Origin of the sequence: Sphingopyxis italica (assembly GCF_011926545.1) — a bacterium.
Classification (GTDB): domain Bacteria; phylum Pseudomonadota; class Alphaproteobacteria; order Sphingomonadales; family Sphingomonadaceae; genus Sphingopyxis; species Sphingopyxis italica.
On the sequence record NZ_JAATIT010000001.1, the window covers coordinates 1,117,231 to 1,173,397 of the forward strand.

General features: G+C 65.7%; 51 protein-coding genes and 1 pseudogene (2 of these 52 running past the window's edge). 32 read left to right on the forward strand and 20 right to left on the reverse strand.

All coding sequences use genetic code 11. From position 1 onward, the window contains the following. The 3 genes from GGR90_RS04990 to GGR90_RS05000 all read left to right on the forward strand — a co-directional run. Nucleotides 1–326: the end of a TonB-dependent receptor gene (locus GGR90_RS04990; RefSeq protein ID WP_167919847.1), read on the forward strand. 1,846 nt of this gene lie to the left of the window's left edge; the window shows 326 of its 2,172 coding nt (coding positions 1,847–2,172); its start codon lies off the left edge, out of view; it ends in the stop codon at nt 324–326. Between the two features lie 2 nt (nt 327–328). Further along, on the forward strand, nt 329–1,414 hold the full coding sequence (locus GGR90_RS04995; protein ID WP_167920822.1) for a PepSY-associated TM helix domain-containing protein: 1,086 nt from the start codon (nt 329–331) through the stop codon (nt 1,412–1,414). A gap of 146 nt (nt 1,415–1,560) precedes the next feature. Then, entirely contained in the window at nt 1,561–3,729 is a 2,169-nt protein-coding gene (locus GGR90_RS05000) for a primosomal protein N' (protein ID WP_167919849.1), read from the forward strand. Here the strand turns inward: GGR90_RS05000 and GGR90_RS05005 are convergent. The 4 genes from GGR90_RS05005 to GGR90_RS05020 are packed head-to-tail and all read right to left on the reverse strand — an operon-like array spanning nt 3,726 to nt 6,498. Then, complete coding sequence (locus GGR90_RS05005; RefSeq protein WP_167919851.1) at nt 3,726–4,484, reverse strand: isocitrate lyase/PEP mutase family protein; 759 nt, start codon at nt 4,482–4,484, stop codon at nt 3,726–3,728. The genes GGR90_RS05000 and GGR90_RS05005 overlap by 4 nt on opposite strands. Before the next feature lie 41 nt (nt 4,485–4,525). Beyond that, nucleotides 4,526–4,957: a nuclear transport factor 2 family protein gene (locus tag GGR90_RS05010; protein WP_167919853.1), complete on the reverse strand. Its 432-nt coding sequence runs from the start codon at nt 4,955–4,957 to the stop codon at nt 4,526–4,528. A gap of 12 nt (nt 4,958–4,969) precedes the next feature. Continuing rightward, a complete protein-coding gene (ada, locus tag GGR90_RS05015) occupies nt 4,970–6,031 on the reverse strand; it encodes a bifunctional DNA-binding transcriptional regulator/O6-methylguanine-DNA methyltransferase Ada (RefSeq protein ID WP_167919855.1) in 1,062 nt (353 codons plus the stop codon). Beyond that, nucleotides 6,028–6,498 (reverse strand): DUF1203 domain-containing protein, encoded by a 471-nt coding sequence (locus GGR90_RS05020; protein WP_167919857.1) that lies wholly within the window; start codon nt 6,496–6,498, stop codon nt 6,028–6,030. Before GGR90_RS05020 ends, ada begins: the two co-directional genes overlap by 4 nt. A gap of 102 nt (nt 6,499–6,600) precedes the next feature. On the opposite strand from GGR90_RS05020, the gene GGR90_RS05025 reads away from it, so the two are divergent. The 3 genes from GGR90_RS05025 to GGR90_RS05035 are packed head-to-tail and all read left to right on the forward strand — an operon-like array spanning nt 6,601 to nt 8,690. Then, complete coding sequence (locus GGR90_RS05025; protein ID WP_167919859.1) at nt 6,601–8,136, forward strand: S1C family serine protease; 1,536 nt, start codon at nt 6,601–6,603, stop codon at nt 8,134–8,136. A gap of 31 nt (nt 8,137–8,167) precedes the next feature. Next, on the forward strand, nt 8,168–8,416 hold the full coding sequence (locus GGR90_RS05030; RefSeq protein ID WP_167919861.1) for a type II toxin-antitoxin system Phd/YefM family antitoxin: 249 nt from the start codon (nt 8,168–8,170) through the stop codon (nt 8,414–8,416). Beyond that, the gene (locus GGR90_RS05035) at nt 8,403–8,690 is read left to right on the forward strand and encodes a type II toxin-antitoxin system RelE family toxin (protein ID WP_167919863.1); all 288 of its coding nucleotides are present in this window, start codon (nt 8,403–8,405) and stop codon (nt 8,688–8,690) included. Before GGR90_RS05030 ends, GGR90_RS05035 begins: the two co-directional genes overlap by 14 nt. Here GGR90_RS05035 and GGR90_RS05040 read toward each other — a convergent pair. After that, nucleotides 8,687–9,370: a dienelactone hydrolase family protein gene (locus GGR90_RS05040; RefSeq protein WP_167919866.1), complete on the reverse strand. Its 684-nt coding sequence runs from the start codon at nt 9,368–9,370 to the stop codon at nt 8,687–8,689. The genes GGR90_RS05035 and GGR90_RS05040 overlap by 4 nt on opposite strands. Before the next feature lie 254 nt (nt 9,371–9,624). Between GGR90_RS05040 and GGR90_RS05045 the strand changes: the two genes are divergently transcribed. From GGR90_RS05045 to GGR90_RS05070, 6 genes are all read left to right on the forward strand, one after another. After that, the gene (locus GGR90_RS05045) at nt 9,625–10,191 is read left to right on the forward strand and encodes a F0F1 ATP synthase subunit delta (protein ID WP_167919868.1); all 567 of its coding nucleotides are present in this window, start codon (nt 9,625–9,627) and stop codon (nt 10,189–10,191) included. Nucleotides 10,192–10,194: 3 nt separating this feature from the next. After that, nucleotides 10,195–11,724, forward strand: coding sequence for a F0F1 ATP synthase subunit alpha (atpA, locus tag GGR90_RS05050; protein WP_167919870.1), 1,530 nt, complete (start codon nt 10,195–10,197; stop codon nt 11,722–11,724). Nucleotides 11,725–11,775: 51 nt separating this feature from the next. Next, nucleotides 11,776–12,651: a F0F1 ATP synthase subunit gamma gene (locus tag GGR90_RS05055; RefSeq protein WP_167919872.1), complete on the forward strand. Its 876-nt coding sequence runs from the start codon at nt 11,776–11,778 to the stop codon at nt 12,649–12,651. A gap of 58 nt (nt 12,652–12,709) precedes the next feature. Continuing rightward, a complete protein-coding gene (atpD, locus tag GGR90_RS05060; RefSeq protein ID WP_209023562.1) occupies nt 12,710–14,245 on the forward strand; it encodes a F0F1 ATP synthase subunit beta in 1,536 nt (511 codons plus the stop codon). A 120-nt stretch (nt 14,246–14,365) separates the two neighbouring features. Then, nucleotides 14,366–14,623, forward strand: coding sequence for an ATP synthase F1 subunit epsilon (locus GGR90_RS05065; protein WP_120217359.1), 258 nt, complete (start codon nt 14,366–14,368; stop codon nt 14,621–14,623). A 404-nt stretch (nt 14,624–15,027) separates the two neighbouring features. After that, entirely contained in the window at nt 15,028–16,524 is a 1,497-nt protein-coding gene (locus GGR90_RS05070) for a TadA family conjugal transfer-associated ATPase (RefSeq protein ID WP_167919874.1), read from the forward strand. A gap of 3 nt (nt 16,525–16,527) precedes the next feature. Here the strand turns inward: GGR90_RS05070 and GGR90_RS05075 are convergent, their stop codons facing one another. After that, complete coding sequence (locus GGR90_RS05075; protein ID WP_167919876.1) at nt 16,528–16,716, reverse strand: hypothetical protein; 189 nt, start codon at nt 16,714–16,716, stop codon at nt 16,528–16,530. Between the two features lie 82 nt (nt 16,717–16,798). Here GGR90_RS05075 and GGR90_RS05080 point away from each other — a divergent pair, with 82 nt between their 5' ends. Together GGR90_RS05080 and aat are read left to right on the forward strand one after the other, a co-directional pair. Continuing rightward, nucleotides 16,799–17,629 carry a class I SAM-dependent methyltransferase gene (locus tag GGR90_RS05080; RefSeq protein ID WP_167919878.1) on the forward strand — a complete coding sequence of 277 codons (831 nt, stop codon included), beginning with the start codon at nt 16,799–16,801 and terminating at the stop codon, nt 17,627–17,629. Then, a complete protein-coding gene (gene aat, locus GGR90_RS05085) occupies nt 17,626–18,429 on the forward strand; it encodes a leucyl/phenylalanyl-tRNA--protein transferase (RefSeq protein ID WP_167920824.1) in 804 nt (267 codons plus the stop codon). Before GGR90_RS05080 ends, aat begins: the two co-directional genes overlap by 4 nt. A 35-nt stretch (nt 18,430–18,464) precedes the next feature. Here the strand turns inward: aat and GGR90_RS05090 are convergent. From GGR90_RS05090 to GGR90_RS05105, 4 genes and pseudogenes are all read right to left on the reverse strand, one after another. Further along, nucleotides 18,465–18,701 (reverse strand): annotated as a pseudogene (locus GGR90_RS05090) (DUF2155 domain-containing protein); the annotation flags it as partial. Between the two features lie 170 nt (nt 18,702–18,871). Then, complete coding sequence (locus tag GGR90_RS05095; protein WP_167919881.1) at nt 18,872–19,258, reverse strand: NADH:ubiquinone oxidoreductase subunit NDUFA12; 387 nt, start codon at nt 19,256–19,258, stop codon at nt 18,872–18,874. A 61-nt stretch (nt 19,259–19,319) separates the two neighbouring features. Then, nucleotides 19,320–19,781, reverse strand: coding sequence for a DUF192 domain-containing protein (locus tag GGR90_RS05100; RefSeq protein ID WP_167919883.1), 462 nt, complete (start codon nt 19,779–19,781; stop codon nt 19,320–19,322). 31 nt (nt 19,782–19,812) lie between these two features. Further along, complete coding sequence (locus GGR90_RS05105; protein ID WP_167919885.1) at nt 19,813–20,385, reverse strand: regulatory protein RecX; 573 nt, start codon at nt 20,383–20,385, stop codon at nt 19,813–19,815. A gap of 443 nt (nt 20,386–20,828) precedes the next feature. On the opposite strand from GGR90_RS05105, the gene GGR90_RS05110 reads away from it, so the two are divergent. The 4 genes from GGR90_RS05110 (at nt 20,829) to GGR90_RS05125 (ending at nt 26,288) form a co-directional block, all read left to right on the forward strand. Beyond that, nucleotides 20,829–22,580, forward strand: a complete 1,752-nt coding sequence (locus GGR90_RS05110; RefSeq protein ID WP_167919887.1) for a fatty acyl-AMP ligase — start codon at nt 20,829–20,831, stop codon at nt 22,578–22,580. Between the two features lie 61 nt (nt 22,581–22,641). Further along, on the forward strand, nt 22,642–23,052 hold the full coding sequence (locus tag GGR90_RS05115; protein WP_167919889.1) for a hypothetical protein: 411 nt from the start codon (nt 22,642–22,644) through the stop codon (nt 23,050–23,052). 164 nt (nt 23,053–23,216) lie between these two features. After that, complete coding sequence (locus GGR90_RS05120) at nt 23,217–25,526, forward strand: putative bifunctional diguanylate cyclase/phosphodiesterase (RefSeq protein ID WP_425337876.1); 2,310 nt, start codon at nt 23,217–23,219, stop codon at nt 25,524–25,526. A 186-nt stretch (nt 25,527–25,712) separates the two neighbouring features. Further along, complete coding sequence (locus GGR90_RS05125; RefSeq protein ID WP_167919893.1) at nt 25,713–26,288, forward strand: CHAP domain-containing protein; 576 nt, start codon at nt 25,713–25,715, stop codon at nt 26,286–26,288. 251 nt (nt 26,289–26,539) lie between these two features. On the opposite strand, the gene GGR90_RS05130 is transcribed toward GGR90_RS05125, so the two are convergent. After that, nucleotides 26,540–26,809 carry a DUF3297 family protein gene (locus GGR90_RS05130; protein ID WP_167919895.1) on the reverse strand — a complete coding sequence of 90 codons (270 nt, stop codon included), beginning with the start codon at nt 26,807–26,809 and terminating at the stop codon, nt 26,540–26,542. 401 nt (nt 26,810–27,210) lie between these two features. Here GGR90_RS05130 and GGR90_RS05135 point away from each other — a divergent pair, with 401 nt between their 5' ends. Together GGR90_RS05135 and GGR90_RS05140 are read left to right on the forward strand one after the other, a co-directional pair. Beyond that, the gene (locus tag GGR90_RS05135; RefSeq protein WP_167919897.1) at nt 27,211–28,176 is read left to right on the forward strand and encodes a hypothetical protein; all 966 of its coding nucleotides are present in this window, start codon (nt 27,211–27,213) and stop codon (nt 28,174–28,176) included. An 11-nt stretch (nt 28,177–28,187) separates the two neighbouring features. After that, on the forward strand, nt 28,188–29,822 hold the full coding sequence (locus tag GGR90_RS05140) for a ShlB/FhaC/HecB family hemolysin secretion/activation protein (protein WP_167919899.1): 1,635 nt from the start codon (nt 28,188–28,190) through the stop codon (nt 29,820–29,822). Here GGR90_RS05140 and GGR90_RS05145 read toward each other — a convergent pair. Then, the gene (locus tag GGR90_RS05145; protein WP_167919901.1) at nt 29,794–30,270 is read right to left on the reverse strand and encodes a hemerythrin domain-containing protein; all 477 of its coding nucleotides are present in this window, start codon (nt 30,268–30,270) and stop codon (nt 29,794–29,796) included. The two genes, GGR90_RS05140 and GGR90_RS05145, sit on opposite strands and share 29 nt — an antisense overlap. Before the next feature lie 242 nt (nt 30,271–30,512). Here GGR90_RS05145 and GGR90_RS05150 point away from each other — a divergent pair, with 242 nt between their 5' ends. The 8 genes from GGR90_RS05150 (at nt 30,513) to GGR90_RS05185 (ending at nt 41,960) form a co-directional block, all read left to right on the forward strand. Then, complete coding sequence (locus GGR90_RS05150; RefSeq protein ID WP_167919903.1) at nt 30,513–31,679, forward strand: PepSY-associated TM helix domain-containing protein; 1,167 nt, start codon at nt 30,513–30,515, stop codon at nt 31,677–31,679. Continuing rightward, nucleotides 31,676–31,855 (forward strand): hypothetical protein, encoded by a 180-nt coding sequence (locus tag GGR90_RS05155; RefSeq protein ID WP_167919905.1) that lies wholly within the window; start codon nt 31,676–31,678, stop codon nt 31,853–31,855. Before GGR90_RS05150 ends, GGR90_RS05155 begins: the two co-directional genes overlap by 4 nt. Before the next feature lie 47 nt (nt 31,856–31,902). Further along, the gene (locus GGR90_RS05160; RefSeq protein ID WP_342449887.1) at nt 31,903–34,077 is read left to right on the forward strand and encodes a TonB-dependent receptor; all 2,175 of its coding nucleotides are present in this window, start codon (nt 31,903–31,905) and stop codon (nt 34,075–34,077) included. An 11-nt stretch (nt 34,078–34,088) separates the two neighbouring features. Beyond that, the gene (locus tag GGR90_RS05165) at nt 34,089–35,093 is read left to right on the forward strand and encodes a pyridoxamine 5'-phosphate oxidase family protein (RefSeq protein ID WP_167919909.1); all 1,005 of its coding nucleotides are present in this window, start codon (nt 34,089–34,091) and stop codon (nt 35,091–35,093) included. A gap of 78 nt (nt 35,094–35,171) precedes the next feature. Continuing rightward, nucleotides 35,172–36,047, forward strand: coding sequence for a non-homologous end joining protein Ku (gene ku / locus GGR90_RS05170; protein ID WP_167919911.1), 876 nt, complete (start codon nt 35,172–35,174; stop codon nt 36,045–36,047). After that, nucleotides 36,047–36,592 (forward strand): MgtC/SapB family protein, encoded by a 546-nt coding sequence (locus tag GGR90_RS05175; RefSeq protein WP_167919913.1) that lies wholly within the window; start codon nt 36,047–36,049, stop codon nt 36,590–36,592. Before ku ends, GGR90_RS05175 begins: the two co-directional genes overlap by 1 nt. Continuing rightward, the gene (gene ligD / locus GGR90_RS05180; RefSeq protein WP_167919915.1) at nt 36,579–39,083 is read left to right on the forward strand and encodes a DNA ligase D; all 2,505 of its coding nucleotides are present in this window, start codon (nt 36,579–36,581) and stop codon (nt 39,081–39,083) included. Before GGR90_RS05175 ends, ligD begins: the two co-directional genes overlap by 14 nt. A 204-nt stretch (nt 39,084–39,287) precedes the next feature. After that, nucleotides 39,288–41,960 carry a TonB-dependent receptor gene (locus GGR90_RS05185; protein ID WP_245198395.1) on the forward strand — a complete coding sequence of 891 codons (2,673 nt, stop codon included), beginning with the start codon at nt 39,288–39,290 and terminating at the stop codon, nt 41,958–41,960. A gap of 79 nt (nt 41,961–42,039) precedes the next feature. On the opposite strand, the gene GGR90_RS05190 is transcribed toward GGR90_RS05185, so the two are convergent. Together GGR90_RS05190 and GGR90_RS05195 are read right to left on the reverse strand one after the other, a co-directional pair. Next, nucleotides 42,040–42,237 (reverse strand): hypothetical protein, encoded by a 198-nt coding sequence (locus tag GGR90_RS05190; protein ID WP_167919917.1) that lies wholly within the window; start codon nt 42,235–42,237, stop codon nt 42,040–42,042. 138 nt (nt 42,238–42,375) lie between these two features. Continuing rightward, on the reverse strand, nt 42,376–43,530 hold the full coding sequence (locus GGR90_RS05195) for a hypothetical protein (protein ID WP_167919919.1): 1,155 nt from the start codon (nt 43,528–43,530) through the stop codon (nt 42,376–42,378). Between the two features lie 347 nt (nt 43,531–43,877). Here GGR90_RS05195 and GGR90_RS05200 point away from each other — a divergent pair, with 347 nt between their 5' ends. Continuing rightward, nucleotides 43,878–45,530: an ATP-dependent nuclease gene (locus GGR90_RS05200; RefSeq protein ID WP_167919921.1), complete on the forward strand. Its 1,653-nt coding sequence runs from the start codon at nt 43,878–43,880 to the stop codon at nt 45,528–45,530. An 88-nt stretch (nt 45,531–45,618) separates the two neighbouring features. Here GGR90_RS05200 and GGR90_RS05205 read toward each other — a convergent pair whose 3' ends face one another. From GGR90_RS05205 to GGR90_RS05215, 3 genes are all read right to left on the reverse strand, one after another. Beyond that, nucleotides 45,619–46,176 (reverse strand): rRNA large subunit pseudouridine synthase E, encoded by a 558-nt coding sequence (locus GGR90_RS05205; RefSeq protein WP_167919923.1) that lies wholly within the window; start codon nt 46,174–46,176, stop codon nt 45,619–45,621. 161 nt (nt 46,177–46,337) lie between these two features. Further along, entirely contained in the window at nt 46,338–48,170 is a 1,833-nt protein-coding gene (gene typA / locus GGR90_RS05210) for a translational GTPase TypA (RefSeq protein WP_167919925.1), read from the reverse strand. Between the two features lie 98 nt (nt 48,171–48,268). Next, nucleotides 48,269–48,919, reverse strand: coding sequence for a 5'-methylthioadenosine/S-adenosylhomocysteine nucleosidase family protein (locus tag GGR90_RS05215; protein WP_167919927.1), 651 nt, complete (start codon nt 48,917–48,919; stop codon nt 48,269–48,271). 104 nt (nt 48,920–49,023) lie between these two features. On the opposite strand from GGR90_RS05215, the gene GGR90_RS05220 reads away from it, so the two are divergent. The 3 genes from GGR90_RS05220 to GGR90_RS05230 all read left to right on the forward strand — a co-directional run bounded on the left by GGR90_RS05220 (nt 49,024) and on the right by GGR90_RS05230 (nt 51,998). Beyond that, a complete protein-coding gene (locus GGR90_RS05220) occupies nt 49,024–49,980 on the forward strand; it encodes a bile acid:sodium symporter family protein (protein ID WP_167919929.1) in 957 nt (318 codons plus the stop codon). Nucleotides 49,981–50,057: 77 nt separating this feature from the next. Next, nucleotides 50,058–51,269: a toxic anion resistance protein gene (locus tag GGR90_RS05225; protein ID WP_167919931.1), complete on the forward strand. Its 1,212-nt coding sequence runs from the start codon at nt 50,058–50,060 to the stop codon at nt 51,267–51,269. 9 nt (nt 51,270–51,278) lie between these two features. Further along, entirely contained in the window at nt 51,279–51,998 is a 720-nt protein-coding gene (locus GGR90_RS05230) for a hypothetical protein (protein WP_245198396.1), read from the forward strand. Between the two features lie 94 nt (nt 51,999–52,092). Here the strand turns inward: GGR90_RS05230 and GGR90_RS05235 are convergent, their stop codons facing one another. The 3 genes from GGR90_RS05235 to GGR90_RS05245 form a co-directional block, all read right to left on the reverse strand. Next, nucleotides 52,093–52,887 (reverse strand): response regulator, encoded by a 795-nt coding sequence (locus tag GGR90_RS05235; protein WP_167919935.1) that lies wholly within the window; start codon nt 52,885–52,887, stop codon nt 52,093–52,095. Further along, nucleotides 52,884–54,008, reverse strand: coding sequence for a sensor histidine kinase (locus tag GGR90_RS05240; protein ID WP_167919937.1), 1,125 nt, complete (start codon nt 54,006–54,008; stop codon nt 52,884–52,886). Before GGR90_RS05240 ends, GGR90_RS05235 begins: the two co-directional genes overlap by 4 nt. A gap of 186 nt (nt 54,009–54,194) precedes the next feature. Next, a protein-coding gene (locus tag GGR90_RS05245) for a TonB-dependent receptor domain-containing protein (RefSeq protein ID WP_167919939.1) crosses the window boundary here: on the reverse strand, nt 54,195–56,167 show its 3' portion. The gene runs 889 nt beyond the window's last position; the window shows 1,973 of its 2,862 coding nt (coding positions 890–2,862); its start codon lies off the right edge, out of view; the stop codon is at nt 54,195–54,197.

Sequence of the window (56,167 nt, forward strand, 5' to 3'; positions counted from 1 at the left end):
GCGCGAACATCTCACCCGACCGCCTGAATCTCGCCGCCGCTTATGCGAAGGGCCCGCTGTCGGCGCGGGTGCAGACGCAATTCTACCTGTCGCGCAGCTTCGACGGGCCGGACCGCGACCCGCGCAACGATTTCGAAGGCTATATGCTGACCGACGCCTTCCTGCGCTATCAGACCAGCCTCGGCGGCGTCAGCCTCGCGGTGCAGAATCTGTTCGACAAACAATATATCAGCTACGCGAGCGACACCCAGCGGCCGACCGATAATTTCTTCAACTTCGCCGGGCGCGGGCGGACCTTCACGCTCGGCTGGGATTACCGCTTCTGATGATGAAGCTGCTCGACACGCTGCATCGCTGGACGGGGGGCCTGATCGGCCTCGTGCTGGCGCTCATGGGCCTGTCGGGCACGATCCTGCTCTACGAGCATCTGTGGATCGGGTTTCCGGGCACCGGCGACCCACTTCGCGGCGACCTCACGACGGTCGCCGCGACCACCGAAAAGCTGATGGCGACGCCGGGCGCGCAGGGCATCATCTATGCCGACGCGCGGTTCGGGCTGCACCAATTGCGCTTCGCGGAAGGCGAGGGCGCCTATGCCAGCCAGTCGGGCGAGATCGTCACGCGCTGGGCGAGCCAGTGGGAGCGGCCCGAACTGTGGATCTTCGACTTCCATCATCATCTGTTCGCAGGCGACAATGGCGAGTGGGTGATCGGAATCGCCGGGCTGTGCGGGCTGTTCTTCGTGATTTCAGGCGTCATCCTGTGGTGGCGGACGCGTAAGACCTTCCAGTTCCGCCTCTGGCCGAAGCGAATGAGCCGCCCCGCGATCGTGATGCACCACCGCGACCTCGGCGTCGTCGTCGCGCCGCTGCTGCTAATCTCGATCGTCACCGGCACGATGATGATCTTCCGCCCCTTCGCCCTGGGGGTGGTCGCGCCCTTCGGTCCGGTCGCCGAAACCGCAAAGGCGCTCGACCCGCCGAAATATAGCGGCGGCCCGCTCGCCGAAAAGCCCGATTACACCGCGATGCTGACCGAAGCGCGGCGCCGCTTCCCCGATGCCGAGTTCCGCATCCTCAGCCTGCCGCGCAAGGATGGCGACCCGATCGGCCTGCGCATGAAGCAGCCCGCCGAATGGCTGCCCAACGGCCGCACGACGCTCGCCTTCGACGCCGCGACGGGCGAAGTGCTCGGCGCGCGCGACGCGCTCGCGCTGCCCAGCGGCGCGCAGGCATTCAACATGGCCTTCCCGATCCACGCGGGCAAGGTCGGCGGCTGGGCGTGGCGCATCATACTGACGATCTCGGGCCTGTCGCTGACGATGCTCGGCAGCTTTGCGGTCTGGTCCTTCTGGTTCAAGCGGCCGAAGCCGGCGAAGCGGGCGGTGAAGAAGGCGGCGCTCGCCTCCACCTGACCATCATCGTCACCCCGGACTTGATCCGGGGTCCATGCCGCGGGCGCGGGAATGGATGCCGGATCAAGTCCGGCATGACGAAAGAATGGGAAGTCCCCCAGCACCGCTTTCCTATTTTCCCCGCGCGCCTATATCCTGCCCGACCCATGACCCGCGCCCGCGTCCTTCTTTTGACCGCCGCCCTCGGCCCGCTCGACTATCGCGTGCCCTATGGTAGCGAAGCCCCGCTCGGCAGCGTCGTCGTCGTGCCGCTTGGACCGCGGCGGATGGGCGGCGTGGTGTGGGAGGATGCGAGCTTTGGCGCGCCCGAGCCCGTCGGCGACAATCGCCTGCGCAACCTGTTCGAGGTCGTGCCCGTCCCGCCGGTGCCCGCGCCGCTGCGCAAGCTCGTCGAATGGACGAGCGACTATTATCTCGCCCCGCCGGGATCGGTGCTGCGCATGGTGCTTCCCGGCGCTGCTTTCGCCGACGCGCGGCGCCCGATCGTCGAATATCGCGCCACGGGGGAACTGCCCGCGCGGATGACGCCGCAGCGGACCGTCGCGCTCGAAAAGATCGGGACGCGGCAAGGGCTGGTGCGCGAACTCGCCGCGCTCGCCGAGGTCAGCGAGGCGGTGATCCGCGGGCTGGTGAAAGCGGGCGCGCTCGAAGCCGTCGCGGTGTCGGCCGACCAGCCCTATCCCGAACCCGATCCCGGCTTCGCCCCGCCCGACCTGTCGGACGAGCAGACCGCCGCCGCGGGGCAGCTTCGCGACGCGGTCGCCGCGGCGAAGTTCGAAACGCTGCTGCTCGACGGGGTCACCGGATCGGGCAAGACCGAAGTCTATATGGAGGCGATCGCCGCCGCGATCGACGCGGGGAAACAATCGCTTGTCCTGCTCCCCGAAATCGCGCTCACCGAGCCGATGCTGACGCGTTTCGCCGCGCGCTTCGGCTGCGAGCCCGTCGCGTGGCACAGCGGTCTGCGTTCCACCGAGCGCCGCCGCGCGTGGCACAGCATCGCGGCGGGCGAAGCGAAGATCGTCGTCGGCGCGCGCTCGGCCTTGTTCCTGCCCTATGCCAAGCTCGGCGTGATCGTCGTCGACGAAGCGCATGAGATGAGCTTCAAGCAGGAGGACGGCGTCCATTATCACGCGCGCGACGTCGCGGTGATGCGCGGACATTTCGAGGGGCTGCCCGTCATCCTCGCGAGCGCGACCCCCGCGCTCGAAAGCCTCGCGATGGTCGAGGCGGGGCGCTACCGCCATATCGTCCTTCCCGCGCGCTTCGGCGGCGCGACCTTGCCCGATCTTGCCGCGATCGACATGCGGCAGGACCCGCCCGACCGCGGCCGCTGGCTCGCGCCGCCGCTCGTCGACGCGCTCGCCGACCGGCTCCACAAGGGCGAGCAGAGCCTGCTCTTCCTGAACCGCCGCGGCTTTGCGCCGCTGACTTTGTGCCGCACCTGCGGACACCGCATCCAGTGCCCGAACTGCACCGCGTGGATGGTCGAGCACCGCCTCGTCCACCGCCTCGCCTGCCACCATTGCGGCCATGTCATGCCGCCGCCGCGGCTCTGCCCCGAATGTGAGGATGAGGACAGCCTCGTCGCCTGCGGCCCCGGGGTCGAGCGCGTCGCCGACGAGGTGAGCTCACGCTTTCCCGAAGCGCGCGTCGCGATCGTAACCAGCGACACCCTCTGGTCGCCCGCCAAGGCGGCCGAGTTCGTCGACAATGTCGAGGGCGGGCTTGTCGACATCATCATCGGCACCCAGCTCGTCACCAAAGGCTATCATTTCCCGAACCTCACGCTCGTCGGGGTGGTCGACGCCGACCTCGGGCTCGACGGCGGCGATCTTCGCGCATCCGAGCGCACCTTTCAGCAGATCGCGCAGGTCGCGGGACGCGCGGGGCGCGGCGTGAAGCCCGGCGAGGTGCTGATCCAGACGCGCGTTCCCGAGGCGCCGGTGATGGCGGCGCTCGTCGCGAACGACCGTGATGGATTTTATTCGGCCGAGGCCGCGGCGCGCAAATTCGCCGGCGCCCCGCCCTATGGCCGCTTCGCCGCGCTCGTCATCTCGTCGGAGGATATCGAGGTCGCGCGCGGACAGGCGCAGCGGCTGGGGGCGAAGGCGCCCGTCGCCGACGGCCTCGCCGTCTATGGCCCCGCCCCCGCCCCGCTCGCGATGCTGCGCGGCCGCCACCGCTTCCGCCTCCTCCTCCACGCGCCGCGCAGCTTCGACCTGCAAGGGACGATCCGCGACTGGGTGAACAGCGTCGAATGGTCGTCGAAGGCCCGCCTCGCGATCGACATCGATCCTTATAGCTTCGTTTAATAATCGGGTTCGGCGCCGCCCATCACCTGTCCGGCCTGCGCCGCGAGCCAAGCCATCGCGGCCGCCCAGGGCTGGTGCCCGTGGCTGATTCGCGCGACGCCCAATGCCGCGAGTTCCTTGTGCGTCGGCCCGCCCTTGCCGCGCAGGATGTTCACCGGCAGCGGCGACGCGTCGCAGATCGCGCCGATGCACCCGGGATCGAGCAGGAAGGGCACGAACAGCGAGCCCGCCCCCGCATCGGCATAGGCGCGCGCGCGTTCGAGCGTCGCCGCGACCAGCGCGTCGCCATCCTTTGCGACATCCTGCCCGCGGAAGGCGTCGCAGCGCGCATTGACGAAGAGGCCGGTGTCCGCTGCCGCGCGGTAACGCGCCGCCGCTTCGGGAATCGCGAGTAGTTCGTTCGCGCCGGGCAGCCGGTCCTCCATATTGATCCCCGCGGCGCCCGCACCCTTCGCGCGACCGACCGAGACGCCGACCGCAGCCGGATCGGCGCCATAGCCCGATTCCATGTCGATCGTGACGGGCAGGTCGGTGACCGCAAGGATGCGGCCGAGATTCTCGAACACATCCTCGATCGGAAAATCCTCGCCGTCGTCGCGCCCTTGTGCGCCCGCGACGCCGAAGCTGCCGGTCGCGATCGCCTTCGCGCCCGCGCCCGCCACCGCCTTCGCGCTTCCCGCGTCCCAGATGTTGACGAGGATCAGCGGGTCGCCCGGGACGTGCAGCGCGCGGAATTCGGCAATCTTGTCATTCATGGTCTAACTCCATCGTTGTCGGTAACGGCATAGGACGTGGATCAGACGATCGCCGTCGCGGGCGCCGACCCGAAGACCTGATCGTAGCCGCTCTTCGTGTCCATATATTCTCGAATACGCCGGACGCGCCTCCCCCGCATTTCGAAGATGAAGACATAGTCCAGCGCATAGTCGCGTCCGTTGGCGAGCGTCGCGCTCTGGCGCTGCTCGAAGACGACGCGGTCGCCGTCGGCGGTCAGTGAGATCGGATCGATTCGCATCCCGTTGCAAAACAGCCGTGGATAGTCCGCGACAATGAAACGCACGATCGCATCGGCGCCGACCATATGGTCGGTCACGCCGAGCGCGACAGCGGTCGCGTTCCGCGCCGGGGCGCGCCATTCGGCGTCGTCGGTGAGGACGGCGCGGATCCGGTCGGGGTCGCGCGTCGCGAACGCGCGCCAGACGGCGAGCGCGGCTTCCTTGCTCTCCATGGTCGCCTCCCCTCAGAATTCGTCGAGGCGCCGCTGCCCCTGCGCGCCTTCGCGCCGCAGCAACTCGTCCTTGATCGGCAGGCCATAGGCATAGCCGCCCAATGACCCGTCGCTGCGCACGACGCGGTGGCACGGGATCAGCACCGCCACATTATTGGCGCCATTGGCGCTGCCCGCCGCGCGCACCGCGGCGGGCTTGCCGACCGCGGCAGCGATGTCCGAATAGCTGCGCGTCTCGCCCGCCGGGATCTTCCGCAGCTCGCGCCACACCGCTTCCTGAAAGGCGGTGCCCTTCACGTCGATCGGGATATGGTCGAAGCCGTTCACCGGCGCCTCGACCGCGTCGACGACCTGCCCCAGCAGTGCGGCGAAATCATCGCCGCCCTCGACCAGATCGGCCGCGGGAAAGCGCTCCTCCAATGCCTCGCGTCCCTCGGCGAAGCTCAAACGGCATACGCCCTTGTCGGTCGCGGCGACGAGCATATCGCCGAGGCTGGTCGGCACCACCGCCCAGTGGATCGTCGCGCCCTTGCCGCCGTTCACCCACGCCGAAGCCGTCATACCCATGCGTCCCTCCATATTCTCGTAAAAGCGCGACGGCCCCGAAAAGCCCGCGTCGTAAATCGCGTCGGTCACTCGATTGCCCTCGCTCAGCGCGGCGCGCGCGCGTTCCTCGCGCAGCGCTCGGGCATAGGCGGCGGGCGACAGACCGGTGTGGCGGGTGAAGACGCGCTGGAAATGCGTCGGCGAATAGCCGGTGCGCGCGGCGAGATCGGCGAGCGCGAGCGGTTCCTCGCTTTGCTTGATCGCCGCGATGGCCTTGATCACCGCACTTTCGTCGCGCGCGACATCGTCGGGCAGGCAGCGCTTGCACGGGCGTAGCCCCGTCGCGCGCGCCGCGGCGCCGTCGGCGAAGAAACGCACATTCGCGCGCAGCGGGTGCCGCGCGGCGCAGCTCGGCCGGCAATAGATGCCGGTGGTGAGCACCCCGGTGACGAAGCGTCCGTCGAACGCCTTGTCGCGCGCCTGCACCGCCTGCCAGCGGTCGTCGTCCGTCATCAGGTCGCGGCTCATGACTCGTCCCTTTCGATCCGCGCGGCGAAACAGCCGTATGCGGCATTATGGGCATCGATATAGGAAATGCCCTCGTCGGCGAACAGGTCGCGGATCGCGCCATCGGCCTCGCCCGGCGCTGCGATCCGCGCGGTTTGCAGCATGCCCTCCGCATCGAACGCGCGCAGCGCGAGCGAGCGGCCTTCGAACACCGGCGGGGTTTCGTCGCGATAGCGCGCCGCCACGACGCCCGGCCGGACATAGATGGCATAGGCGCTGCGATACGGCGTTTCGACATCATGGCTGGTGTGGTGGAGGAGGATCAGCTCCTCGCCCGCCTTCGCATCCTCGAGGCTGATGCGGCACGGAAAACCGCGGTCCGCGGTTGCGGTGACGCGCCGCGCATTGATCGCGGCGAGACCCGCGTCGTCGAGCGCAAACAGGGGCGCAAAGCGATCGGGGCAAAGCCCCTCGATCAGATAGGTCATCGAAAACATCCTTTCTCGGCTGTTGGAGAAGGAATGCCACGGCGCGATTCGCGCCGCGTCCCGATGCTTGCGTTCAAAGTTCGGGGGGTTAGTGTGCGCGCCATGACCCGCCTGCTCACCCTGCTGCTCGCCCTCTTCGCTCTCGCCCTTCCGGCCCGCGCCGCCGACGATATCAGCGCCGCGTCGCGCAGCGTCGTGCGCGTCGTCACCGTTGCGATGATGGACGGCGAGGTCGTCGGTTTCGGCCATGGCAGCGGTATCGCCATCTCGCCGACGCGCATCGTCACCAATGCGCATGTCGTCGAATCGGCGGCGCGATACCCCGGCAATGTCGCGCTCGGCGTCGTCCCGTCGGAGGGGCAGAAAAGCTACGCCGGCAAGCTGATCGCGATCGACACCGCGCGCGACCTCGCGCTGGTCGAGATCAGCGAGGGGCGGCTGCCCGTCGCCGCCATCTACACCGGTCCGCTCGAATCGGGCGCCGACGTCGTGGCGCTCGGCTATCCCGGCAATGTCGACCTCGCGACCGCGCGCAGCGCCAACGACTATATCACCCCGCGCACCCCGACGCGCAGCGAGGGCAATATGTCGAACCTGCAGACGGTCGACGGCGTCGCGATGTTGATCCACACCGCCAAGATCTCGCGCGGCAATTCGGGCGGTCCCTTGGTCGACCAATGCGGCCGCATCGTCGGCATCAACACCGCGATCACCCGCGCCGACGACGGCGATTCGCCCTTCGCCTTCGCCATTTCCGGGCGCGAGCTGATGCGCTTCCTCGCCGATGCGGACCAGCAATATACGAGCGTCGGCACCCCCTGCCTGTCGATGGCCGAGGCCGACGCGCGCAGCCGCGCCGCGATCGACGCCGACGCGCGCGCGAGCGCGGAGGCCAATGCCGCGAAGAACGCCGCCGCGAAGCTCGACCGCGAACTCAAGGAGGCGCGCGCCGAGGAGGAGGCGCTCGCCGCGCGCGAGAATCGCATCGCGCTCGCGGGCGTCCTGTTCGTGATCGGTGCGCTCGCGGCGGGTGCCGGGCTGATGTTCTATGGCCAGAAGAATATGCGCAAGGCGAAGATCGCGGGCGGCGTCGGCGCGGCGCTGATTCTGGCCGCGGCGGTGCTGTTCGCGACGCGCCCCGACGCGCACGCCGAGATCGCCGAGGAAGCGGCGAAGACGCCCGCCACCGAAGCGCCCGAACTCGCGCAGGGCAGCCTGCTCTGCACGATCCGCCCCGACCGCAGCCGCATCACCGTGTCGGCGACGACCGACGTGCCGATCACCATCGGCAAGGACGGCTGCGTCAACGGCCGCACCCAATATACGCGCGGCGCCGACGACCGCTGGCAGCGCATCCTCGTGCCCAATGAGGAAGCGACCGTCACCGTCGCGTCGATCGACGCTGCGGGGCGCGACTATCGCGTCGAACGCTATCTGCTCGACGCCGAAACGATGGCGAAGGCGCGCGAGACCCGCGCGACGATCACGCTCAAGAGCTGCACGACCGACCCCGACGCGCTCGCGGGCCTCGCCGCGCAGCAGGACGCGATCCGCAGCGCGCTTCCGCCGACGCCCCACGAACGGCTGGTCTATCGCTGTCATCCGGCAGGTGGAGCGGCGGCGGCTGGCGCGCGTTGACATGACCAGTTAAAAGACCTATTAAATGGTCATGGGAAAACCGCTTCTCGCCGACTTCGGCATCAGCATTTCGGAACTCAAGAAAAATCCCTCGGCCGCCATCCGCGCCGCCGATGGCGCGCCCGTCGCGATTCTCAACCGTAACACGCCCGAGGCCTATCTGGTCCCTGCCGAGGCGTGGGAGAAAATCATGGACGCGCTTGACGACATGGTGCTGGCCGACATCGTGCGATCGCGCGCCGGCGAGAAAGGCATCAAGGTCAACATTGACGATCTATGACCTCGAATTCCTTCCGAGCGCACGGAAGGAATGGGACAAGCTTGGAACGGCGGCCCAAAGACAATTCGCGAAGAAATTGCGGGAACGCCTGCATAATCCGCGCGTCCCATCTGCGCGACTTCGGGACATGGCCGATTGTTACAAGATCAAGCTCCGCAAAAGCGGATATCGGCTGGTCTATCGCGTGCTCGACGAGCGGATTATCGTGCAGGTCATCGCGATCGGCAAGCGTGAGCACGAAGAAGCATATCGTGCGGCGGCCAAGCGCCTTTAGCCTCCGCACGTCCTGAACAGCATCAGCGTGCGTTCGCGCGCCAGGTCGGCGCTCGGCTCGTGATAATCCTTGCGCCGGTCGCTGTTGAAACCATGCCCGGCCTCATAGACGAAGATTTGCGCGGTCGGATGATCCTTCGCGATCAGCGCCTCGACGCCTTCCATCGGGATGCCGTCGTCATAGCGACCGAAATGAGCGATCGCGGCGCACTGCGGCGCCTCGTCCTTGAACTGCGTCGGGACGAGGCTGCCATAATAAGCCGATGCGGCCGCGAGGTCGGGGCTGATCTGCGCCATTCGCCACGCGACCGAGCCGCCGTAGCAATAGCCGGTGATGAAGACCGGACCCTTTCCTTTCAGCGCATCGATGCACGTCTGCGCATCCTTCAGGCTCTGCTCGAACGGATGCAGTTCGCGCGCCAGCGCAACCGCGCGTTCGAACCCGGGGCCCGAATAGTCGCTCTCGAACCCCGGATGCTCGCGGTCGAACAGCGCTGGCGACAGCACCTCATAGCCGTCGGCGGCATAGTCGTCGCAAAGCTCGCGAATATGGTCGGTGACCCCGAAAATCTCCTGCACCAGCACCAGCCCGCCGCGCCGCTCGCCCTCCGCCCGCGCATGATAGACGGCGATCCCGGCGCCATCGTCCATTGTCATCCGGATCATCTCGCCCACGCGCATATCCCTCTTCCGTTCGGACTGAGCTTGTCGAAGTCCCGTCCTTCTTTCCGACAACCTTTGAAGAAAGAACGGCCCTTCGACAAGCTCAGGGCGAGCGGGTTTGGGAAGGGGGCCGGAAGACTCCCAACCCCCGCCTTGCATTGCAGCAAAATCGTTGCTACGCGCGCCCCGACTTTGCAGCGGGGGCATTTTCGGATGCCGGGCACATCCGCGCATCCATCCCCCTCGGGATCGTAGGAAAAGGACTTTCGCGCGTGGAGAATTCCGGCGGCATTCAGGGCAACATCACGGCGGGCCTCGCGGGCCGCTATGCGGTCGCGCTGTTCGATCTGGCCCGCGAATCGAACGCGATCGACGCGGTCGCCAAGAGCCTTGCGACGCTCAAGACCGGCCTCGCCGATTCGGCCGACCTGTCGGCGCTGATCGCCAGCCCGGTCGTCAGCCGCACCGACGCCGCGAACGCCATCGCCGCGGTCGCCAAGGCGCTGAAGCTCGATTCGCTGACCGCGAAGTTCCTCGGCGTGCTCGCCGAGAACCGCCGTCTCGCCGACCTGCCCAAGATGATCGACGCATTCGATTCGATCGTCGCCGACCACCGCGGCGAAGTGACCGCGAAGGTCACCAGCGCGCACCCGCTCACCGCCGCGCAGCTCAAGGAGCTGACCGCCAACCTCAAATCCCGTGTCGGGCGCGACGTCACCGTCGCGACGACCGTCGATCCCGCCATTCTCGGCGGCCTCGTCGTCCAGCTGGGCAGCCAGCTGATCGACGGCAGCATCCGTACCCGTCTCAATAGCTTCGCTTCTGCGATGAAAGGCTGAATAATGGAAATCCGCGCCGCTGAAATCAGCAAGGTCATCAAGGACCAGATCGCCAATTTCGGCACCGACGCAACGGTCAGCGAAATCGGTCAGGTTCTGTCGGTCGGCGACGGCATCGCCCGCGTCCACGGCCTCGACAACGTCCAGGCCGGTGAAATGGTCGAATTCGCCAATGGCGTGCAGGGCATGGCGCTCAACCTCGAAGCCGACAACGTCGGCATCGTGATCTTCGGCAGCGACGCCGAGATCAAGGAAGGCGACACCGTCAAGCGCACCGGCACGATCGTCGACGTTCCCGTCGGCAAGGGCCTGCTCGGCCGCGTCGTCGATGGCCTCGGCAATCCGATCGACGGCAAGGGCCCGATCAAGGCCGACAAGCGCATGCGCGTCGAAGTGAAGGCGCCGGGCATCATCCCGCGCACCTCGGTCCACGAACCCGTCCAGACCGGCCTCAAGGCGCTCGACGCGCTCGTCCCCGTCGGCCGCGGCCAGCGCGAACTGATCATCGGCGACCGCCAGACCGGCAAGACCGCCGTCGCGATCGACACCTTCATCAACCAGAAGCAGGCGAACGCCGGCACCGACGAATCGAAGAAGCTCTATTGCATCTACGTCGCGGTCGGTCAGAAGCGGTCGACCGTCGCGCAGATCGTCCGCCAGCTCGAAGAAAATGGCGCGATGGAATATTCGATCGTCGTCGCCGCGACCGCCTCGGAGCCCGCTCCGCTGCAGTTCCTTGCACCCTACACCGGCTGCACGATGGGCGAATTCTTCCGCGACAACGGCATGCACGCCGTGATCGTCTATGACGATCTGTCGAAGCAGGCCGTCGCTTACCGCCAGATGTCGCTGCTGCTGCGCCGTCCGCCGGGCCGCGAAGCCTACCCCGGCGACGTCTTCTATCTCCACAGCCGCCTGCTCGAGCGCGCCGCGAAGATGAACAGCGACAATGGTTCGGGCTCGCTCACCGCGCTGCCGATCATCGAAACGCAGGCGGGCGACGTGTCGGCGTATATTCCGACCAACGTGATTTCGATCACCGACGGCCAGATCTTCCTCGAAACCAACCTGTTCAACGCCGGTATCCGTCCCGCGATCAACGTCGGCCTGTCGGTGTCGCGCGTCGGCTCGGCCGCGCAGACCAAGGCGATGAAGAAGGTGTCGGGCTCGATCAAGCTCGAGCTCGCACAGTATCGCGAAATGGAAGCCTTTGCGCAGTTCGGTTCGGACCTCGACGCGTCGACGCAGAAGCTGCTCAACCGCGGCGCGCGCCTGACGCAGCTTTTGAAGCAGCCGCAGTTCCAGCCGATGCCGTTCGAGGAACAGACCGCGTCGATCTTCGCCGGCACCAACGGCTATCTCGACAAGGTCGCGACGACCGACGTGTCGCGCTACGAACAGGCGATGCTCGCCTATCTGCGCAGCGACCATGCCGGCGTTCTGACGGCGATCCGCGACACCAAGGACCTTGGCGACGACGCCAAGAAGAGCCTTGTCGCGGCGCTCGACGCGTTCGCCAAGATTTTCGCTTAAAGGTTTCCGTTCTTCCGGCTTCGGCCGGGATGACGAAATATAGGGGCCTTCATGGCAAACCTGAAAGAACTCAAAGGGCGGATCAACTCGGTCAAATCGACCCAGAAGATCACCAAGGCCAAGAAAATGGTCGCGGCGGCCAAGCTGCGCAAGGCGCAGGCGGCCGCCGAAGCCGCGCGTCCCTATGCCGAGCGCCTCGAAGGCGTCGTCGCCAGCCTCGCGTCGAAGGTCGGCGGGTCGGACAGCGCGCCGAAGCTGCTCTCGGGCACGGGCAAGAGCGACACGCACCTGCTCGTCGTGCTCAACAGCGACCGCGGCCTCGCCGGCGCGTTCAACTCGAACATCGTCAAGGCGGCGCGCGACAAGGCGCTCGAACTGCAGGCAGAGGGCAAGAAGGTTCTCTTCTACCTGATCGGCCGCAAGGGCCGTCCGGTCATCGGACGCCTGTTCGCGGGCCAGATCACCGAGCTGTACGAAACGACCGGCATCCGCGACATCGGCTTCGACCAGGCGCACGAGATTTCGGCCAAGGTCATGGAGCTTTACGAAGCCGGTGCGTTCGACGTCGCGCATCTCTTTTATTCGAAGTTCCGCTCGGCGCTCCTCCAGGAAGCGACCGGCCAGCAGCTGATCCCCGTTCCCGCCCCGGTCGACGTTCCGGCATCGAGCGGTGCCGCGGTCGAATATGAGCCCGACGAGGAAGCGATCCTCGCCGACCTCCTGCCGCGCAACATCACGATCCAGATCTTCAAGGGCATCCTTGAAAACGCCGCGTCCGAACAGGGCGCGTCGATGACCGCGATGGACAATGCGACGCGCAACGCGGGCGACCTGATCAACAAGCTGACCATCATTTACAACCGCACGCGTCAGGCGGCGATCACGACCGAACTGATTGAAATCATCGCTGGCGCGGAAGCGCTGTAGCACCACCAAGAACGCGGGCGCCGAAGCGCTCTAACCGATCAACCCGAGGAAGAAGACCATGGCTACCGCACCCGCTGAAAAGAAGGCACCCGCCAAGAAGGCCGCAGCGCCCAAGGCCGCTGCGCCGAAGAAGGCCGCCGCTCCGAAGGCTGCAAGCACCGGCACCGCCACGGGCCGCATCGCACAGGTCATCGGCGCCGTCGTCGACGTCCAGTTCACCGGCCAGCTCCCCGCGATTCTGAACGCGCTCGAAACCGACAACAACGGCAACCGCCTTGTCCTCGAAGTCGCGCAGCACCTCGGCGAAAACACCGTCCGCACGATCGCAATGGACGCGACCGACGGCCTGACCCGCGGCCAGCCCGTCGTCGACACCGGCGCGCAGATCTCGGTCCCCGTCGGCCCGCAGACGCTCGGCCGCATCCTCAACGTCATCGGCGAGCCGATCGACGAGCGCGGTCCGGTGAATGCCACCACCACCGCGCCGATCCATGCCAAGGCCCCCGAATTCGTCGACCAGTCGACCGAAAGCAGCATCCTCGTCACCGGCATCAAGGTCATCGACCTGATCGCGCCTTATGCCAAGGGCGGCAAGATCGGCCTGTTCGGCGGCGCGGGCGTCGGCAAGACCGTGCTCATCCAGGAACTGATCAACAACATCGCCAAGGGCCATGGCGGGACGTCGGTGTTCGCGGGCGTCGGTGAACGCACCCGCGAAGGCAACGATCTCTATCACGAGTTCCTCGACGCCGGCGTGATCGCCAAGGACAAGGACGGCAACCCGACCCCCGAAGGGTCGAAGGTTGCGCTGGTGTTCGGCCAGATGAACGAACCCCCGGGCGCCCGCGCTCGCGTCGCGCTCTCGGGCCTGACGATCGCCGAATATTTCCGCGACCAGGAAGGGCAGGACGTGCTCTTCTTCGTCGACAACATCTTCCGCTTCACCCAGGCGGGTTCGGAAGTGTCGGCGCTGCTCGGCCGTATTCCTTCGGCCGTGGGTTACCAGCCGACGTTGTCGACCGACATGGGCGCGCTGCAGGAACGCATCACCTCGACCAACAAGGGCTCGATCACCTCGGTGCAGGCCATCTACGTTCCCGCGGATGACCTTACCGATCCGGCGCCGGCAACCTCGTTCGCCCACTTGGACGCGACGACGACGCTGAACCGCGCGATTTCGGAACTCGGCATCTATCCGGCGGTCGATCCGCTCGATTCGACCAGCCGCGTGCTGACCGCCGCGATCGTCGGGCAGGAGCATTACGAGACCGCCCGCCGCGTTCAGGAAACGCTGCAGAAGTACAAGTCGCTTCAGGACATCATCGCGATTCTCGGCATGGACGAGCTTTCGGAAGAAGATAAGCTGGTCGTCGCGCGCGCGCGCAAGATCCAGCGCTTCCTGTCGCAGCCGTTCCACGTCGCCGAAGTCTTCACCAACATCCCCGGTAAGTTCGTCGCGATCGAGGACACGGTGAAGTCGTTCAAGGCGGTGGTCGATGGCGAATATGACCATCTGCCCGAAGCGGCCTTCTATATGGTCGGCGGCATCGACGAAGCGGTAGCCAAGGCCGCGAAGCTCGCCGAAGACGCGTAATACTGTTCCCCTCCCGCTTGCGGGAGGGGCTAGGGGAGGGCCTGTCGGGGGACCGGCGCCTCTCTTTTGAAACAGTCCCTCCCCCGACCCCTCCCGCAAGCGGGAGGGGGGAGATTGAAGATGGCTCTGAAGTTCGAACTCGTCACCCCCGCCCGCCTCGAGCGGACCGCCGACGTCCATATGGTCACCGTGCCGGGGACCGAGGGCGATTTCTCGGTGCTCGAAGGCCATGCGCCCTTCATGGCGACGCTGCGCAACGGCCCGCTGACCATCTATGCCACCGCGGGCGCCGCGCCCGAAGTGATCGAGGTCGAAGGCGGCTTTGCCGAGGTCAACGAAGCGGGCCTCACGGTGCTCGCCGAGCATATCGCCGGCTGAACGCACGCCACCGCACACAAAAAGCCCGCTTCCGAAGGGAGGCGGGCTTTTTTGTTTGGGGATCATGTCGTGCCGGATGGCGGGTTTCGGCCGATTACGGACATATGATCCTCCCTGTCGCGTAGCGATGGGGAGGTGGCAGCGCGAAGCGCTGACGGAGGGGCTATGCCGCACCGTCGCGGCCCCTCCACCACCGCCTGCGGCGGCGGTCCCCCTCCCCATGGCTTCGCCACAGGGAGGATTAGCTATGTCCGCCCCCCACCCCGTCCTCTCCACGCGCCGCATCTCTCACCCGCCGCATTAGGACAATGTCAAAGTTTCCGCTTTATTCACCGTGTCGGATTGGGGGTTCCGCCCAACATATCGGCGGCATTCCCGCATCAGATACGAAGCAGGATAAAAAGATGAGTGCATTCGGACGCCGACCCGGAACCGCTGGCCGCCCCGCCTTTGGCGTGGCGAAGCCGATGCAGACTGGCCCCGGCGTGCCCGGCGGCGCGCAATTCCCCGCGCTCGACCCCGCGCCCGCCGAAGCCCCGCCGCCGATTCCGTCGAACCTGACGCCCGAAGAAGAGGCGATGGAGCGGCTCAATCAGCGGTCGACCGCCGAGATGGCCGAGCCCGAAAAGGCGCAGGGTTTCGAAGCCAGCGTCCACAAGATCAAGGAACAGGTACTGCCGCGCCTGCTCGAACGCGTCGATCCCGAGGCCGCGGCGACGCTCAGCAAGGACGAGCTGACCGAGGAATTCCGGCCGATCATCCTCGAGGTGCTCGCCGAACTGCGCATCACGCTCAATCGCCGCGAACAGTTCGCGCTCGAAAAGGTCCTCGTCGACGAACTGCTCGGCTTCGGCCCGCTCGAGGAATTGCTCGCCGACCCCGACATCAGCGACATCATGGTCAACGGCCCGTACCAGACCTATATCGAACGCAAGGGCCAGCTGGTCATCGCGCCGATCCAGTTCCGCGACGAACAGCATCTGTTCCAGATCGCGCAGCGCATCTGCAACCTCGTCGGCCGCCGCGTCGACCAGACCACCCCGCTCGCCGACGCGCGCCTCAAGGACGGCAGCCGCGTCAACGTCATCGTGCCGCCGCTGTCGCTTCGCGGCACCGCGATCTCGATTCGTAAATTCTCGGCGAAGCCGATCACGCTCGACATGCTCTGCCAATGGGGCGCGATGAGCCAGAAGATGTGCACCGCGCTCAAGATCGCGGGCGCCAGCCGCTTCAATATCGTCATCTCGGGCGGCACCGGCTCGGGCAAGACGACGATGCTCAACGCACTGTCGAAGATGATCGACCCCGGCGAACGCGTGCTGACGATCGAGGACGCCGCCGAACTCCGCCTGCAGCAGCCGCACTGGCTCCCGCTCGAAACGCGCCCCGCGAACCTCGAGGGCAATGGCGCGATCCACATGGGCGACCTCGTCAAGAACGCGCTGCGTATGCGCCCCGACCGCATCATCATGGGCGAAGTCCGTGGCGCGGAGTGTTTCGACCTTCTCGCCGCGATGAACACGGGTCACGACGGATCGATGTGTACGCTCCACAGCAACAGCCCGCGCGAATGCCTCGGCCGTATGGAAAACATGGTGCTGATGGGCGACATCAAGATCCCGAAGGAAGCGATCTCGAAGCAGATCGCCGACTCGGTCGACCTGATCGTCCAGATCAAGCGCCTGCGCGACGGGTCGCGCCGCGTCACCAACGTGACCGAGGTGATCGGCATGGAAGGCGACGTCATCGTCACCCAGGAACTCTTCAAGTTCGAATATCTCGACGAGGACAAGGACGGCAAGATCGTCGGCGAATATCGCGCGATGGGCCTGCGTCCCTATACGCTCGAAAAGGCGCGCCAGTACGGCTTCGATCAGCCGTATCTGGAGGCGTGTCTGTAAACCCTAGCGACCGCCAAGCCAGAACGCCGCCGCGAACAGCGCCACCGCCGCCGACGCGAGCGCGATCCCGCGCCACGGCATAAATCCGACATTGTCGACGTCGCGGCGGTTGTTGCGGCGCCAGTTGGCGAGCTCGGCGACGCCGAACAGCGTCGCGGCCGCAATCGCCACCGACAGCATCGACACTTGCATTGCCGCGCATCCCTTCGCAAACAGGGGCATTCCCCCCAGTCTCCGCAAGGAGACGAAATCCCCCAAGGAGAGAGGTGCCCATATGCGTGTCCTGTCATTGCTTGCAAGTGCCGCCGCCCTGATCGCCGTTCCCGCTGCCGCGATGCAGCACGATGGCCACGCCGGTCATGCCGCCGCCAAGAGCGGCGATGCGATCGCCGCCGCGGTTGCCGCCCCCACCCGCACCCCCGCGAATGTCGCGCGCGACACCTATCGCCATCCCGCCGAAACGCTCGCCTTTTTCGGCGTTAAGCCCGGCGACACGGTCGTCGAGCTGTGGCCCGGCGGCGGCTGGTATACCGAAATCCTCGCCCCGCTGACCAAGACCGGCGGCGGCACGCTCTATGCCGTGGCACCGTGGGAACGCGGGCTCAACCGGATCAAGGAATGGCAGGGCGCCAAACCCGACGTCTATGGCGCGGTGAAACTCGCCGAATTTCCGAACGCGGGGGCCAATCCCAAGGTCCCCGACGGCAGCGCCGACGTCGTGCTGACCTTTCGCAACGTCCACAACTGGCGGTCGGGCGGCGCCGAAAACACCGCGAACGCCTTCCGGCAAATCTTCGCGATGCTGAAACCCGGCGGCACGCTCGGCGTCGCCGAGCATCGGCTGAACGAAAGCGACGATAGCGCGAAGGAAGAGAAATCGGGCTATCTCAAGGAAAGCACGGTCATCGCGCTCGCCGAGGCGGCGGGGTTCAAGCTCGCCGGCCGCAGCGAGATCAACGCCAATCCGAAAGACACCAAGGATTATCCCAAGGGTGTCTGGACGCTGCCGCCGAGCCTGACCGAGGGCGAAACCGACCGCGCCAAATATGTCGCGATCGGCGAATCGGACCGCATGACGCTGAAATTCGTGAAGCCCGCGAGCTGAAACACTTCGAATCCATCGACCCGGCGCTGCTGCTCAGCGCCTATGCGCAGGGTATTTTCCCGATGGCCGACGGGGCGGACGACCCGTCGGTCCATTGGGTCGAACCGCGACTGCGCGCGATCCTGCCGCTCGATGGCTTCCACCTGTCGAACAGCCTGAAGAAGGTCATCGTCTCCGACCGTTTCCGCGTGACGACCGACGCCGCCTTCGCCGACATGGTCGCGCTCTGCGCCGAACCCGCCGACGACCGGCCGACGACGTGGATCAATCCGGTCATCCGGGCGAGTTACGACCGATTGTTCCAGATCGGCCATGCGCATAGCGTCGAATGCTGGCAGGATGGCGAGCTGGTGGGTGGGCTTTACGGCGTCACGCTCGGGCGCGCCTTTTTCGGCGAATCGATGGTCAGCCGCGCGCGCGACGCGTCGAAGGTCGCGCTCGCGCACCTCGTCGCGCGGCTCCGCGCGGGCGGCTGGAAATTGCTCGACTGCCAGTTCATCACCCCGCACCTCGCCAGCCTCGGCGCGATCGAAATCCGCCAGGCCGACTATCTCGCGCGGCTCTATTCGGTGTTGGCGGGGGGCGAGGGCGGCGCGACCTTGGGCGGCGCGACCGGAGCCGGCGCCGCGGGCGCGGCGGGCGCAGGCCCCGCCGGTGTCGCGGTGCCCTCGCCGCCGTTCGTCGCGGGCGATTGGGGTGCGCTCGATGCCTTGGGCGCCGCCGCCGATTTGAGCGCCGACCGTTCGACGGGCTCGCCGCCCGGATATGTCATCGCGCAGCTTTTGACGAAGACGTCATAGATCGGGTGTTCGATCACGTTGCGGTCGGGCCGCTCGCGGAAAATCCAGCCCGAAAAGACGCGGCGCCATTTGTCGTCGCGCTGGTCCTGAACGGTCAGCTGGACGAAGGCGCCGGTTTCGGGCGGGTCTTCCCACGGCGCGGTCATCTCGCACGCGCGCATCCGCACGATCGCGCGGCCTACGCGCATCGATGTGCCGGGCTTCATCTCAAGTTCGCGAACCAGTCCGTTGCGCTTATTGAGCAGGCCGACGACCGCGACGCGCTCGGCCATCGGGGTCGCGCCTTCGATGCCGCCGACTTCCTGCGGCACGCGTTCGGATTTCGCGGCGGTCGATACGGTGGCGCTGCCCGCCTTCGACGGCGTCCGGTCGCATGCCGTCAGCGCGGTCGCGGCCAGCAGCGCGATCAGCGCGGTCGAAATCGGATGCGACACGCGGGGCGTCACTCGGCGCCGGGCCGCCAGGCCTCATAGTCACCGGTCGCGGCGGCGCGGCGGCCGCCACGTTCGAGCGCGCCGGCGGGGCGATAGGCGCCCGCGCTGCCGGTCAGGTTCGCGCTCGGCTCCTTCTCCCACGCGCGCGGCGCGGGCAGGACGTCGGTCGGCAGTTCGTCGAATGTGCCGTGCAGCCAGCCGTGCCATTCGGGCGGCACGCGGCTCGCATCGTTCGATCCGTTATAGATCACCCAGCGGCGGCCGCCCTTTTTGGCGCGGAAATAGCGGTTGCCGAGGCTGTCCTCGCCGACCTTCTCGCCCGTGCTCCAGCTGTTCAGCAGCGTGCCGACGGTCGCGCCGTCCCACCAGGTGAAAATCTTGCCCAAAATGCTCATGGCTGCGGCGTTTACAGGCAAGGCAGCGCGGTCCGCAAGCGTCAAACCGCGCGGCGCACCGCTATTTCGTATCTTTCCACGTCACCTTCGCACTCTCGTCGATGCCGAGCCGGGCCGCGGTGCCGCCCGCGAGTTCGAGCACCGCCGACACCTCGCCGCCGCTGACGACGGGTTCGAGCGATTCTGGGATCGTGTTTTCGGCGATGCGGTCGATGCTGCCGTCGGCGCGGACGAAGATCATGTCGAGCGGGATCAATGTGTTCTTCATCCAGAAGCTGCCGATTCGCGGCTTTGCGAACGGAAAGAGCATGCCGCCATTCTCCGGCAGGCTGGTGCGGAACATCAGGCCGCGATCCTGCTCGGCGTCGGTGCGCGCGACCTCGACGTCGAACTTGTGCGCCTTGCCCGTCATCGCGATCGTCACCGAAATCGTCGCAGTGCGCTCCGCCTCGCTCGCATCGCGGTTGCACGCTGCCATCGGCATGGCGAGCGACAGGGCAAGGGCGGTCAATATGGCGCGCATCGGCATTTCCTTCATCGGGGTGGTTTTCGGCCTAATCGAGCCCCGCGTCCTCGTCCAGCGCCGCCAACGCGGCGTCGTCTCCCGGCGGGACGTCGAGGATGCGGCGCGCGATCGTCATGCTGTGCCCCGCGCGCAGGAAGGCCGCGATCTGCCGCTCGCGCAGCTTCGGATCGTCGCTCGATCGCACCGCAAAGGGTCCGAAACGCCGCCGCCGCGCGAAGCCGACCGCCGCCGACAGCGCCGCGTCTTCCGCCGTCTCGATCGCCGCGCCGCTATCCTGCTCGGCGATCCCGTCGGCATAAAGCTGCGCCTTGACCCGCCGCACCCCGAGCCCGCGCCGCGTCATCGCGCCCGCCCGCATCGCGGCATATTGGCGGTCGTCGAGATAATTGAGGCGCTCCATCCGGTCGGCGATCGCCGCGCACGCCGCCATGGCGTCACGTTCGTCGATCCACTCGGATTCGCGGACTTTTCGGGACAGATAGCGCGTCAACTTGGCGCGACTCGTCGCGAATCGCGCGACATAGGCAAGCGCCAGTTCGTCGAGCTTTGCCGCGCTCAGCGGCCTTTTTGAGCGGTCGAAGGGAGCGCGGCGTTTGGCCATAGGGTCAGCCCCTGCCCCATGCGCGGTCGAGGCGCCGAAATGGCGAAGAGATCGGGCGAAAATGACCGCCGGGAACAGTTCTGTTTCCAAGGGCATTTTCGTCCGATATCGAAGCCATTTCGTCGTCCCTTCGGGATTTGACCGATTTTGTCCATGGCTGCGTCGGCAAGCCTTGCCATATGTCTATATGCCAGCGTCTTGCCTTCTTGCCCTGAACAAAATCGCTTCAAACCTCGATCGCGCATGGGGAAGGGGCTGACCCTGTGCCATGTTTGTGCCACAGTCGGGCCCGATTGAGAACGATCAACACCGCCATATTGGTCGATAACGCCCGGAAATGGGCGATTGTTCAAACAACACGAAGGTTCGCGCACCGACACATGGCTCAGAAAGATGACATGCTTGTTGCCGCGCGGCCCCTATCGCGGGATGTCGCAGCCCCTATGACCGATACCGACATGATTTCGGCCGATGCGCTCGTGCCGACGCCGACCCTGTGCGCGCAGCCGCGCCGCTTTTCGGACTTCGCCACCGTGGGCGAGGCGCTCGACTATGCCGCCGCCGGCACGCGCGGGCTCAATTTCCACGATCCGCGCGGAAAGCTGGTGCGTCCCTACCCGTACAGCGAACTCAGGGCCGACGCCTTGGCGACCGCCTATCGCCTGATCGCCGCGGGGGTGAAACCCGGCGACCGCATCGCGCTGATCGCCGAAACCGGCGCGGAATTCGCCGCGCTGTTCTTCGGCACCATCTATGCCGGCGCCTGGCCGGTGCCGTTGCCGCTGCCGACGAGCTTCGGCGGCCGCGATAGCTATGTCGGCCAGCTCGTCGTCCAGCTCACCAGCTGCGATCCTACCATGTTGTTTTTCCCGCCCGAAATCGCAGCGATGGCGGTCGAGGCGGCCGAATCGCGCGGCGTGAAGCCCGTCAACTGGAGCGCGTTCGAACAGAATGCCGCGCCGGTCACCGCGCTTCCCGAGCAGAAACCCGACGAAACCTGCTATCTCCAGTACAGCAGCGGCTCGACACGCTTCCCGCATGGCGTCGCGGTCACGCACGCCGCGCTGCTCAACAATCTCGCGGCGCACAGCCACGGCATGGAGGTGCGCGACAGCGACCGCTGCATCTCATGGCTTCCCTGGTATCATGACATGGGCCTCGTCGGCTGCCTGCTCTCGCCGGTCGCGAATCAGGTGTCGGTCGATTATCTCAAGACCGAGGATTTCGCGCGCCGCCCGCTCGCGTGGCTCGACCTCATCAGCCGCAACGAGGGCACGACGCTCAGTTATTCGCCGACCTTCGGCTACGACATCTGCGCGCGCCGCGTGTCGAGCCAGACGCATGTCGCCGACCGCTTCGACCTGTCGCGCTGGCGCGTCGCGGGCAATGGCGCCGATATGATCCGCCCCGACGTGATGCAGAGCTTCGTCGACGCCTTTGCCGACGCGGGATTCAAGGCGAGCGCCTTCCTGCCGAGCTATGGCCTGGCCGAAGCGACGCTCGCGGTCAGCATCATGCCGCCGGGCGAAGGCATCGTCGTCGAACTGGTCGAGGAAACCGAGCTGTCGGGCGCCGCGAATGATTCGGGGCGTCCGACCCGCTATCGCGCGATCGTCAACTGCGGCCGCGCCGCGCGCGACATGGTGATCGAAATTCGCGACGAAGCGGGCAATGCGCTGCCCGACCAGACCGTCGGCAAGGTGTGGTGCAGCGGCCCGTCGCTGATGACCGGCTATTTCCGCGATCCCGAATCCACCGCCGCCTGCCTGATCGACGGCTGGCTCGACACCGGAGATATGGGTTATTTGTCGGACGGTTACATCTATATCGTCGGCCGTGCCAAAGACATGATCATCATCAACGGCAAGAATCACTGGCCGCAGGATATCGAGTGGGCGGTCGAGCAGCTGCCGGGCTTCAAATCGGGCGACATCGCGGCCTTCGCGATCACCGCGCCGGGCGGCGAGGAAACCCCCGCGGTGCTCGTCCAGTGCCGCACCAGCGACGAGACCGAGCGTCTCGCGCTGCGCGAGACGATCCGCGACCGCGTCCGCGCGATTACCGGCATGAACTGCCTGATCGAGCTGATTCCGCCGCGCACCCTGCCGCGCACCAGTTCGGGCAAGCTCAGCCGATCGAAGGCGCGCGCGCAATATCTCGCCGGGGAAATCCAGCCTTTCGCGATGGCGGCGTAAGGTCGAGCGCGACCGGTTTCGACCGGTTGCTGCCGTTCACAAACTCAGTATGTTACGGCAAATGAAAGAGATGAGACGAAAGCTCTCGGTCGTGCTCTTGGTCCCATTTTTGGTCATTACAGCGTGCGGCGTTGATAGCTCTAGCGACCCCAGCGACCCTTGGGAGCGCGAACCCGATCCTGCTCTCGCGCCGGTCACAGATGTCGATGCGCCGATAGTGCAAGAGCTCTACCGTGAAGGCTATCTGATTGTCGATCAGCGCGAAACTGGCTGTGACGCTGGGCCTGATGTTTATTGCGATGGGTTTAGCGCACTGTATCTCGGGCGTGACAATAAGACTGGCGAAGAATCAGCAGCCGAGTTTGCATGTCCAGGCACCAAAGCGCCGGTTGATCAGTGGAAGTGCCGTCGCCTTGATCCGCCATACGTTCCAAATGGCGGCTTCAAGCCTGAACCGCTGGGCGACAGCTAACCACCCCAAAGCCGTCGCTTGCACCGCTCCGCCAACCTGTCCCCGCCCGGCACAGAAATTCGCATCGAAACAACGCGGCAGTTACCTTCGAGTAACCCCCGCGCGCTAAACCCGCGGGCGTGAAAAGCCTGCTGACCGATCCTGTGGCTGCCGAAGAGATACCCGTGCGGACCCTGTTGGGGCTGGGACCGCGAAACGAGGACATCGGCAAGCTCCGCCAGCTCCAGCTCGCGCCGCTTCGCGGCCGCGGCTCGCTGCGCCTGTTGATGGGCATCGGCATGGCGTTCGTCGCCGCCTTGACGATGGTGCACAGCATAGCATTGTCCGTCGCCGGCGGCTGGCTGGCCTGCGCCCTCGCCTTCGCGCTCTGGTCGTACGGCAAGTTCAACCGCATGCGGCTCGCCGATCCCCAATTGCCGGGGATGGCCGAATATCGGCTGTGCCATCGCCACGCGCTCTATTCGGCGCTGCTCTGGGGCGCGCTCTTCTGGTTGCAGGGGCTGACCCCGACGCTCGATCACATCCTGTCGATGTGGACGATCGCGGTGCTGATGATGGTCACGCTGTCGATCGTCGCGCACAGCGTCCCGCTCGCCTGCGCGCTGTTCATCGCGCCCGTCTCGCTGTCGGCCGCGGCCGCGCTGACGCGCGCCGGCGCGCCGCAACTCGCCGCGGTCGCGCTGGTGGCGGGTTTTCTGCTCTGCGCCTTCTGCATTCGCTTCGCGCAAAGCCATATCCGCTTCCGCCGCGCCGAAGAGACGCTGCACGAAAAGACCGAGACGGTCAGCCTCCTGCTCCGCGAGTTCGAGGAAACCTCGGCCGACTGGCTGTGGCAGACCGACAACAGCCGCCGCCTGATCCATGTCTCGCCGCGTCTGGCCTTCGCGCTCGGCGGCACCGCCGAAAGCCTCGAAGACGTGCCGCTGCTGCAGGCGCTTTCGGGTGATGCCTGGGAAACCGGCCTCTTCCCCAAGAGCCTGCACGACATGGCCGAGCGGATGAAGCGGCGCGAGAGCTTCTCGAACCTGATCGTGCCGGTGACGATCGGCGGGATGCCGCGCTGGTGGGAACTCTCCGCCTCGCCGCGCCTCGACGAAACGGGCAAGTTTCTGGGCTTCCGCGGCGTCGGCTCGGACGTCACCGAAAAGCGCGCGACCGCCGAACAGATCGCCAAGATGGCGCGCTACGACAATCTCACCAGCCTGCCCAACCGCCTCAGCCTCAACGAGGATCTCGCCCGCGCGCTGAAGCACGCAATCGAGGCCAAGTCGCGCTGCGCGCTGCTGATGATCGACCTCGACCGCTTCAAGGCGGTCAATGATACATTGGGGCACCCCGTCGGCGACAAATTGCTCGCGCAGGTCGCGGCGCGGCTCAAGGGGCTGATGGAGCGCGGGATGACATGCGGGCGGCTCGGCGGCGACGAATTCGCCGTCGTGCTCCACAATGTTCCCTCGGCGGGCGACGCCGAAGGCCTCGCGCAACGGATCATCACCGCGATCAGCCGGCCCTATGTGGTCGACAATCATCAGCTGTTCGTCGGCGCCAGCATCGGCTTCGCGATCGGCCCGACCGACGGCGCGACGGTCGAGACGCTGACCCGCAACGCCGACCTCGCACTCTATAAATCGAAGGACAAGGGCGGCAACGTCGTCGCCGCCTATGTCGCCTCCCTGCACGCGCAGGCCGAGGAGCGGCGCGTGATGGAACAGGAACTGCGCGGCGCGCTCGAACGCGGCGAGTTCGAGCTTTATTATCAGCCGGTGGTGACCGCCGCCGACGGCACATTGAACGGCTTCGAGGCGCTGATCCGCTGGAACAACAAGAAGCTGGGCAATGTGTCGCCGGGCCGCTTCATCCCGCTGGCCGAGGATGCGCGCCTGATTTCGCCGATCGGCGAATGGGTGCTGCGCACCGCGTGCCACGAGGCGATGAAATGGCCCTCGAACCTGAAGGTCGCGATCAACGTCTCGGCCGACCAACTCACCGACCCCAGCTTCGCCTCGGTCGTCGTCTCGGCGCTGGCACAGAGCGGGCTCTCTCCCCAAAGGCTCGAGATCGAAGTCACCGAAAGCGTCTTCCTGCGCGACGGCGGCGGCGCGGCGCAGCTGCTCGACCAGCTGATCGGACTCGGGATCCGCCTGTCGCTTGACGATTTCGGCACCGGCTATTCATCGCTCGGCTATCTTCGGAAAACACAATTCTCGACGATCAAGGTCGACCGCAGCTTCGTCGTCGGCGCCGCGAAAGGCAGCATCGAATCGATCGCGATCATCCGCGCCGTCGTCGCGCTCGCCGACAGTCTCGGCATGTCGACGACCGCCGAGGGGGCCGAGACCGAACTCGAAGTCGAAACGCTGCGCAGCTTCGGCTGCAGCAATATCCAGGGTTATTATTATGGCCGCCCGATGCCCGCGAGCGACGTGCTGACCCTGTTCCGCCGTCCCGACGACGTGACGACGGTGGCGGCGTAACGTCGCGGAGGCAGCGGCCTTCTCGACCACCCGAAGTCTCTGCACGACGAATTGAACGTCCTAACAAAAGGTTCCCCCGTCCACCGCATCCGCGGCGCGATTCGTCGCTAGACGGTTGGTAGAATGGGCGGGGCGTCGCAAACACCCTCCAACGCTTGAAGACAAGCATCTGGGGGGTCGCATTCCATGCTCTATCGTCGTTATCTGGCTGCCGCCATCGCGTCCGTGATGACCGTCACAGGGCTGTTCGCGAGCGTCCCCGCGGCGGCGAAGGCCTATCTGCAATGCGTCCCCTTCGCCCGCGCCGAATCGGGGGTCGAAATCCGCGGCAATGCCAAAACCTGGTGGTCGCAGGCGGCCGGCACCTATCAGCGCGGCGAAGAGCCGCGCAAGGGCGCGGTCATGGCCTTCGCGGGCACGCGCGGCATGCCGATGGGTCATGTCGCGGTGGTCAAGAAGATCGTCGGCGACCGCGAAATCCTGATCGACCATGCCAACTGGTCGCCGATCAATGGCCGCCGCGGCCAGATCGAGCGCGACGTTCGCGTCGTCGACGTCAGCGACGCCGGCGACTGGAGCATGGTCCGCGTCTGGTATGCCCCGATCGGCGACCTCGGCCTGCGCGCCAACCCGGTGCAGGGTTTCATCTACACCGACGGCGCCCCCGATACGGCGCCGAGCTTCAAGGCGCCCGTCTGGACGCAAAATGAATGGAAACCCGGCAACGGCCTCGAAGTCGTCGCCGCCTCGCTCGGCAACTGAGCCCTCCCCCCCCCACCCTCTGGGCTCGGCGAGCGATGAAGCCACTCGGGGCGGCCCGCCGCTCCGGGTGGTTTCTCTTTGGGGGGCGGGGCGTCCGTTAAATCGGCCATCTGAATCCGTTCGTGTCGAGCGAAGTCGAGACACCCATCGGCCTCGCGCTTGGGCGATGGGTGTCTCGACTTCGCTCGACACGAACGGAACAATGGGCCAGATTCAGGACTCGATGCTCTAGCCGAGGATTGGCGCCCGCCTCAATCGCCGCCGGGCGCCTCGCCTTCGCCTGCGACATCCTCGAACCAGGCTTCGACCGGCCCCGACAGCTTGATCGTCATCGGCTGGCCAAACCGGTCCTTCGATTTGCCCGCGGCGACGCGGATCCAGCCCTCGGAGATCGAATATTCCTCGACGTCGGTGCGCTCGGCGCCCTTGAAGCGGATGCCGATGCCGCGCTGCAGCACCTCCATGTCGAAATGCGGCGAGCGCGGGTTGGTCGACATGCGGTCGGGCGGTGTATCGGTCATTTGACTGTTTCCCAAAAAATGATGGCGCGGCCCTAGCGGGACCGCGCCGTCATCGTCAATGGATGAGGCGGTCCGGGCCCCGCCTCGATCGCGCGGAACCGCTTCGGCGCACCGGCGAGCCGGCCCCGCCGAAGCGCGAAACCTTTTAACCCAAATGAATTTGAGAAATACTGTCCCGAGTTGGAGCGATCTTTGCGAGTGCGGAGAGTCCTGCCCATGTTGGCGGAAAGAAAATTGATAGTTAATCTTCCCACAAATGGCGAACGATTTCCCGCGAAATTCCTAATCTATTAGTTAATTTCGGAAATTTTACCTAAGTAATTCGAACAATGGGCGGAACCTTGTCGATATTTCGAGAATATCGCGATCAGGGACCAGATTATCTACGAAGGGGATGACTCATGTCTTTGTCCTGTCTTGAATTCCGCCCGGCCCATCTCATTCTGATCCCGGCGTGCCTCGCGCTCGCGGCGTGCGAATCGTCGGGAAGCTATCGCGTCGGCAGCGTCGGCGCGACCGGGGCCACTGGCGCGGCCGGGCCCGCGGGTCCCGCCGGAGCGACCGGACCCGCGGGTCCCGCCGGCCCCGCTGGTCCGGCCGGCAGCGGCCTTGCCCTCGGCGATGCCGGGGCGCTCGCGGTCGGCGGCCTCGTCGGGCCCGGCGGCGTCGCGGGCACCGGCCTGCTCGCCGGCACCGGCGATCCCGCCAGCGTCAATCCGGTGATCGGCGGCGTGCTCGTCAAGACCGGCGGCCTCGTCAATGTCCTCGCCGACAAGGGCCTGCTGCTCGCGAGCGCGGTCGACAGCAAGCTGCCCGGCAACACCGGCCTCGTCGGCACCGTCGTCGGCGTCGTCAAGAGCACCGGCGTCGCGCTCGTCCAGACGGGCAGCGGCCAGCAATATCTGGTCGACGGCCTGACCGCCGCGCCCGGCCAGCTGGTCACCGCGACGATCGGCAAGGCGACCGCGCTCGGCAGCCCCGGCGCCTCGCCATTGATCGGCGCGAGCATCCTGTCGCCCGGCCAGCAAAACGGCAGCCTCTTGACCGTCGGTGTCGGATCGGGCGGCCAGCTCGTCACGCTCCAGCCCGGCGCGGGCGGCAATCTGCTCGGCGGCGCCACCGGCGGGATCACTGGCGGGCTCACTGGCGGGCTGGCCGGCGGCGCCGCCGGCACCCCGGTAACGCTCGTCAGCAATGTCGTCACGACGGCGACCGGCGCCTTGTCGCAAGTGACCAACGGCGCGACCGGCGGCGCGGTGGGAGGTACGCCGGGCGGCGACGGCAATGCCGTGACCGGCCTCGTCACCGGCGTGACCGATACCGTCGGGGGTGTCCTCGGCGGGCTGAAGCCCAAGAGCGGCGACTGAAACCGCACCCGATGCGCCAGCTGCGCAACGCTTGCGTCGCGGCGGCGGCGGGAGCCCTGCTCCTCCCCGTCGCGGCGTTCGCGGCCCAACCGGCGGCGACGCCGCTCGACGGCCGCCCGCCCCTCGCTCCCGACCGTAGCCGCGACCCGCTGCCCGACCCCGAGGCGGAACCGCTTTCGCTCGGCAAGGTCGAGCTTGGCGCGCGGCCCGACGTCGTCATCCGCGAAATCCGCTTCGTCGGCGCGGGTGTCCCCGCCAATGTCGGCCGCGCCGCCCAGCGCTTCGTCGGCAAGCCGGCCTCTTCGGAGAATCTCGCCAAGCTCGCCGCCGCGATGACGCGCGCCTATAACCGGTCGAGCGTCGCGCTCTTCACCCTCGTCATTCCCGAGCAGGATCTGTCGGGCGGCAGCGTCACCGTCGCGTCGGCGGAGGGCCATGTCGGGTCGGTGACGCTGAGCGGCGAGCGCAAGAGCGGCCCCGCGCCGCTCGTCGCCAAGATGGCATCCACCCTCGCCGGCCGGCGCCCGCTGCCGCGCGCGCGCTTCGAACGCGCGCTCGGCAATATCGCCGACATTCCGGGCGTCACCGTGACGCCGACGCTCGCTCTGGGCAGCGAGCAGGGCGCGGTCGCGCTCGACCTCGCGCTCGATGCGAAGAAACCGACGCTCGGGCTCGGCTTCACGACGCGCACCAGCCGCTTCGTGAACGACGGCATCGTCGAAGCGAACGCGCGCGGCTCCAGCCTGCTGCGCAGCGGCGACGAGACGCGGCTGACCGGCGCCGCCGCGCTCGACTTCAAATCCCTGCTCTATCTCGCGGCGAGCCATTCGACCCCGCTCGGCGCCGGCGGCACGCGCGCCGAACTGTCGGGCGCGGCGCTGCGCACGCGGCCAAAAGGCATCGCGGTCGACGGCGAGGCGTGGAGCGCGGGCGTCGCCATCACCCACCCGCTGATCCGCGCGACGCGGCGCAATCTGATCGCCTCGGCGCGGATCGACTATCTCGATTCGAAGAACGCGCTCTTCGGCTCGACGATCGCCGCCGAAAAGACATGGACGGCGAGCGGCAGCCTCGCCTTCCGCCTCAGCGAAGACCGTACCGTCGTCGGCGCGCGCATCGGCGGCGCCAAGGGGCTCGATTTCGCCGGCGCGCGCGTCGACCCGGGGGTCGGCGAGGCGGGCTTCGCTTATCTCGATGGCAGCGTCGAGGCGAACCAGGCGATCGGCAAGGCCTTCGTCGCCCGCGCCGCCGCGACGGGCCGCTGGACGCGCGACCGCCTGCCCGCGGCGCAGCGGTTCAGCGTCGGCGGCGCGACCTTTGGCCGGGCGTTCGAGGACGGGCTGGTCAATGGCGACCGCGGCTATGCGGCGTTCGGCGAACTCGCGCTTCGGCCGTTGCGCAGCGGCCGCTTTTCAAAGAGCGAGATTTACAGCTTCGTCGACTATGCCGACGTCACGCTGCTCGATCGCGCCGCGATCGCGCGCACCGATTTCGGGCTTGGCAGCTGGGGCGGCGGCGTGCGCCTCTCCTATGCCGACAACGCGACCATCGGCATCGAAATCGCCGATGCGTGGGATCAGCCGGTACCGGGATATGATCAGGACTGGCGCGTCGCGCTCAGCTGGAAATTGTCGATCCGTCCCTGACCGGCGTGCCGATCCCCGCGCCCGACGCGTAGAGTGTTTCGGCGAGCGGATACAGCTCGCGCTCCTCGCGCTCGACGCGCGCCGCGAGGATATCGAAGAGCGCGATCGTCTCGCGGCCGAAGGCCGGCCAGTCGGCCGCGACCCGCTCGCCCGTCCATTTATCGTCATAGGCGATGAAATCGGCGGAGAGATCGCCCATCTCGATTTCGAAGCCGCGCGTGATCCGCATCAATTCCTGATCGCCCGTCGCCATCAGCCGCGGATATAAAATCCAGTCTTCGCATTTCAGGTGGCGCACCAGATTTTCGCGGAGCCGTCCGCGCGCCGCCGCCAGTTCGGCGGGGGGCGGCGGGTGCGGGGCGCGGACCATGTCGAGGAGGATCCGCGACAAAGTGACGAGCGCCGCATGTTCGGCACGCAGTCGCTGCATCTCGCGGCTCAAGGGCATATTTGCTCCATCCATGCGAGCGGTCCCCGAACGCCATCATAGGCAATCCGCCATGAAAGAAAAGCGAAACGACAACAATCCGCGGCGCTGCGCGCGGAGCATGCGCGCCCCGTCGGCTTGGCCCGAACGATCGCATAGCTGGCCCGAACGATGGGGTCGGTGACGCGAATCCGGTTGCCAAGCCGGATGGCAAATCATAGGGCGCTATTGATTTTCCTTCGCAATAGCAGCAGCCTTTTCCCATGCAACGCACGACCATCCGCACATGGTTCCTGATCCATAAGTGGACGAGCATCGTCTGCACCGCCTTTCTGCTGATGCTGTGCGTCACCGGACTGCCGCTGATCTTTCACGATGAGATCGACGTGCTGACCGAAGAGACCCCCGATTATGGCATGCCCGGGGTCGGATCGTCGGGCGAGGCCCCCGGCCTCAAACCGCTCGACGAAATGCTGGCGAAGGCGCTCGCCGCGCGCCCGGGCGAAGTCCCCGTGTTCATGGCGTTCGATAATGAGCAGCCGTCGATGACGGTCACCACCGCGCCGCGCGCCGACTCGCCCGCCGCCGACATGACGATCCAGATCCTCGACCGCTCGACCGGCGACGCGACTTCGACCGTCGACGAAAGCGGCGTGATGCACTTCCTGCTCCAGCTCCACACCGACATGTTCCTCGGGCTTCCCGGGATGCTCTTCCTCGGGCTGATGGGGCTGCTCTTCGTGATCGCGATCGTCTCGGGGGTCGTGCTCTACGCGCCGTTCATGCGCAAGCTCGACTTCGGCACCTTGCGCACCGGGCGCAGCCGCCGCGTCAAATGGCTCGACTATCACAATCTGCTCGGCATCGTCGCGCTCGCGTGGATGACCGTCGTCGGCGCGACGGGCGTGATCAACGCGCTCGCGACCCCGATCTTCGAATATTGGCAGCGGACCGAGCTGGCCGAGATGACGCGCGCCTATGACGGCAAGGGCGCCTTGCCGCCCGGGCGTTACGGCTCGATCGACAAGGCGATGGCGGCGGCGCGCCGGGAAATCCCCGGCAACAACCCGCAGTTCATCGCCTTCCCCGGCGGCGCGTTCAGCAGCAAACATCATTATGCCGTCTTCTTTCAGGGCGACACGCCGCTGACCGAGGGGTTGCTCACCGCGGCGCTGATCGATGCCGAGACGGGCGACTTCACCGATGCGCGGCCGATGCCCTGGTATGCCAAGGCGCTCGCGCTGTCACAGCCGCTGCACTTCGGCGACTATGGCGCGCTGCCGCTTAAATTGCTCTGGGCGATCCTCACCCTGTTCACGATGATCGTGCTCGGCTCGGGCCTCTATCTCTGGCTCGGCAAGCGCCGCTTCGGCACCGACGCGCTGGTGCGCGAGGTCGAAAGCGGCGGCACCTTGGTGCCGGCAGAATGAAAACGCGGAACGGCCTCCGCGCGACCTTCGCCGTCCCGCTGCTGCTCGCACTCGTCAGTATCGTCGGTCTCGTCGTCGCGCTGACCGGCGATGGCTGGCGCGACGCGATCTCATGGGCGCTGCTCGCCCTGCCGATATTGGCCGCCGGCTGGGCGATGCGCGCCCGCCGTACCTGAAACATAGGACGCGCGGGACAGCGCCGCGCCTGAAAAGGGGAATATCAGTGACCAGATCGACCTTCCGCACCGCGCTCGGCCTGTCCGCCGCGACCGCGGTGCTCGCCATATCGGCGCCCGCGATGGCGCAGGAGGCGAGCGCGGCCGACGAGATCCTCGTCACCGCGCAGCGCAATAACCAGACGCAGGTCAGCGGCGGCGGCAACATCGGCGTGTTCGGCGACAAGGCGGCCGAGGATATTCCGTTCAACGTCCGCTCCTATAATGAGGCACTCATCCTCAACCAGCAGCCCGATACGCTCGGCGAAGTGCTGGAGAATGATCCGACGGTTCGCACCGCGCTCGGCTTCGGCATCGCCGGCGAAGTCTTCGTCATCCGCGGCTTCAACCTGTCGTCGGACGATGTCGGCTTCGACGGCCTCTATGGCATCACCCCACGCCAGCTGGTGGCGCCCGAGCTCTTTTCCTCGGTACAGGTCATCAATGGCGCGAGCGCATTCCTCAACGGCGCGGCGCCGGGTGGCAGTGGTATCGGCGGCAGCGTCAACCTGATCCCTAAAATGGCCGAACGCGAAATGACCCGCGCGACGCTGGGCTATACGTCCGACGCCCATATTTCCGGCGCGGCCGATGTCGCCCGCCGCTTCGGCGCGAACGGCGAATGGGGTCTGCGTATCAACGGATCGGCCCGCCGCGGCGACATCGCGATCGATGACGAGTTCCACTCGAGCTATGTCCTCGGCGCCACGCTCGATTACGACAGCGGCCCGCTGCGCGCCGCCCTGAATCTCAACTACCAGCGCCTGAATCAGAAATATTGGCGTGGCCAGGTCCGAATCGGCACGGCCGTGCCGCGCGTACCGGACGCCGACACCAATTATTCGCAGCCTTGGAGCCAGATTCTGACCAAGGATTTCTTCGGGGCTTTCAGTCTCGAATATGACCTGTCCGACGCGGCGATGCTCTATGCCAAAGTCGGCGCGCGCGATGGGCGCGAGGATCAGACGACCGCGAGCATCACCGTCAGCGATGCGGTGACCGGCGCCGCCACCGGCAGCGGTTCCTATGTCCCGCGCGAGGACAATAATGAATCGGCGACCGCCGGCATCCGCATCAAGCTGGAAGGTGGCGGTATGAGCCACGAGATCAACGCCGGCGCGGCAGTGAGTTGGCAGGTCAACCGCAACGCCTATGATTTCGATCTGATCGGCTATGCCACCAATCTCTACGATCCGGTTGTCGCGCCGCGGCCCGCCCCGGGCCAACTGGTCGGCGGCAATCTCGACAATGTGTTTCCGATCAGCCGCAGCCGCCTGTCGAGCGTCTTCTTCTCGGACACGCTCGGACTGTGGGACGACCGCATCCTGATCACCGGCGGCCTGCGCCTGCAGGAGATCAAGACGACGTCCTACTCCTATAGCGACGGCGCGCGCGCCGGCGGCTACAGGGAATCGGCCGCAACCCCCGTCCTCGGCATCGTCGTCAAGCCGGTGCCCGGCCTGTCGCTCTACGGCAACCGGATCGAAGGGTTGGTGGCGGGCTCGATGGCGCCCCCTACCTATGACGACGACGGTCTGCCCGCTACCCCGCCCCTGCTCGTCATCAACGGCGGCGCGGCCCTGCCGCCGGTCAAGTCGAAGCAATATGAGGTCGGCGGCAAGCTCGCCTTCGGCCGCTTCAATGCCGGCGTCGCCTTGTTCCAGATCGACAAGCCCAACAGTTTCGTCGATCCGGTCACGATCGTCTATGGCAATTACGGAACCCAGCGGAACCGCGGCGTCGAGATCACGCTGGACGGCGAGCCGGTCGACGGGCTTCGGATCATCTCCGGCCTGACCTTCAACGACGCCAAGCTGCGCCGGACCGAGGGCGGCGTCAACGAAGGCAATGACGCGGTCGGCGTCCCCGAAATGCTCGCCAACGCCAATATCGAATGGGATCTGCCCTTCGCGCCCGCGCTCACCCTGACGGGCCGCGTGGTTTATACGGGCAAGCAAGCCGTCGACGCGGCGAACACGCTCGAACTCGGCAGCTGGACCCGATTCGACCTCGGCGCGCGTTATGTCGCGCTGGTGGGGGGCACGCCGCTGACGCTCCGCTTCAACGTCGATAATGTCGCGGACAAGCGTTACTGGGCCTCGGCTTATAACGCTTTCAGCGGTTCGAGACTGCTGCAAGGCGGCCCCCGCACTTTCAAGGCGTCGGCATCGATCGACTTCTGACGGAGCATGGCATGAGCGACATCGACAGCGTCGACCGCCTCGAAGCGATCCTCGGGAAAACGCCGTCCGCGGTGAACCTCAAGGTGATCGACCATGTCGATGCGAGCGCGGCGCGCTGGCTTGCCGCCTCGCCGCTCATGTTCGCGGGGTTCGGCGATGGCGAGGCGGGCATCGCGGTCACGCTCGGCGGCGGCGCACCCGGCTTCGCCACCGCCGAGCCCGCGATGCTGGCGATCCCGCTCGCGATGCTCGACGATCCGGCGCTCGCGGTGCCGGGCGCCAGCTTCGGCTCGCTGTTCCTCGTCCCCGGCATCGGCGAGACGTTGCGTATCAATGGCCGCGTCGCGGCGGTCGCGGATGGAACCGCGCGGATCGCGGTCGCCGAATGCTATGTCCACTGCGCCAAGGCGCTGATCCGCTCGGGCTTCTGGTCGGCCGCGCCGTCGGACGCGGCGCCGTCGACCCCGGGCGAATTCGCCGCCGCCGCGCGCTTCATGGCGCTGGCGACGATCGACGCGGCGGGCGCCGCCGACCTCAGTCCCAAGGGCGACCCCGCGGGGACGATGGCGCACATCGCGGGCGACCAGTTCTGGTTCGCCGACCGCCCCGGCAACCGCCGCGCCGACAGCTTCCGCAACATCATCGCGCAGCCGCGCATCGCCGCTGCGCTGCTCATCCCCGGTTCGCCGCACGTCGCTATTCTCGGCGGCACCGCGATGCTCACCGACGACGCCACCGCGCGCGCCAGCTTCGAAGTGCAGGGCAAGGTCCCGCTGCTCGCGACGCGCATCGACGACGTCGAAATCGAACTGCGTCCCAGCCCCGCACTCGCCCGCGCGGCGCTCTGGCCCGCCGCCGCCGCGCCCGCCGACATCAAGCCCGCGAAGATGTTCGCCGACCATGTGAAGCTCAACAAGGACAAGGGCCTCGGCGCGCGCATCGCGGGCGCCTTCGTCTCGGTCCCCGGGCTGATGCAGCGCGGACTCGACAAGGATTACAAGGACAACCTCTACTGATTCCGGCCGGCGGGAACCCGTCGCCTTCCCCGAACATTTGGACTCCGACTCCGAATGGGGACAGCGAAAGGGAAACCGATGGCCGCACGCGCCTATTGGAAGGGACAGATCCGGCTCGCGCTGGTGTCGATCCCGGTCGAAATCTACGCCGCGACCAAATCGGGCGCCGCGATCAGCTTTCGCCAGATCCACGAACCGAGCGGCAAGCCGGTCAAATATGAAAAAATGGTGCCCGGCATCGGACCGATCGACACCGACGACATCGTCAAGGGCTATGAGATGTCGAAGGGTAATTATGTCCTGCTCGACGAGGAGGAGATCGAGGCGGTCAAGCTCGAGAGCAAGCGCACGCTCGAACTGCTCCAGTTCGTCGACGCGGGCGACATCGACATCCTCTATTATGCCAAGCCCTATTATGTCGTCCCCGCCGATGAGCTCGCCGAGGAAGCCTATATCGTGCTGCGCGAGGCGCTGAAGCGCACGAAGAAGGTCGGGCTCGGCCAATTGTCGATCCGCGGGCAGGAACAGCTCGTCGGGCTGCGCCCGTGCGGCAAGGGCCTCGTCCTCGAAGTGCTGCGCTACGCCGACGAGGTGAACAAGGCGGCGAATTATTTCCGCGATGTCGGCAATAGCAAACCCGACGCCGACCTGCTCGACCTCGCCGAAACCTTGATCGGCAAGAAATCGGGCAAGTTCGACGCGTCGGACTATCACAATCATTATGTCGACGCGATCAAGCGCGTGATCGCCAAAAAGGCGAAGGCTAAAGGAAAACGCGTGCTCGAGGATGTCGAGGAACCCGGCCCGGTGAGCGGCGGTTCGAACGTCATCGATCTGATGGCGGCCTTGAAGGCGTCGGTCGAGGGCAAGAAAAAGCCGCCCGCCGAAGCCGAAAAGAAAGCGTCCGCGAAAAAGGCGCCGGCCAAAAAGGCGCCGGCCCGAAAGCACGCCTGATGGAGCTCAACGACGCGCTCTGGTGGGAAACGATCGATACCGAAGTGCTGCTGCGCCTCGGCGTCGCGACGCTCGTCGGGCTCCTGCTCGGGCTCGACCGCGAGCTCAAGGGCTATGACGCCGGGCTGCGCACCCACGGGATGGTCGCGCTCAGCTCCTCCTTGATGACCGTCGTGTCGATCGCGCTCTATCACCAGCTCGGCGGCGCCGCATCGTCGATCGACCCGCTCCGCGTGATCGAGGGCATGGCGGCGGCGATCGGCATCATCGCCGCGGGGCTGATCATCGTCAAAGGCGGCGAGGTGCGCAATCTGACCACCGCGGCGCATATCTGGCTGACAGGCGCGATCGGTATCGCGAGCGGTGCGGGCTATTTCGCGATCGTGATCATCGCCGCGGGACTCGCGCTCGTGCTGCTCATCCTGCTCCGCTTCGTCGAGCGCCGCCTGCCCGAAGTGGAGGACGGGCCCAGGGAAGACGGAGCCAACGCGGACGAGGCCAAGGAGAATGGGCCCAAGGTGGAGCATGGCGATGTCCCGCGCTGACCCCCTCGCCCAATATAACGCCAAGCGCGACTTCAAGCTGACCCCCGAGCCCGCGGGCAAGGTCGCAAAGGGAGAAGGCAACCGCTTCATCGTCCAGAAGCATGACGCGACGCGGCTCCATTACGACTTCCGCCTCGAAGTCGATGGCGTGCTCAAAAGCTGGGCGGTCACCAAGGGCCCGAGCGCCGACCCCGCCGACAAGCGCCTCGCCGTGCGTACCGAGGATCACCCGATGTCCTACGCCGATTTCGAGGGCGTGATCCCCAAGGGCGAATATGGCGGCGGCAGCGTGATGCTGTGGGACCGCGGCACCTGGGCGCCGATCGCGGGCAAGAGCGCCAAGGACATCGAAAAGGGTCATCTCCACTTCACCCTCGACGGGACACGGATGAAGGGCGAATGGCTGCTCGTCCGCATGAAGCCGCGCGGGAACGAGAAGCGCGAGAATTGGCTGCTCCGCAAGATCGACGACGCCTTTGCCGGCGGTACCGACGACCTCGTCGGGCGCCAGCTCACGAGCGTCCTCACCGGCCGCACCATGGCCGAGATCGCGGGTGACGAAGGCGGCGAGCAATCGCTGAAGGGCGCCAAGGGCGCAGCCTTCGCGAAGAAGATGGCCGCCGCCGCCGCGCACAACAAAAAAGTTGCGAAGCCGGTCGCCAAAGGCAAGCCGCCCGAATTCCGCCCGCTTCAGCTCGCGACGCTCGTCGATGCGGTGCCGACGGGCAACGGCTGGTTCCACGAGATCAAATATGACGGCTACCGCGCCGAAATCGCCGCATCGGGCGGCGACGTGCGCGTCTACACCCGCAATGGCCTCGACTGGACCGACAAGTTCGCGCCGCTCGTCCGCCATATCGCCGCGCTCGACCTGCCGCCGTGCCTGATCGACGGCGAGATCGTCGCATACGGCAAGGACGGCAATCCCGACTTCTCGTCGCTCCAGGCGGTGCTCAAGCGCGGCCACGGCGCGCAGGGCGAGGGCACCGCGCTCCACTTCTTCGCCTTCGACCTGCTCGAAGAAGGCGGCAAATCGCTCGCCAGGCTCGGCAATCTCGAACGCAAGGAGCGCCTCGAAGCCCTGCTCCAGAGCGCGCAGCCCCCGATCGCGGTCGCCGACCATGTCATCGGCGCCGGCGAAACCCTCTACACCGCGATGTGCGGCGCGGCGCAGGAAGGCATCATTTCGAAACGCGCCGACGCGACGTATGTCGGCCGCCGCACCAAAAGCTGGGTGAAGGTCAAATGCACGCGGCGGCAGGAATTTGTCATCGTCGGCTGGAAACCCTCATCGACCAAGGCGCGCCCTTTCTCGTCGCTCCTCCTCGCGCAGCATGAGGGCGGCGCGCTCGTCTACAAAGGCAATGTCGGCACCGGCTTCAACACCGGCAGCCTCGCCGATCTCGCGAAGACATTCGCCAAGCTGGAACGCAAGACCGCGCCGCTCGAGGTCGACAAGGTTGCCGCGCGCAAGGTCCATTGGCTGAAACCCGAACTCGTCGCCGAAATCGCCTTCGCCGAATTCACCGCGAGCGGATCGGTGCGCCACGCGAGTTTCCTCGGTCTGCGCAGCGACAAGGAGGCGAAAGAGGTGACCCCCGAAACGAAACAGCCCGCACCCGAAGCGACAAGCGACGTGAAGATCAGCAGCCGCGACCGCGTCATCTTTCCCGAAGCCAAGGCGACCAAGGGCGACCTCGCCGACTATTATGCCGCGGTCGCCCCGCTCATGCTCGCCCATACCGCGCGCCGCCCGATCAGCCTCGTCCGCTGTCCGCAGGGACGCGCGAAGAAATGCTTTTTCCAGAAACATGACTCGGGCTCGTTCGGCGATCATGTCCATCACGTCCCGATCCGCGAGAAGGACGGGGGGCACGAGGATTATCTCTATGTCGAGGACGCCGATGGCGTTCTCGCCTGCGTCCAGATGGGGACGATCGAATTCCACGGCTGGGACAGCCATGTCGAGACGCTCGAAAAGCCCGATCGCATGGTGTTCGACCTCGACCCCGACGAGGGGCTCGCTTTCGCCGACGTCAAAAAGTCCGCGCTCGACATCCGCCGCCAGCTCGCCGACATCGGGCTCGTCAGCTTCGCGATGCTCTCGGGCGGCAAGGGGGTGCATGTCGTCGTGCCGCTCGATCCGGGGCATGGCTGGGACGCGCACAAGGATTTCTCGAAACGCTTCGCCGAGGCGCTGAGCCTCGCCGAGCCCGACCGCTATGTCGCGACGATGAGCAAGGCGAAGCGCAAGGGCAAGATCTTCATCGACTATCTGCGCAACCAGCGCGGCAGCACCGCGATCATGCCATATTCGGCGCGCGCGCGCGAAAACGCCCCCGTCGCGGCACCGATCGGCTGGGAAGAACTCGCGGACGTGAAGAGCGCGGGCCAGTGGACGATCAAGGATGCCGCCGCGCTGCTCGAACGTGCCGCGAGCGCGGAACTCAAAGGCTGGGGCTTCGCCAGCCAGCCCCTCCCCGGCTTTTGAGCGCCAGCGAGTCGTCGCCTTAAAATTGGTTAGCAACCTAATAAGCATTCTAATAATACCAATTAGCTACCAAAAATAGCTATGCAGCGTCACAAACGGGTCTTAAATCGCGATAAAGCGAGATTGACCGCAAAATTGGTCTGTATAAAATCCCCTCTAAATCGGCAGTCATAGCCGATTGGCATGATGAGGAGGGAATTTGACATGACCAATATGCGATATTGGCTCGCTTCGGCGAGCATTGGTACGATGCTTTTCGCCGCCAACGCGGCACAGGCCCAGACCCCGGCGCCCGCCGCCGACGCCGCGGCCGAAAGCGAGATCGTCGTCACCGGAATCCGTGGCTCGCTCCGCGAAGCGATCGACGCGAAGCGCGACCTGTCGGTGATCGCCGATGTCGTCGCCGCCGAGGATGTCGGCAAATTCCCCGACAAGAATGTCGCCGAGGCGCTCCAGCGCGTCCCCGGTATCGTCGTCAACCGCGAATTCGGCGAAGGCGAGCGCGTCTCGCTGCGCGGCACCGCGCCGAACCTCACCAAGACGCTGCTCAACGGCCACAGCGTCGCGACCGCCGACTGGTTCATCCTCGATCAGGTCGCCTCGACGCGCAGCTTCAACTATCTGACCCTGCCCGCCGAGATCATCGGCCGCCTCGAAGTCTATAAGAGCCCACAGGCCGACGTCGAGGAAGGCGGGGTCGGCGGCACGATCAACGTCATCACGCGCAACCCGCTCGACCTCGACCCACTCACCCTCTCCGCCTCGGTGCAGGCCGCCTATTCCGACCTCTCGGGCAAGGTCGACCCGCAGGTCTCGGGCCTCGTCAGCTGGAAGAATGAAGACGAGACCTTCGGCGTCCTCGTCGGCGCGATCTATCAGAAACGCCGCACGCGCCGCGACGGGCTCGAAATCTTCGGCTACCGCTCCTTCCCCGTCGGCGGCGGCGACGCGCTGGTCCCGACCTTGATCGGCTCGACGCTGTTCGAACAGGACCGCGAACGCTACGGCGCCAACATCGGCATCCAGTTCCGCCCGTCGGACGCGCTCGAAATCAACATCACCGGGCTCTACTCGCGCTTCAACGCCGACAATTTCAACCAGAATTATATCGCGTGGGGCGAACAGGCGCTCGCCGGCGGCGGCACGATCAGCAATGCGGTGGTGCGGGACGGCGTCGCGGTCTCGGGCGACATCGCCTCGGCGAACGGCGGCACGACGGGCTTCGGCGTCGTTTACGATGCGATCGACCGGCAGGCCGTCGCCAAGACCGTCTCGGCCGATTTCGACCTCACCTACCGCCCGACCGACAGCCTCTCGGTCCATTTCAAGGCCGGCTGGACCAAGGCGAACGGCGACACGAGCAACGAGAATTTCATCGAGTTCGCCGGCCCCGGCGCGTTCAGCTACGACCTCACCAGCGGCCGGCCCGAAGTCAGCTTCGCGAACCCCGATCCGCTCGATCCCGCGGGAATCCGCCCCGATTTCGGGCGCATCCAATCGGTCACCAACGACGATGAGGAGAAATATTTCTACCTCGACGTCGAAAAAGAGGTCGAATGGGGTCCGATGACGGCGCTCAAATTCGGGGTCAAATATACCGACCACGACCGCGTCGCCGAACGCTTCGCGACCAATGGCGGCGTCTTCACCCCCGGCCTCACCTGCGACGGCGCACCGTGCACCTCGGCCGATTTCGCGACCGGCGGCGGCATGCCCGGCGACTTCCTCGACAATATCGCGTCGCCCGGAACGCTTCGCGATTATTGGCGCGTCGATCCCGCGAAGCTGCGCGCCATCTATGGCGCGTCGACGTCGCCCTCAAACGACCGCTTCCTCGTTCCCGGCAACGCTTACTCGATCAACGAAAAGGCGTGGGGCGGCTACGGCCTCGCCAAATTCGGCGGCGACGGCTGGCGCGGCAATGTCGGCGTGCGCGTGATCGAGACCAAGCAGACGTCGGACGGCTTCATCATCGGCGGCACCGATCCCGAGTTCACCAACCCGTTCGGCGGCTTCACCCCGTCGCGCGCGAAACGCTCCTACACCGACATTTTGCCGAGCGCGAACCTCTCGGTCGACCTGTCCGATCAGGTCGTGCTGCGCTTCGCCGCGGGCAAGACGGTGACGCGCCCCGACTTCGTCGACATCACCCCCGGCGTCGACCTCAACGGCACGCTGCTCACCGGCCGCGGCGGCGATCCGAACCTCGATCCCTATCGCGCCAACCAGTATGACCTGTCGATCGAGTGGTATCCCGACCGCGAGACGATCGTCGCGCTCGCCGCCTTCTACAAGGACATCCAGTCCTACATCGTCAACACGACCTCGACCGAGGTCCTGCCGAGCGTCTTCGTTCCGGGGTCGGAGCCTGCGGGCTGCGTCGCGGCGGGTGGCGCCAATCCGAACCTGTTCGATTGCCCCTATCAGATCAACCGCCGCAGCAACGGCGATGGCGGGCGCAACCAGGGCTTCGAATTCCAGGTGTCGCGCCCGATCTGGGGCGGCTTCGGCGCGGTGGTCAACTACACCTATTCGGACGCCAAGGCGAACAATGGCGACCCGATCCCGGGCAATTCGAAGCATTCGCTCAACCTGACGGGCTATTATGAGAATGACCTCGTCAGCGCGCGGCTCTCGTACAACTACCGGTCGAAATTCTTCATCGACATCGACCGCGCCGCACCGCTCAATCAGGCCGCGCTCTCGTCGCTCGACGCCTCGGTCAGCGTCAACATCACCGACAATATCGCGCTCACCGCCGACGCGGTGAACCTGACGAACGAGAAGATCGAGCAATATTCGGGCACCCGCGACCGCCCGCGCGCGATCTACGACAACGGCCGCATCTTCTATGTCGGCGCGCGGCTGAAATTCTGACCGGCTCCATTTTCCTTCCCCCTTGATGGGGGAAGGATACGCCGGTCGTTCTTTCAACGTCAGCGTGAACGGCCGCTCCTCAGAACCGCCCCTCGAACGTCAGGCCGATCATCCGCGGTTCGCCGAACAGCGCCTGCATCCGGCCGCCATTCTCGTACTGATAGTCATAATATTCATCGTCGAAGATGTTCGTCGCGACCAGATAGGCGCCGAAATTCTCGTTGCCATATCCGACCTTGGCGTTGACCAAGGTGCGCGCGGGCACGTCGCGGCCCATGCTCTGGTCCTCCCTGTGGCGAAGCCATGGGGAGGTGGCAGCGGCGTAGCCGCTGACGGAGGGGCGATGACGCAACGTCGCGGCCCCTCCACCACCCTTCGGGCGGTCCCCCTCCCCATCGCTGTGCGACAGGGAGGATCATTCGTCCGCTTTCGCCGCCTTCGCCTTCCGCGCCTGTCGCCACGAAGGCCTTTTCTTCACCGCCGCCACGCCGTCATCGGCCGCGCTCGCCAGCGGCACCGCCGACGTCCGCTCGCCCCGCGCCTCGGCGCCCTCGAGCCATTCGCGATATTTCTCGGGAATATCGCCGCCGGCCTCGACCCACTCGGCCTCGCCCGCGAAGCGTTGCACCGGCTCGGCATCGGCGAGCCCCTCGAACGTCTGCAGCGGCCCATATAGGGGAATGTTCTTCTCGTTCACCCGCACCAGCTCGATCCCCGGATCGTCGAGCTGCGCGTCGATCGCCTCGGGCCCGCCGTCTGCCATCGCGGCATAGAGCGCGCGCTGCCGCGCGGCGAGCGCGAGCAGCGCCGCCCCGATCTCGGCCTCCGCCTGGGCATCGAGCGCCGCCCCCTCGAACCCCTCGATCAGCGCCGCGGCCTCATCCTGCCCCCCGGCCGCGTCGCCCGCCCCCACCGCAGCACCACCATGGATCACCGTCCGCACCGTCGTCGTCGAGGCCTCCGCCACGGTGCCTGTGGCGCCCGCCGCCGCCACCGCGCCGCTCGCAGCCCCATTCCCGCTCGCGTCGAGCCCCTCGACTGCCTTGGCAGGCGCTCGGGATAAACTTCCGCCAAAGGCGGAAGTCGAGACGCCCATCGGGCTAGCGCCAGCCACAGCCCCCGCGCTCGCCCGCGTCGAGAAATAGTTGATCACCGTCCGCTTGCCGCCCGCGTCCTGCCCGTAATGGCGCAGGCAGAACATCAGCAGCGCGTCATTGTGCCGCCGCCGGAACCCCATCAATTTCCCGGCGACAAAGACGGGCACCAGATAGCCGTCGATCGCGCGTTCGAACGCGATATCCTTCAGCCGCGCGACCCCGAAATCGAGCGCCGCCTCCCACGCCCGCCGAAACCCCTCCGCCCCCGCCGCGCGCCGCAGCGTATAGCAGTTCGTCTGCGCCATATTGACCATCGCGGCCGCGCGGCGGACCGACCCCGTATCGGCGAGCGCCGCGATAAACGCCCGCTGCCGCTCGGGCGTCCATCCGTCGTGCCGATATTTGCGCGGCACCGGCGTAAACTCGGGAAGCGGCGGCCGCGCCTCCTTCGCGATTGGGGTGCGGTTCTGCATGATGAGCCCTCCTGTCTGCCGAAGCCTGTCTGATCCGAATGTGTCGAGCGAAGCCGAGAGGCGAATCGGACAGGATATGACGTGGTGGGATAATGTAGGAAAGGGATTTGTTTATGGTTTGTTCTTTTTGAGCGATCAAGACGGCTTTGCTCCTCATCTAAGTCGTAACCGACTTTGAGACGGCCGCCCAATACCTGCCGTCGGCACACGCTGCGACACCGTGGCAACACGCGCCCAATCACAGTTCCCGACGTTGCGAATCCTTTCCAAGATTTGGACGTCTGCTATGCGGCAAGGGTCGCCAACCTAGGCACGGATGATTATCCTGAGATGCGGGAGGAGCGCGCATGCTAAAATCGGTGACCATTAGCTTCAGCGAAACAGGAAGTTTCGATCTTGAGACAAAGGGCATTACGATCTTTGTTGGACCAAATAACTCTGGGAAGAGTCTTGTCCTTCGTGAGATCGAGGCTGTTGTTAGCCACGACCCACTTCCAAGCAACCTCAAGATCGTTACCGATTTCGAAATAGAATGGCCGAATGCGTCAACCATTCATGAGCAGGTGGAGAAAGCTAAGGCAAATACGCCTCCTAATGCCCCGGTAGGACATGTCCATTTGGGCCGAATAAATCTGAATGGTGGAAGAGAATTTTCGGAAATAAATATCTCGACACTGACGAATTTCGCGAATCAAAAAACGCAAAAAGGTTGGATAACAACTCAGTTTATTAAATGGGGGGTTATCCGTCTTGATGGGCGATCAAGGTTTAATCTTACGAACGATCAGGCGGGTGGAGACCTTGAAGCGCCGCCACAAAACGTCTTGTCGCATTTCTTCATAGACGAGTCGGCTCGGGCGAGCGTTAGGACACTCGTTAAAGACGCGTTCAACGTTAATTTTTACGTCGATCCAACCAACCTTGGGCAACTCCGAATAAAGCTGGCTGATGGATTGCTGCCTACCGACGAACAGTCCTTGGGTTTGAACGCCAGGAACTTTTATCGCAACGCCACCCATATCAAAGACGCCAGCGACGGTGTACAAGCGTTCACAGGCATTGTGACGGCAGTCCTATCGGGCGAGTACCATACGATTCTGATCGACGAGCCTGAAGCCTTTCTACACCCGCCACTCGCTCGCAAGCTGGGGAAGAGCCTGGCAGGAATAGCAGCCAAGCGGAACGGAGCGTTGCTGGCATCGACCCACAGTTCCGACTTTCTTATGGGCTGCGTTCAAGCCTCGCCATCAGTGAAGGTCGTGAGGCTCGAATACAGTCAGGGCAAGTCACGAGCACGGTCGATTGACCCCAAGTCATTGGAAGGTTTTCTTAAACGGCCACTGATGAGGAGCGCCAACGTTATTTCTGGTCTCTTTCACGACGGCGTCATAGTCCTGGAATCGGACAACGACCGCGCATTTTATAGCGAGATTTTTTATCGCTTGGCCGAGGGAAAGCCGGACTATCCGTCCATCCTTTTTGTCAATGCGCAGAATAAGCAGACCATTCGGGAAATCATCGGCCCTCTAAGGGAGTTTGGAGTGCCAGCTGCAGCAATACCGGACATCGACATCGTAAAGGACGGCGGGAAGACCTGGACCGACTGGCTGAAGGCTGCAAAGATTCCCGCAGCTTTACATGCCGGACTCGGTCAGCAGCGCGCGGCAATTGACATCGCCTTAAGAGCGTCGGGAAAGGATATGAAGACCGATGGCGGCTTCAAACTGCTGAGCGACCCGGATCGATTGGCGGCTGACGTGCTGTTCGACAGCCTTGAGGCCTTCGGCGTGTTCCCAGTCCGTGGAGGAGAAGTCGAAAATTGGCTTTCGAACCTGAATGTGCCTGGCAAAAAGACCGATTGGGCCGTTGCAATGCTGGAACGCCTCGGATCGGACGCGAGCGACCCGAATTATGTCGAACCATCGGGAGACGACGTGTGGGCGTTTCTCGAAAAGATCGTTGCCTGGATCAAGAACCCCGGTCGGAAAGGCACGGGGTAGCTTTGTCGCCTGCCAGAAGGTCTGCTTCCCACTCTTGAGCACTTCAAACCGGCCTAACGGTGGGCGACCAAAATCCGCCTAGAGCTATTCAGCTTGTTTCCCGCCATTCTCCCAACGCCAAATCCCCGATCTCCCACCCCCCGATCCGCCAGCGGACAAGCCGCAGCGTCGGATAGCCGACTGCGGCGGTCATGCGGCGGACCTGACGGTTGCGGCCTTCGGTGATCGTCAGTTCGATCCACGCATCGGGCACGCTCTTGCGGTATCGCACCGGCGGGTCGCGGTCCCAGAGCTGGGGCGGGTCGATCCGGCGGACGGTCGCGGGGCGGGTCGGGCCGTCGTTCAGCGTGACGCCGCGGCGCAGCGCCTCCAGCGCGGCTTCGTCGGGCTCGCCCTCGACCTGCGCCAGATAGGTTTTGGGCGTCTTGTGCTTCGGCGACGAAATCCGCGCCTGCAGCGCGCCGTCGTCGGTCAGGATCAACAGGCCCTCGCTATCGCGGTCCAGCCGGCCGGCGGGATAGACGCCGGGGACGTTGATATAGTCGGACAGCGTTGCGCGCGGGCCATTGGCGCCCGCCGTCATGCCCTTGTCGGTGAATTGCGACAGCACGCCCCACGGCTTGTTGAACAGGATCAGGCGGGCCAACCGGGCCTCCTCTCGATCAAGACCGATCGAGATTCAGTTCAGGGCGAGTCGAAAATGGTGCTTTTGCGAGACCCGGCGCGCAGCGTACTTTTGGTACGTGAGCACCGGAAGCTCGCAAAAGGGCCATTTGCAGGCCGCCATGGGCTGAATATCGGTCGGTCTTACGCCGCTTCCTTCTTGCGCGACGCTTTCTTCCGCTCGTGCGGGTCGAGCAGCGCCTTGCGGATGCGGATATTCTTCGGGGTCACCTCGACCATTTCGTCGTCGTCGATATAGGCGATCGCCTGCTCCAGCGTCATGCGCTTCGGCGGGGTCAGGCGGATCGCGTCGTCCTTGCCCGTCGAACGGAAGTTCGTGAGCTGCTTCGACTTCATCGGGTTGACTTCGAGATCGTCGGGCTTCGCATTCTCGCCGATGATCATGCCCTCGTACAGCGCCTCGCCGGGCGAGACGAACAGGATGCCGCGTTCTTCGAGCGGGCCCAAGGCATAGGCAACCGCTTCGCCGTTGCCGTTCGAGATCAGGACGCCGTTCTGGCGGCCCGCGATCTGGCCCTTGTGCGGGCCATATTTCTCGAACAGCCGGTTCATGATCCCGGTGCCGCGCGTGTCGGACAGGAATTCGCCATGATAGCCGATCAGGCCGCGCGACGGGCCGCTGAAGGTGATGCGCGTCTTGCCGCCGCCCGACGGACGCATGTCGGTGAGGTCGGCCTTGCGGATCTGCATCTTCTCGACGACCGTGCCGCTATGCTCGTCGTCGACGTCGATGACGACGGTTTCATAAGGCTCGGTGCGCTTGCCAGCTTCGTCTTCGCCGAACAGCACTTTCGGGCGGCTGATCCCGAGTTCGAAGCCTTCGCGGCGCATCGTTTCGATGAGCACGCCGAGCTGGAGCTCGCCGCGGCCCGCGACGTCGAAGCTGTCCTTGTCGGCGCTTTCGGTGATGCGGATTGCGACGTTCGTTTCGGCTTCGCGCGTCAGACGATCGCGGATCATGCGGCTCGTCACCTTGCTGCCTTCGCGGCCCGCCATCGGGCTGTCGTTGACGGCGAAGCGCATCGACAGCGTCGGCGGATCGATCGGCTGCGCGGCGATCGGTTCGCTGACGCTGGTGTCGGCGATCGTGTTGGCGACGGTCGCGTTGGTCAGGCCCGCGATCGCGACGATATCGCCCGCTTTCGCTTCCTCCACGGGAACGCGCTCCAGTCCGCGGAACGCCAGCAGCTTCGACGCGCGGCCGGTCTCGATCACCTTGCCGTCCATGTCGAGCGCGTGGATCGGCTGGTTGACCTTGACCGTGCCCGACTGGACGCGGCCGGTCAGGATGCGGCCGATGAAATTGTCGCGGTCGAGCAGGGTCGCGAGGAAGGTGAACGGCGCGTCTTCATCGAGGCCCGGGGTCGGGACGTGCGACACGATCGTCTTGAACAGCGGCTCGAGCGTGCCTTCGCGCGCATCGGGGCTTTCGGACGCATAGCCGCCGCGGCCCGAGGCATAGAGGATCGGGAAGTCGAGCTGTTCGTCATTGGCTTCCAATGCGAGGAACAGTTCGAACACTTCGTCGAGCACTTCGGCGGCGCGCGCGTCGCTGCGGTCGATCTTGTTGACGACGACGATCGGCTTCAGGCCGAGCGCGAGCGCCTTGCCGGTGACGAACTTGGTCTGCGGCATCGGGCCTTCGGCGGCGTCGACGAGCAGGATGACGCCATCGACCATCGACAGGATGCGCTCGACCTCACCGCCGAAATCGGCGTGGCCCGGGGTGTCGACGATGTTGATGCGCGTCAGGTCCGCGCCCTCACCCCACTCGACGCTGGTGCATTTGGCCAGGATGGTGATCCCGCGTTCCTTTTCCAAGTCATTGGAATCCATGGCTCTTTCTTCGACACGCTGGTTGTCGCGAAAGGTCCCCGACTGGCGGAACAGCTGGTCGACGAGAGTGGTCTTGCCATGATCGACGTGGGCGATAATGGCGATATTGCGCAAAGACATGCGGATGAGCCTTAATGTAAGGGGGCAGCGCCCTGAGCGCCGCGAAACGCCGCGCCCCTAACAGAAGCGGTGCTGCGGCGCAACAAAATTGCCGGTGGTCAAAGCCGTTCGAGCAGGCGTTCGATTTCGCCCGCCGCGGCGCGTGCCGCGCGGACCAGATTGGCGTGGAAATCGCCCGCGCTGGCGTCATTCGCCTCGTCGGTCACGGCCTTGATCGCGGCCCAGGGCTTGCCGAGCCGCCACGCGACCTGCGCGACCGCGCCGACCTCCATGTCGACGAGCGTGGCGCCAAGCGCCGCGAGGTCGGCGGCGGCGTCGGGGCAAGCGACGAAGCTGTCGCCGCTCGCGATCCGCGCATGCGGCAGGCCGAGTCCCGGATCGGCCATCGCGGTGAAATGCGCCTCTCCGGCTTCGCCGATCGGCCAGTCGCCCGCACGGTAACGACGAAAGAGGCCGGGCTGATTGGCGCCATAATCATGCTGCAACGCTTCGGCGATCCAGTAAGCGCCTGGCGCGGCGCCGAGCGACCCGCATGTGCCGGTCATCAACAGCATGTCGGCACCGCCCGCCAACGCACCGGCGCACAGCGCGGCGTTGACCTTGCCGAGCCCGCAGGTCGCGATGGCGAGCGCAAGGCCCTGCGCCTCGAGGCGGCGGACGGCGAAAGGGCCTTCGTCCTTCGTGCCTTCGCCGGCGAATAGGGCGTCGGCTTCTTCGGGAAGCGCGGCGAGGATGAGGATTTGGGCCATCGCGCTTGCATACCCTCGTTTCCGTTCGTGTCGAGTTGCGAACGGATGAGGGAATCCAGCAGGCCGCTTGCCAACCCCGCCGCATCCCGCCATCGCTCGCCTTCATGCTCGCCCGCCTCTTCCCCGACCGCTTCGTTCCCGTGCTGCTCGCGACGATCCTGCTCGCCAGCCTGCTGCCGGTGCGCGGCGCGGCGGTGCCGGTCGCGCAGGCGATTTCGACCGCGGCGATCATCTTCCTCTTCTTCCTCAACGGCGTGCGTCTGCCGCGCGAGGAAGTGCTTCACGGTATCCGAAACTGGAAATTGCAGGGGAGCGCGCTCGCCTTCTGCTTCGGCGGCATGGCGCTGCTCGGCCTTGCCGCGCAGGCGGCGACCGCCTCCCTCCTGCCCGCGACGCTCGCGCTCGGCTTCCTTTTCCTTGGCATCCTACCCTCGACCGTCCAATCGGCGACCGCCGCATCGAGCCTCGCCGGCGGCAATGTCGCGGCGAGCGTCGTCGCGGCGGCGCTGCTCAACCTCAGCGGCGTCGCGCTCTCGCCTTTGCTCTTCGCGCTGCTCGCAGGCAACCAGGGCGATATCCATGGCGAAGCGGTGCTGCGCATCGTCTCGATCCTGCTCGTGCCGTTCGTCGCGGGGCAGCTCATGCAGCGCTGGCTGCGGCCGTGGGTGCTCGCGCATCGCGGCCTTGCCACCTTCATGGACCGGAGCGCGATCGCGATCGCTGTCTATGTCGCCTTCTCGGCTGCGGTCGTCGCAGGCATCTGGGGCCTGCTCGACGGACGCGAGATCGCTATCGTCCTCCTTGCGGTCGCAGCGCTGCTCGCGCTCTCCTTCGGCAGCGCCTGGGCGCTCGGCGGGCTACTCAAACTCGCGCGTGCCGATCGCATCACCCTGCTCTTTGCGGGCGCGCAGAAGAGCATCGCGGTCGGCGCACCGCTCGCGGCAACGCTTTTCGCGCCCGCCATCGCCGGCATGGTGCTCGTTCCGATCCTCGTCTATCATATGGCGCAGTTGATCCTGTCCGCCTGGATCGCTCCGGCGCTCAGGGCGGAAAAGGTGTAGTGCTTGAATAACACAGGTGCGCATGCCATATTGGCAGGCGGCCCAGGTTCTCTCTTGGGTGGCTGGAAGGAAGACGAATGAGCGAAGTGACCGCGACGGCAACCGCAACCGACGAGCTGCAGCTGACCCCGCCCGAACCCGTGCCGTCGGTTTCTCCTGAAAAGGCGGCCGGTCTCGTCCCGCTGTCGACCGACCAGAAGTCGAAACTCGGCGAGCGCGTCGACGGATTTATCGACGACCTCGTCGCGCAGGACGTCAATTCGCCCGCCTTCGGACAAAAGGTCGACCAGATCACCAACATGGGCCGCAAGGAGATGCTGGAGGCAGCGAGCCATTCGAACCGCTTCCTCGATCGGCCGATCCGCGCGATGGACCGCGATACCGACATCGGTCAGAATCTGATCGAGCTGCGCACCACGGTCGAGCGGCTCGATCCGTCGGCGAACGGCAAGCTCATTTCGAAACGCGGCTTTCTCGACAAGATCTTCGGCGGCAAGATCAACAATTATTTCGCCCAGTACCGCAGCGCGCAGACGCATATCGGCGGCATCCTGACCGCGCTGTCGAACGGCAAGGACGAGCTGCTCATGGACAATGCGGCGATCGACGTCGAGCGCCGCAAGATGTGGGAATCGATGGGCAAGCTCGAGCAGATGGTCCACATCGCCCAGACGCTCGACGAAAAGCTCGAGGCCAAGGCGAACGAGCTCGACGGCGTCGATCCCGCGAAAGCCAAGGTGCTGCGCGAAAACGCGCTCTTCTACGCGCGCCAGCGCACGCAGGACCTGCTCACGCAAATGGCGGTGACGGTGCAGGGCTATCTCGCGCTCGACCTCGTCAAAAAGAATAATGTCGAACTGGTGAAGGGCGTCGACCGCGCAAGCACGACGACCGTCGGCGCGCTCAAGACCGCGATCACCGTCGCGCAGGCGATGACGAACCAGAAGCTGGTGCTCGAACAGATCACCGCATTGAACGCGACGACCGCGAACATCATCGACGGCACGTCGAAAATGCTCAAGGACAATACCGCGCGCATCCACGAGCAGGCGGCGTCGAGCACCATCCCGATGGAAACACTGCAGCGCGCCTTCCAGAATATCTATGACACGATGGACGCGATCGACACTTTCAAGCTGAAGGCACTCGACAGCATGAAGACGACCGTCACCTCGCTCGAGGGCGAGGTCGCCAAGTCGAAAGGCTATATCGCGCGCGCCGAAGGCGCGAGCCAGGCGCAGGCCAGCGTCGGCAGCGCCGACAGCCCGCTCGCCGCGCTCGAAGGCTAGGCGATGAGCATGAGCGAAGTCGACAAGATCCGGATTACGGCAGCCTCAGCAATCGAACGGTCGCGCGAGCGCCGGCGCCCGATCGGGACGAAGAGCGTAGCGCTGCGCCGCCAGCATCTGTTCAAAAAGATCGGCCGCATGTTCATCGCAGGCGGAGTGGTGCTCCTCGCGGCAGCTTTATTCGGCCTTATCATCCAACCGCTCGGCGGCGTTGGCGTGATGGCGGTGACCGCCTTGCTGATCGGCGTCGCGGTGCTGTTCGGCCGGTCGCCTTTCCCCGAACCGCGCCAGGCCGATCTGCCCAAGGCCGACCTCAAGCAGCTCGCGGGCCGCACCGAAATCTGGCTCGAGGCGCAGCGCCCGGCGCTTCCTGCTCCCGCACGCCAGCTCGTCGACGGCATCGGCGTCCAGCTCGACCTGCTCGCGCCGCAACTCCAGACGCTCGACGCATCGAGCCCCGCGGCGGCCAATATCCGCAAGCTCGTCGGCGAGGATCTGCCCGAGCTCGTCGCGGGCTACCAGCGCATTCCCGCGGGCCTCCGCACCGAAGCACACGCCGGCCGCACCCCCGACGAGACGCTCGTCGGCGGATTGAAGATGCTCGAGGGCGAGATCGGCAATGCGGCGCGCAACCTCGCGGCGGGCGAACTCGACAAGCTCGCGACGCGCGAACGCTATCTCCAGCTCAAATATCAGGGCATCGACGGCGAGGACGTGCCCACCAGCTAGGCGTTCGGTGCCCTAAGCCTGCCGCCAGCGCTGCGTGCCGAACCAGAGCAGCAGCCCCCCCCCGAAACCGGCGGAAATTACCGTCGATCGACGGTCAGCCGACCGCCGGGAGCGAACGGAGCAATTTTTTGGCGTAGACCCGCCCCGCGCCGACGTCGGTGCCGTTGCGCAGGATCACGCGCACGCCTTTCCCGGCCGACCGCCGGACGCTCGCGATCGCGCTTCGCCGCAGCAGCGCGCGGCGATGCACGCGGACGAACTCCTCTTCGGGAAGGTCGAGATCGGCCTGCGCCGCCCTGATCGACCCGCGCAGCAGATAGGATGCGGAGGCGGTGTGCAGCCGGACATAATCATCCTCGGCGGTGATCATGTCGATGTCGGCACGCTGGATACAGGTCAGCGCGCCCGCGGTGCCGCGCAGCCACAGTTCGTCGTTGCGTGGCTGCACTCCCTGCTCGTGATAGCCCGCGCGCAGGTCGTCGATCACGGCGCGCATCTGGGCAATCTGTTCGCGCGCATCGACCGCGGCGAGCCGGTCGCGCGACCGGTCGATCGCCGCGCGCAACCGCGAAATTTCGATCGGCTTGAGGATATAATCGATCGCATGCGCCTCGAAGGCGCGAACGGCGAAATGATCGAACGCCGTCGTGAAAATGACCCCGGGGACCCCATCCTCGGGGAGCCGGCTGAGGACGTCGAAACCCGTTCCGTCGCGCATCTTGATGTCGAGCAGCACGATGTCGGGTTGCAACTCGGCGATCTTCGCGACGGCCTCCCGGCAACCGCTCGCCGACCCGACATGTTCAACCTCGGGAAGCTTCGCGAGGATCAGCTCGAGCCGCCGCAGCGCGAGCGGCTCATCGTCCACGGTCAGGACCCTTATCGTCACCCGGCATATCCCAGCGGCAATTCGAGCGTCGCGCGAAAGCGCGACGCGGGTAACCGCTCGGTCGACAGTTTCGCGTCCGCGCCAAAGCGATTGGACAGCCGGTCGCGGACGTTGCGGAGGCCGGTCTGCGTGCCGCAAACGCCCGTATGAAGCGCCGACGGCGAACAGCTGTTTTCGACCACGATCTTCAGCTGGCCCTGGTCCTCTCGCGCCGTGATCGCGATCCACGCGTCCCCGGCGCCGACCGTTCCGGCGCCGTGTTTGACGGCATTTTCGACCAGCGGTTGCAAGAGAAAGGCCGGCACCGCCGTGCGGCCGAGCGCCCGAGGCAGGTCGATCCGGATGTCGAGGTCGGGATAGCGCGTCCGCTCGATTTCGAGATAGGTCGCCTGCAACGCGACCTCCTCCGCCAGCGAAATGTCGACGTCGGGATTGGTGGCGAGGTTGACTCGGAAAAAACTCGCCAGCCGTTCGACCATCGCATTGGCGTCCTCGGCGCGGCCATCGAGGATCAGCGCCGATACCGCGTTGAAGCTGTTGAACAGGAAATGCGGATTGATCTGGTAATGGAGCGCTTGAAGCTTGGCCGACTGCGCCATCGTGCGAAGCTGCGCCGATCGCCGCTCCTCCGCGCGCGCCTCGAAACCATATTGAACGGCGAGATAGAGGCCGACCCACGCCAGAAAGAACCAGGTCCAGGGCACGAGGGTGCGGATCACCGCGCTGCCGTCGATCGCAAGCTGGACCGGTTCGCCTCTCGCATAAACCAGCGCGAAATAGGTGCACCAGGCGAAGAGTTCGGCCGCGATGAGCGAGGCGAAGAAGACGATCGGCGCCTTTTGGCGCCAGCCCCGCCGGCTCAGCTTCTGCAATATCATGTGAATGGCGAAGCAAAGCGCGAGGCCGATCGCCATGAGCATCAGCCGCACCGCGGTCGCCCGCAGCAGATGCGGATGATGATCGAGCACATCGGCGGTCCACAGCGCCAGCGTGTGCAGGCCCCAGAAGGCGCCCGTAAGCCAGAGGATCACCTGCCGCCGCTGCCGTTCGAGGCTGGCCGGCCGGCCGGTCGTGGCCAGTTCGTAGACGGTGGTGGGGGGAAAGGCCGCGACCTGGTTCATCGCGCGATTATCGCAGGAAGGCGCATGGCTGTCGACCGACGTTCGGCCGCAGAAATCGCGCGTTCACCCTCCCCAAAGGAGGGGCGGAGGGGGTCGAATGTGATGCGCGGACGAAGGCACCACCCTTCGTCCGCACACCGGATCGGCGCCGAGGGGGACTGAGCCCCGGCGCCGGAAGCGTGACCCTTAAAAGCGCATGCTCGCGGTCAGGCTGTAACGGCGTCCGAGGACGTCATAGGTGGTCGGATAGGTGTTCCCCGAATTGAGCGCCGTCGTCCCGACATAGTTGCTGACGAGCGGCGGATTCTTGTCGAGCAGGTTCTGGACCGACAGCGTGAGCGTGAAGATGTCGGCGACCTTGGCCCGGTACGTCAGGTCAAAATAGCTGTAGCTCGGGATGTGCAGATAGTCGGGTTCGATCCCTTCGGCATCCAATATGCGCTCATAATCGGCGCCATCGAGCCAGCGCCACAGCAGCGAAATGTCGCCAAAATCGTCTATCTGCGCCGTCGCGCGCACGTTGAAGCTGTATTTGGGGGTGATTTCGCCGGCGAAGAAGCCGCAGTTCGTGCTGTACTGGCCGACGCATTCCCGGTTTATGCTCGTTGGCGACGCCTTGAATTTCGACTGCTCGGTCCAATTGCCCGACAGGTCGAAGTTGAGCCGCCCGAAGCCGGTGGGCAAGCCGTAGTTGATGCGCAGATCGACGCCCGAGGTGGTGATCGTCCCCTGATTGGTGAGCAGCGCGATCTGGCCCGGCGTATCGCCCCCGCCATTCAGCGAGCCGTTGAGCGGATTGCGGCGGATGAGCGCGCACGCCGCCGCGTCGCCCTCTTCGAAACAGGGGCCGAAGACGTCGTTCGGCGTCGGCAGCGTGATCGCGTCGGTGATCTTGATATGATAATAGTCGGCCGTAATCGCGAGCCCTGGCACCTGCGGCGGCGTCACGACCAGCCCCAGCGTATAGGAATCGGCGATTTCGACATCGAGGTTCGGGTTGCCGCCCGCCGTCTGGTTGATCTGGCCCGACGAAGGCGACGGAATATTCCCGATCGTGCCGGGAGGGGCGCCCTGCGCGATACAGATCGCGGTGAGCGCGGCGTTGCCGACGGGGCTCGAACCCTGGCACGGATCTTCGGCGAGGTTCGCAAGGCCCGTGGTGATCGGCGTGAAGAGCTCCGAAATATTCGGCGACCGCACCGAGTGCTGGTAGATACCGCGCAGCTTGTAGCCGCGGAACGGCTCCCACGTGCCGCCCGCCTTCCACGTCGTGCTGGTGCCCGTGTTCGAATAGTCCGACAGGCGGATGCCCGCTTCGGCGGTCAGGCTATAGATGCCGGGCACATCCTCGACGATCGGCACGATCAGTTCGCCGAAGATTTCCTTCACATCATAGGTGCCCGAAAAAGAGGGCGACGGCGCGCCCGTGCCGAGCACTTCGTCCTGCGTTCCAAAGGCGACGTCGGACACCTGCGACGCGCCATATTTGCGATATTCGGCGCCCAGCGCGAATCCGATCGGCGTTTCCCCGGCAAGGAAATTGCCCAGCTCGCCCGAGATGCTGCCGCTGACGACCGAAAGGCGCGTGCTCACCGTCGATCCCGCCGGCTGGTTGAAGAAGGCGATCGCCTCTTGCGAAATATCGGTGCCGTCGCCGAAGAGGTTGATCGGCACGCACCCGTTCGCCGGATCGGCGCATTCGGTCGTGCTGTTCGCGCGCAGCGCCTGCTGCACGCGCGATTTCAGGCCCCAGTTGATATTGCTGTTCTTGCGGTCCGATTCGCCATGAAGACCATAAACGTCGAAATCGATCGCATCGGTGATCGACCCGCGAACGCCGGCCCAGACCTGGAACTGATTGGTCGTCAGGTTGCGGATGCGCGGCCCGGCCTCGATGAAGCGGCGGTTGATCACCGCCGCGACCTCGCGGTACGCGGGATCGTTCGGACTGGTCGCAGCGCCCGCCGCGGCGCAGTCGGCGGCCGAGATCGCGTTCGACGCGCAAACCTCCGACCGCACCGCATCGGGCAGGAACGGGTTGTTCAGCGGCAATTGCCATGTGTCGCCGAACATTCCCGACGACGCGAGGCTCAGTTGCACCTTCGACCGGGTGAACATGCCCTTCGCATAGATTTCGATGCCGTCGGCGACCTCGTATT

What these genes read in the sequence shown, in the direction of transcription:
- GGR90_RS05025 (WP_167919859.1), top strand. Translation starts at nt 6,601, where the DNA reads ATGACCCGCCTGCTCACCCTGCTGCTCGCCCTCTTCGCTCTCGCCCTT.
- GGR90_RS05140 (WP_167919899.1), top strand. Translation starts at nt 28,188, where the DNA reads ATGCGCCAGCTGCGCAACGCTTGCGTCGCGGCGGCGGCGGGAGCCCTG.
- GGR90_RS05000 (WP_167919849.1), top strand. Translation starts at nt 1,561, where the DNA reads ATGACCCGCGCCCGCGTCCTTCTTTTGACCGCCGCCCTCGGCCCGCTC.
- GGR90_RS05075 (WP_167919876.1), bottom strand. Translation starts at nt 16,716, where the DNA reads ATGCAAGTGTCGATGCTGTCGGTGGCGATTGCGGCCGCGACGCTGTTC.
- GGR90_RS04995 (WP_167920822.1), top strand. Translation starts at nt 329, where the DNA reads ATGAAGCTGCTCGACACGCTGCATCGCTGGACGGGGGGCCTGATCGGC.
- GGR90_RS05125 (WP_167919893.1), top strand. Translation starts at nt 25,713, where the DNA reads ATGCTCTATCGTCGTTATCTGGCTGCCGCCATCGCGTCCGTGATGACC.
- GGR90_RS05150 (WP_167919903.1), top strand. Translation starts at nt 30,513, where the DNA reads ATGCAACGCACGACCATCCGCACATGGTTCCTGATCCATAAGTGGACG.
- GGR90_RS05185 (WP_245198395.1), top strand. Translation starts at nt 39,288, where the DNA reads ATGACCAATATGCGATATTGGCTCGCTTCGGCGAGCATTGGTACGATG.
- GGR90_RS05215 (WP_167919927.1), bottom strand. Translation starts at nt 48,919, where the DNA reads ATGGCCCAAATCCTCATCCTCGCCGCGCTTCCCGAAGAAGCCGACGCC.
- GGR90_RS05175 (WP_167919913.1), top strand. Translation starts at nt 36,047, where the DNA reads ATGGAGCTCAACGACGCGCTCTGGTGGGAAACGATCGATACCGAAGTG.
- GGR90_RS05135 (WP_167919897.1), top strand. Translation starts at nt 27,211, where the DNA reads ATGTCTTTGTCCTGTCTTGAATTCCGCCCGGCCCATCTCATTCTGATC.
- GGR90_RS05230 (WP_245198396.1), top strand. Translation starts at nt 51,279, where the DNA reads ATGAGCGAAGTCGACAAGATCCGGATTACGGCAGCCTCAGCAATCGAA.
- GGR90_RS05010 (WP_167919853.1), bottom strand. Translation starts at nt 4,957, where the DNA reads ATGGAGAGCAAGGAAGCCGCGCTCGCCGTCTGGCGCGCGTTCGCGACG.
- GGR90_RS05110 (WP_167919887.1), top strand. Translation starts at nt 20,829, where the DNA reads ATGACCGATACCGACATGATTTCGGCCGATGCGCTCGTGCCGACGCCG.
- GGR90_RS05130 (WP_167919895.1), bottom strand. Translation starts at nt 26,809, where the DNA reads ATGACCGATACACCGCCCGACCGCATGTCGACCAACCCGCGCTCGCCG.
- GGR90_RS05020 (WP_167919857.1), bottom strand. Translation starts at nt 6,498, where the DNA reads ATGACCTATCTGATCGAGGGGCTTTGCCCCGATCGCTTTGCGCCCCTG.
- GGR90_RS05155 (WP_167919905.1), top strand. Translation starts at nt 31,676, where the DNA reads ATGAAAACGCGGAACGGCCTCCGCGCGACCTTCGCCGTCCCGCTGCTG.
- ada (WP_167919855.1), bottom strand. Translation starts at nt 6,031, where the DNA reads ATGAGCCGCGACCTGATGACGGACGACGACCGCTGGCAGGCGGTGCAG.
- GGR90_RS05200 (WP_167919921.1), top strand. Translation starts at nt 43,878, where the DNA reads ATGCTAAAATCGGTGACCATTAGCTTCAGCGAAACAGGAAGTTTCGAT.
- GGR90_RS05105 (WP_167919885.1), bottom strand. Translation starts at nt 20,385, where the DNA reads ATGGCCAAACGCCGCGCTCCCTTCGACCGCTCAAAAAGGCCGCTGAGC.
- GGR90_RS05240 (WP_167919937.1), bottom strand. Translation starts at nt 54,008, where the DNA reads ATGAACCAGGTCGCGGCCTTTCCCCCCACCACCGTCTACGAACTGGCC.
- GGR90_RS05095 (WP_167919881.1), bottom strand. Translation starts at nt 19,258, where the DNA reads ATGAGCATTTTGGGCAAGATTTTCACCTGGTGGGACGGCGCGACCGTC.
- atpD (WP_209023562.1), top strand. Translation starts at nt 12,710, where the DNA reads ATGGCTACCGCACCCGCTGAAAAGAAGGCACCCGCCAAGAAGGCCGCA.
- GGR90_RS05005 (WP_167919851.1), bottom strand. Translation starts at nt 4,484, where the DNA reads ATGAATGACAAGATTGCCGAATTCCGCGCGCTGCACGTCCCGGGCGAC.
- GGR90_RS05080 (WP_167919878.1), top strand. Translation starts at nt 16,799, where the DNA reads ATGCGTGTCCTGTCATTGCTTGCAAGTGCCGCCGCCCTGATCGCCGTT.
- GGR90_RS05070 (WP_167919874.1), top strand. Translation starts at nt 15,028, where the DNA reads ATGAGTGCATTCGGACGCCGACCCGGAACCGCTGGCCGCCCCGCCTTT.
- GGR90_RS05100 (WP_167919883.1), bottom strand. Translation starts at nt 19,781, where the DNA reads ATGCGCGCCATATTGACCGCCCTTGCCCTGTCGCTCGCCATGCCGATG.
- GGR90_RS05065 (WP_120217359.1), top strand. Translation starts at nt 14,366, where the DNA reads ATGGCTCTGAAGTTCGAACTCGTCACCCCCGCCCGCCTCGAGCGGACC.
- GGR90_RS05225 (WP_167919931.1), top strand. Translation starts at nt 50,058, where the DNA reads ATGAGCGAAGTGACCGCGACGGCAACCGCAACCGACGAGCTGCAGCTG.
- atpA (WP_167919870.1), top strand. Translation starts at nt 10,195, where the DNA reads ATGGAAATCCGCGCCGCTGAAATCAGCAAGGTCATCAAGGACCAGATC.
- ligD (WP_167919915.1), top strand. Translation starts at nt 36,579, where the DNA reads ATGTCCCGCGCTGACCCCCTCGCCCAATATAACGCCAAGCGCGACTTC.
- typA (WP_167919925.1), bottom strand. Translation starts at nt 48,170, where the DNA reads ATGTCTTTGCGCAATATCGCCATTATCGCCCACGTCGATCATGGCAAG.
- GGR90_RS05195 (WP_167919919.1), bottom strand. Translation starts at nt 43,530, where the DNA reads ATGCAGAACCGCACCCCAATCGCGAAGGAGGCGCGGCCGCCGCTTCCC.
- GGR90_RS05190 (WP_167919917.1), bottom strand. Translation starts at nt 42,237, where the DNA reads ATGGGCCGCGACGTGCCCGCGCGCACCTTGGTCAACGCCAAGGTCGGA.
- GGR90_RS05055 (WP_167919872.1), top strand. Translation starts at nt 11,776, where the DNA reads ATGGCAAACCTGAAAGAACTCAAAGGGCGGATCAACTCGGTCAAATCG.
- GGR90_RS05030 (WP_167919861.1), top strand. Translation starts at nt 8,168, where the DNA reads ATGGGAAAACCGCTTCTCGCCGACTTCGGCATCAGCATTTCGGAACTC.
- GGR90_RS05165 (WP_167919909.1), top strand. Translation starts at nt 34,089, where the DNA reads ATGAGCGACATCGACAGCGTCGACCGCCTCGAAGCGATCCTCGGGAAA.
- GGR90_RS05115 (WP_167919889.1), top strand. Translation starts at nt 22,642, where the DNA reads ATGAAAGAGATGAGACGAAAGCTCTCGGTCGTGCTCTTGGTCCCATTT.
- GGR90_RS05145 (WP_167919901.1), bottom strand. Translation starts at nt 30,270, where the DNA reads ATGCCCTTGAGCCGCGAGATGCAGCGACTGCGTGCCGAACATGCGGCG.
- GGR90_RS05220 (WP_167919929.1), top strand. Translation starts at nt 49,024, where the DNA reads ATGCTCGCCCGCCTCTTCCCCGACCGCTTCGTTCCCGTGCTGCTCGCG.
- GGR90_RS05040 (WP_167919866.1), bottom strand. Translation starts at nt 9,370, where the DNA reads ATGCGCGTGGGCGAGATGATCCGGATGACAATGGACGATGGCGCCGGG.
- ku (WP_167919911.1), top strand. Translation starts at nt 35,172, where the DNA reads ATGGCCGCACGCGCCTATTGGAAGGGACAGATCCGGCTCGCGCTGGTG.